The sequence below is a fragment of the Streptomyces sp. bgisy027 genome, from assembly GCF_057710365.1.
Genome location: NZ_JBYIVZ010000060.1, coordinates 1 through 54,857, shown reverse-complemented (window position 1 = coordinate 54,857; position 54,857 = coordinate 1). Strand labels below are relative to the sequence as shown.

55 protein-coding genes and 3 pseudogenes are annotated in these 54,857 nt (G+C 71.7%); 20 read left to right on the top strand and 38 right to left on the bottom strand.

Annotation, left to right across the window (positions count from 1 at the left end; all coding sequences use genetic code 11):
- Positions 1-242: 242 nt before the first annotated feature.
- Both AC3ETA_RS40370 and AC3ETA_RS40365 read right to left on the bottom strand, forming a co-directional pair.
- The gene (locus tag AC3ETA_RS40370; protein WP_432197879.1) at positions 243-1,295 is read right to left on the bottom strand and encodes an aspartate-semialdehyde dehydrogenase; all 1,053 of its coding nucleotides are present in this window, start codon (positions 1,293-1,295) and stop codon (positions 243-245) included.
- On the bottom strand, positions 1,292-2,569 hold the full coding sequence (locus AC3ETA_RS40365; protein WP_383831237.1) for an aspartate kinase: 1,278 nt from the start codon (positions 2,567-2,569) through the stop codon (positions 1,292-1,294). Before AC3ETA_RS40365 ends, AC3ETA_RS40370 begins: the two co-directional genes overlap by 4 nt.
- A gap of 276 nt (positions 2,570-2,845) precedes the next feature.
- Between AC3ETA_RS40365 and AC3ETA_RS40360 the strand changes: the two genes are divergently transcribed.
- Positions 2,846-3,601, top strand: a complete 756-nt coding sequence (locus tag AC3ETA_RS40360; protein WP_432197878.1) for a cyclodityrosine synthase — start codon at positions 2,846-2,848, stop codon at positions 3,599-3,601.
- Positions 3,591-4,778, top strand: a complete 1,188-nt coding sequence (locus tag AC3ETA_RS40355; RefSeq protein ID WP_432197877.1) for a cytochrome P450 — start codon at positions 3,591-3,593, stop codon at positions 4,776-4,778. The genes AC3ETA_RS40360 and AC3ETA_RS40355 overlap by 11 nt, the downstream gene beginning before the upstream one ends.
- 154 nt (positions 4,779-4,932) lie before the next feature.
- On the opposite strand, the gene AC3ETA_RS40350 is transcribed toward AC3ETA_RS40355, so the two are convergent.
- Complete coding sequence (locus tag AC3ETA_RS40350) at positions 4,933-5,346, bottom strand: SsgA family sporulation/cell division regulator (protein ID WP_432197876.1); 414 nt, start codon at positions 5,344-5,346, stop codon at positions 4,933-4,935.
- Positions 5,347-5,537: 191 nt separating this feature from the next.
- Here AC3ETA_RS40350 and AC3ETA_RS40345 point away from each other — a divergent pair, with 191 nt between their 5' ends.
- On the top strand, positions 5,538-6,374 hold the full coding sequence (locus AC3ETA_RS40345) for a PhzF family phenazine biosynthesis protein (protein WP_432197875.1): 837 nt from the start codon (positions 5,538-5,540) through the stop codon (positions 6,372-6,374).
- Between the two features lie 22 nt (positions 6,375-6,396).
- Here the strand turns inward: AC3ETA_RS40345 and AC3ETA_RS40340 are convergent, their stop codons facing one another.
- The 3 genes from AC3ETA_RS40340 to AC3ETA_RS40330 all read right to left on the bottom strand — a co-directional run bounded on the left by AC3ETA_RS40340 (position 6,397) and on the right by AC3ETA_RS40330 (position 8,088).
- Complete coding sequence (locus tag AC3ETA_RS40340) at positions 6,397-7,059, bottom strand: DUF5063 domain-containing protein (protein ID WP_432197874.1); 663 nt, start codon at positions 7,057-7,059, stop codon at positions 6,397-6,399.
- Positions 7,052-7,651: a recombination mediator RecR gene (recR, locus tag AC3ETA_RS40335; protein WP_432197873.1), complete on the bottom strand. Its 600-nt coding sequence runs from the start codon at positions 7,649-7,651 to the stop codon at positions 7,052-7,054. Before recR ends, AC3ETA_RS40340 begins: the two co-directional genes overlap by 8 nt.
- 92 nt (positions 7,652-7,743) lie before the next feature.
- Entirely contained in the window at positions 7,744-8,088 is a 345-nt protein-coding gene (locus AC3ETA_RS40330; protein WP_030956117.1) for a YbaB/EbfC family nucleoid-associated protein, read from the bottom strand.
- 302 nt (positions 8,089-8,390) lie between these two features.
- Here AC3ETA_RS40330 and AC3ETA_RS40325 point away from each other — a divergent pair, with 302 nt between their 5' ends.
- Complete coding sequence (locus AC3ETA_RS40325; RefSeq protein ID WP_432197872.1) at positions 8,391-9,143, top strand: SLATT domain-containing protein; 753 nt, start codon at positions 8,391-8,393, stop codon at positions 9,141-9,143.
- Positions 9,144-9,238: 95 nt separating this feature from the next.
- Here the strand turns inward: AC3ETA_RS40325 and AC3ETA_RS40320 are convergent, their stop codons facing one another.
- The 3 genes from AC3ETA_RS40320 to AC3ETA_RS40310 form a co-directional block, all read right to left on the bottom strand.
- Positions 9,239-11,650, bottom strand: coding sequence for a serine/threonine-protein kinase (locus AC3ETA_RS40320; RefSeq protein ID WP_432197871.1), 2,412 nt, complete (start codon positions 11,648-11,650; stop codon positions 9,239-9,241).
- Positions 11,651-11,728: 78 nt separating this feature from the next.
- Complete coding sequence (locus AC3ETA_RS40315; RefSeq protein WP_432197886.1) at positions 11,729-12,187, bottom strand: MarR family winged helix-turn-helix transcriptional regulator; 459 nt, start codon at positions 12,185-12,187, stop codon at positions 11,729-11,731.
- A gap of 5 nt (positions 12,188-12,192) precedes the next feature.
- On the bottom strand, positions 12,193-12,798 hold the full coding sequence (locus AC3ETA_RS40310) for a type 1 glutamine amidotransferase family protein (RefSeq protein ID WP_432197870.1): 606 nt from the start codon (positions 12,796-12,798) through the stop codon (positions 12,193-12,195).
- 173 nt (positions 12,799-12,971) lie between these two features.
- On the opposite strand from AC3ETA_RS40310, the gene AC3ETA_RS40305 reads away from it, so the two are divergent.
- From AC3ETA_RS40305 to AC3ETA_RS40290, 4 genes are all read left to right on the top strand, one after another.
- Positions 12,972-14,327 (top strand): aspartate aminotransferase family protein, encoded by a 1,356-nt coding sequence (locus AC3ETA_RS40305; RefSeq protein ID WP_432197869.1) that lies wholly within the window; start codon positions 12,972-12,974, stop codon positions 14,325-14,327.
- Positions 14,328-14,463: 136 nt separating this feature from the next.
- Complete coding sequence (locus tag AC3ETA_RS40300; protein ID WP_432197868.1) at positions 14,464-15,165, top strand: GntR family transcriptional regulator; 702 nt, start codon at positions 14,464-14,466, stop codon at positions 15,163-15,165.
- Positions 15,166-15,395: 230 nt separating this feature from the next.
- Positions 15,396-17,867: a dolichyl-phosphate beta-glucosyltransferase gene (locus AC3ETA_RS40295; protein WP_432197885.1), complete on the top strand. Its 2,472-nt coding sequence runs from the start codon at positions 15,396-15,398 to the stop codon at positions 17,865-17,867.
- A 37-nt stretch (positions 17,868-17,904) separates the two neighbouring features.
- A complete protein-coding gene (locus AC3ETA_RS40290; protein WP_030948417.1) occupies positions 17,905-18,555 on the top strand; it encodes a phospholipase D-like domain-containing protein in 651 nt (216 codons plus the stop codon).
- 1 nt (position 18,556) lies between these two features.
- Here AC3ETA_RS40290 and AC3ETA_RS40285 read toward each other — a convergent pair whose 3' ends face one another.
- The 5 genes from AC3ETA_RS40285 to AC3ETA_RS40265 form a co-directional block, all read right to left on the bottom strand.
- Positions 18,557-18,847, bottom strand: coding sequence for a hypothetical protein (locus AC3ETA_RS40285; protein WP_432197867.1), 291 nt, complete (start codon positions 18,845-18,847; stop codon positions 18,557-18,559).
- Positions 18,848-18,977: 130 nt separating this feature from the next.
- Positions 18,978-19,421 carry a PIN domain-containing protein gene (locus AC3ETA_RS40280; protein WP_432197866.1) on the bottom strand — a complete coding sequence of 148 codons (444 nt, stop codon included), beginning with the start codon at positions 19,419-19,421 and terminating at the stop codon, positions 18,978-18,980.
- Positions 19,418-19,684, bottom strand: coding sequence for a cupin domain-containing protein (locus AC3ETA_RS40275; protein ID WP_432197865.1), 267 nt, complete (start codon positions 19,682-19,684; stop codon positions 19,418-19,420). The genes AC3ETA_RS40280 and AC3ETA_RS40275 overlap by 4 nt, the downstream gene beginning before the upstream one ends.
- A 116-nt stretch (positions 19,685-19,800) precedes the next feature.
- Positions 19,801-20,403: a hypothetical protein gene (locus AC3ETA_RS40270; RefSeq protein ID WP_432197864.1), complete on the bottom strand. Its 603-nt coding sequence runs from the start codon at positions 20,401-20,403 to the stop codon at positions 19,801-19,803.
- A gap of 227 nt (positions 20,404-20,630) precedes the next feature.
- Positions 20,631-21,026: a bifunctional DNA primase/polymerase gene (locus tag AC3ETA_RS40265; protein ID WP_432197863.1), complete on the bottom strand. Its 396-nt coding sequence runs from the start codon at positions 21,024-21,026 to the stop codon at positions 20,631-20,633.
- A 116-nt stretch (positions 21,027-21,142) separates the two neighbouring features.
- Here AC3ETA_RS40265 and AC3ETA_RS40260 point away from each other — a divergent pair, with 116 nt between their 5' ends.
- From AC3ETA_RS40260 to AC3ETA_RS40250, 3 genes are all read left to right on the top strand, one after another.
- The gene (locus AC3ETA_RS40260) at positions 21,143-21,988 is read left to right on the top strand and encodes a helix-turn-helix domain-containing protein (RefSeq protein WP_432197862.1); all 846 of its coding nucleotides are present in this window, start codon (positions 21,143-21,145) and stop codon (positions 21,986-21,988) included.
- A complete protein-coding gene (locus tag AC3ETA_RS40255; protein WP_432197861.1) occupies positions 21,985-22,251 on the top strand; it encodes a DUF397 domain-containing protein in 267 nt (88 codons plus the stop codon). The genes AC3ETA_RS40260 and AC3ETA_RS40255 overlap by 4 nt, the downstream gene beginning before the upstream one ends.
- 122 nt (positions 22,252-22,373) lie before the next feature.
- A complete protein-coding gene (locus tag AC3ETA_RS40250; protein WP_432197860.1) occupies positions 22,374-23,003 on the top strand; it encodes a TetR/AcrR family transcriptional regulator in 630 nt (209 codons plus the stop codon).
- Here AC3ETA_RS40250 and AC3ETA_RS40245 read toward each other — a convergent pair.
- A complete protein-coding gene (locus tag AC3ETA_RS40245; protein WP_432197859.1) occupies positions 22,987-24,270 on the bottom strand; it encodes an adenylosuccinate synthase in 1,284 nt (427 codons plus the stop codon). The two genes, AC3ETA_RS40250 and AC3ETA_RS40245, sit on opposite strands and share 17 nt — an antisense overlap.
- Positions 24,271-24,467: 197 nt before the next feature.
- On the opposite strand from AC3ETA_RS40245, the gene AC3ETA_RS40240 reads away from it, so the two are divergent.
- Positions 24,468-25,328 carry a diacylglycerol kinase family protein gene (locus AC3ETA_RS40240; protein ID WP_432197858.1) on the top strand — a complete coding sequence of 287 codons (861 nt, stop codon included), beginning with the start codon at positions 24,468-24,470 and terminating at the stop codon, positions 25,326-25,328.
- Between the two features lie 4 nt (positions 25,329-25,332).
- Here the strand turns inward: AC3ETA_RS40240 and AC3ETA_RS40235 are convergent, their stop codons facing one another.
- A complete protein-coding gene (locus AC3ETA_RS40235) occupies positions 25,333-25,836 on the bottom strand; it encodes a GbsR/MarR family transcriptional regulator (protein WP_432197857.1) in 504 nt (167 codons plus the stop codon).
- 112 nt (positions 25,837-25,948) lie between these two features.
- Between AC3ETA_RS40235 and AC3ETA_RS40230 the strand changes: the two genes are divergently transcribed.
- The 3 genes and pseudogenes from AC3ETA_RS40230 to AC3ETA_RS40220 all read left to right on the top strand — a co-directional run bounded on the left by AC3ETA_RS40230 (position 25,949) and on the right by AC3ETA_RS40220 (position 28,789).
- Positions 25,949-26,854: an ABC transporter ATP-binding protein gene (locus tag AC3ETA_RS40230; RefSeq protein WP_432197856.1), complete on the top strand. Its 906-nt coding sequence runs from the start codon at positions 25,949-25,951 to the stop codon at positions 26,852-26,854.
- A pseudogene (locus AC3ETA_RS40225) lies at positions 26,851-28,456 on the top strand (ABC transporter permease). Before AC3ETA_RS40230 ends, AC3ETA_RS40225 begins: the two are co-directional and overlap by 4 nt.
- A gap of 69 nt (positions 28,457-28,525) precedes the next feature.
- Positions 28,526-28,789 (top strand): hypothetical protein, encoded by a 264-nt coding sequence (locus AC3ETA_RS40220; RefSeq protein ID WP_432197855.1) that lies wholly within the window; start codon positions 28,526-28,528, stop codon positions 28,787-28,789.
- A 13-nt stretch (positions 28,790-28,802) separates the two neighbouring features.
- On the opposite strand, the gene AC3ETA_RS40215 is transcribed toward AC3ETA_RS40220, so the two are convergent.
- The 6 genes and pseudogenes from AC3ETA_RS40215 to AC3ETA_RS40190 form a co-directional block, all read right to left on the bottom strand.
- Entirely contained in the window at positions 28,803-30,023 is a 1,221-nt protein-coding gene (locus AC3ETA_RS40215) for a cytochrome P450 (protein WP_432197854.1), read from the bottom strand.
- A 41-nt stretch (positions 30,024-30,064) separates the two neighbouring features.
- On the bottom strand, positions 30,065-30,499 hold the full coding sequence (locus AC3ETA_RS40210; protein ID WP_432197853.1) for a VOC family protein: 435 nt from the start codon (positions 30,497-30,499) through the stop codon (positions 30,065-30,067).
- 25 nt (positions 30,500-30,524) lie between these two features.
- Positions 30,525-31,190: a response regulator gene (locus AC3ETA_RS40205; RefSeq protein ID WP_126903199.1), complete on the bottom strand. Its 666-nt coding sequence runs from the start codon at positions 31,188-31,190 to the stop codon at positions 30,525-30,527.
- Positions 31,187-32,527, bottom strand: coding sequence for a sensor histidine kinase (locus tag AC3ETA_RS40200; protein WP_432197852.1), 1,341 nt, complete (start codon positions 32,525-32,527; stop codon positions 31,187-31,189). Before AC3ETA_RS40200 ends, AC3ETA_RS40205 begins: the two co-directional genes overlap by 4 nt.
- 99 nt (positions 32,528-32,626) lie before the next feature.
- A pseudogene (locus AC3ETA_RS40195) lies at positions 32,627-32,710 on the bottom strand (LuxR C-terminal-related transcriptional regulator); the annotation flags it as partial.
- Between the two features lie 8 nt (positions 32,711-32,718).
- Positions 32,719-33,618, bottom strand: a complete 900-nt coding sequence (locus AC3ETA_RS40190) for an alpha/beta hydrolase (protein ID WP_432197851.1) — start codon at positions 33,616-33,618, stop codon at positions 32,719-32,721.
- Positions 33,619-33,851: 233 nt separating this feature from the next.
- Here AC3ETA_RS40190 and AC3ETA_RS40185 point away from each other — a divergent pair, with 233 nt between their 5' ends.
- Positions 33,852-34,454, top strand: coding sequence for a TetR/AcrR family transcriptional regulator (locus AC3ETA_RS40185; protein ID WP_432197884.1), 603 nt, complete (start codon positions 33,852-33,854; stop codon positions 34,452-34,454).
- Positions 34,455-34,580: 126 nt separating this feature from the next.
- Here AC3ETA_RS40185 and kynU read toward each other — a convergent pair whose 3' ends face one another.
- The 10 genes from kynU to AC3ETA_RS40135 all read right to left on the bottom strand — a co-directional run bounded on the left by kynU (position 34,581) and on the right by AC3ETA_RS40135 (position 45,168).
- Positions 34,581-35,783 carry a kynureninase gene (kynU, locus tag AC3ETA_RS40180; protein WP_432197850.1) on the bottom strand — a complete coding sequence of 401 codons (1,203 nt, stop codon included), beginning with the start codon at positions 35,781-35,783 and terminating at the stop codon, positions 34,581-34,583.
- The gene (locus tag AC3ETA_RS40175; RefSeq protein WP_432197849.1) at positions 35,776-36,648 is read right to left on the bottom strand and encodes a tryptophan 2,3-dioxygenase family protein; all 873 of its coding nucleotides are present in this window, start codon (positions 36,646-36,648) and stop codon (positions 35,776-35,778) included. The genes kynU and AC3ETA_RS40175 overlap by 8 nt, the downstream gene beginning before the upstream one ends.
- Positions 36,649-36,805: 157 nt before the next feature.
- Positions 36,806-37,219, bottom strand: coding sequence for a DUF3151 domain-containing protein (locus tag AC3ETA_RS40170; RefSeq protein WP_432197848.1), 414 nt, complete (start codon positions 37,217-37,219; stop codon positions 36,806-36,808).
- Between the two features lie 155 nt (positions 37,220-37,374).
- On the bottom strand, positions 37,375-38,907 hold the full coding sequence (locus AC3ETA_RS40165) for an MFS transporter (RefSeq protein ID WP_432197847.1): 1,533 nt from the start codon (positions 38,905-38,907) through the stop codon (positions 37,375-37,377).
- Positions 38,908-38,964: 57 nt separating this feature from the next.
- Entirely contained in the window at positions 38,965-39,987 is a 1,023-nt protein-coding gene (fbaA, locus tag AC3ETA_RS40160) for a class II fructose-bisphosphate aldolase (protein ID WP_393507715.1), read from the bottom strand.
- A gap of 170 nt (positions 39,988-40,157) precedes the next feature.
- The gene (pyrE, locus tag AC3ETA_RS40155; RefSeq protein WP_432197846.1) at positions 40,158-40,706 is read right to left on the bottom strand and encodes an orotate phosphoribosyltransferase; all 549 of its coding nucleotides are present in this window, start codon (positions 40,704-40,706) and stop codon (positions 40,158-40,160) included.
- 10 nt (positions 40,707-40,716) lie between these two features.
- Positions 40,717-41,514 carry an aldose epimerase family protein gene (locus AC3ETA_RS40150; protein WP_432197845.1) on the bottom strand — a complete coding sequence of 266 codons (798 nt, stop codon included), beginning with the start codon at positions 41,512-41,514 and terminating at the stop codon, positions 40,717-40,719.
- Between the two features lie 113 nt (positions 41,515-41,627).
- Complete coding sequence (locus AC3ETA_RS40145) at positions 41,628-42,590, bottom strand: SRPBCC domain-containing protein (protein WP_432197844.1); 963 nt, start codon at positions 42,588-42,590, stop codon at positions 41,628-41,630.
- A gap of 263 nt (positions 42,591-42,853) precedes the next feature.
- Entirely contained in the window at positions 42,854-44,500 is a 1,647-nt protein-coding gene (locus AC3ETA_RS40140; protein ID WP_432197843.1) for a polyamine aminopropyltransferase, read from the bottom strand.
- Between the two features lie 98 nt (positions 44,501-44,598).
- Positions 44,599-45,168 (bottom strand): DUF2617 family protein, encoded by a 570-nt coding sequence (locus AC3ETA_RS40135; RefSeq protein WP_432197842.1) that lies wholly within the window; start codon positions 45,166-45,168, stop codon positions 44,599-44,601.
- An 801-nt stretch (positions 45,169-45,969) separates the two neighbouring features.
- Between AC3ETA_RS40135 and AC3ETA_RS40130 the strand changes: the two genes are divergently transcribed.
- Positions 45,970-47,172, top strand: a complete 1,203-nt coding sequence (locus AC3ETA_RS40130) for a pyridoxal phosphate-dependent aminotransferase (protein ID WP_432197841.1) — start codon at positions 45,970-45,972, stop codon at positions 47,170-47,172.
- A 136-nt stretch (positions 47,173-47,308) separates the two neighbouring features.
- Here AC3ETA_RS40130 and AC3ETA_RS40125 read toward each other — a convergent pair whose 3' ends face one another.
- The 4 genes from AC3ETA_RS40125 to AC3ETA_RS40110 all read right to left on the bottom strand — a co-directional run bounded on the left by AC3ETA_RS40125 (position 47,309) and on the right by AC3ETA_RS40110 (position 49,887).
- Positions 47,309-47,554, bottom strand: a complete 246-nt coding sequence (locus AC3ETA_RS40125) for a hypothetical protein (protein ID WP_360221781.1) — start codon at positions 47,552-47,554, stop codon at positions 47,309-47,311.
- A gap of 101 nt (positions 47,555-47,655) precedes the next feature.
- The gene (locus AC3ETA_RS40120; RefSeq protein ID WP_432197840.1) at positions 47,656-48,141 is read right to left on the bottom strand and encodes a prevent-host-death family protein; all 486 of its coding nucleotides are present in this window, start codon (positions 48,139-48,141) and stop codon (positions 47,656-47,658) included.
- Positions 48,142-48,301: 160 nt separating this feature from the next.
- On the bottom strand, positions 48,302-49,048 hold the full coding sequence (locus AC3ETA_RS40115) for a UPF0158 family protein (protein ID WP_432197839.1): 747 nt from the start codon (positions 49,046-49,048) through the stop codon (positions 48,302-48,304).
- Between the two features lie 404 nt (positions 49,049-49,452).
- Complete coding sequence (locus AC3ETA_RS40110; RefSeq protein ID WP_432197838.1) at positions 49,453-49,887, bottom strand: Uma2 family endonuclease; 435 nt, start codon at positions 49,885-49,887, stop codon at positions 49,453-49,455.
- Positions 49,888-50,178: 291 nt separating this feature from the next.
- On the opposite strand from AC3ETA_RS40110, the pseudogene AC3ETA_RS40105 reads away from it, so the two are divergent.
- A pseudogene (locus AC3ETA_RS40105) lies at positions 50,179-50,334 on the top strand (aminotransferase); the annotation flags it as partial.
- 60 nt (positions 50,335-50,394) lie between these two features.
- Here AC3ETA_RS40105 and AC3ETA_RS40100 read toward each other — a convergent pair.
- Positions 50,395-50,922: a YbjN domain-containing protein gene (locus AC3ETA_RS40100; protein WP_432197837.1), complete on the bottom strand. Its 528-nt coding sequence runs from the start codon at positions 50,920-50,922 to the stop codon at positions 50,395-50,397.
- A 136-nt stretch (positions 50,923-51,058) separates the two neighbouring features.
- Between AC3ETA_RS40100 and AC3ETA_RS40095 the strand changes: the two genes are divergently transcribed.
- Entirely contained in the window at positions 51,059-51,556 is a 498-nt protein-coding gene (locus AC3ETA_RS40095; RefSeq protein ID WP_432197836.1) for a hypothetical protein, read from the top strand.
- A 52-nt stretch (positions 51,557-51,608) separates the two neighbouring features.
- Here AC3ETA_RS40095 and clpB read toward each other — a convergent pair whose 3' ends face one another.
- Positions 51,609-54,218 (bottom strand): ATP-dependent chaperone ClpB, encoded by a 2,610-nt coding sequence (clpB, locus tag AC3ETA_RS40090; protein WP_432197835.1) that lies wholly within the window; start codon positions 54,216-54,218, stop codon positions 51,609-51,611.
- A 120-nt stretch (positions 54,219-54,338) separates the two neighbouring features.
- On the opposite strand from clpB, the gene AC3ETA_RS40085 reads away from it, so the two are divergent.
- Positions 54,339-54,752, top strand: a complete 414-nt coding sequence (locus AC3ETA_RS40085) for a pyridoxamine 5'-phosphate oxidase family protein (RefSeq protein WP_126903541.1) — start codon at positions 54,339-54,341, stop codon at positions 54,750-54,752.
- Positions 54,753-54,857: the final 105 nt, after the last annotated feature.

The following is a 54,857-nucleotide window of genomic DNA, read 5'->3' as shown; positions in this document are numbered from 1 at the left end:
GGCGTCCCCACGCCCGGCTCATGGCGTCCCCACGCCAGAAAAAACGCGCCTCCACACCCATAAGGGCGACCGCAAAGACGCTCCCCGCCCTGCAAGCGGTTGCAAGGACGGGGAGAAAAATCTTCAGCTGCTGCCGAGGGCCGGTTCAAGTGGTCCGGACCATCGATCAGCTCACACTTTTCACACAGATCCTACAAACGATCCGGTCGGGGCCCAGAGATTTTTCCCGCGGCACGGGGGGTTCACGAGAACTCCGCCGCCACCAGCTCCGCGATCTGAGCGGTGTTCAGGGCCGCGCCCTTGCGCAGGTTGTCGCCGCAGACGAAGAGTTCGAGCGCCGTCGGATCGTCCAGCGCGCGGCGCACCCGGCCGACCCAGGTCGGATCCGTGCCCACGACATCGGCCGGCGTCGGGAACTCACCGGCGCCCGGGTCGTCGTACAGCACGACCCCGGGGGTGGTGGCCAGGATCTCGCGGGCCTTGGCGACGGTGACCTCGCCCTCGAAGCGGGCGTGCACGGTCAGCGAGTGCCCGGTCAGCACCGGCACCCGCACACAGGTCACCGCGACCGGCAGCTTCGGCAGGCCGAGGATCTTGCGGGACTCGTCCCGCACCTTCATCTCCTCCGAGGACCAGCCGTCCTCGCGCAGCGACCCGGCCCACGGCACGACGTTCAGCGCGACCGGCTCCGGGAACGGGCCGGTGTTGTCGCCGACGGCCCGCCGTACGTCGCCGGGGCTGGTCCCCAGGTCCGTACCGGCGACCAGGGACAGCTGCTGGCGCAGGGTGTCGACGCCGGCACGGCCGGCCCCGCTCACCGCCTGGTAGGAGGACACCACCAGGGAGCGCAACCCGAACCCGGCGTGCAGCGCACCCAGCGCCACGATCATCGAGAGGGTCGTGCAGTTGGGGTTGGCCACGATCCCGCGCGGGCGCCTGCGCACCACGTGCGAGTTGACCTCGGGCACGACCAGGGGCACCTCCGGGTCCATCCGGAAGGCGCCCGAGTTGTCGACCACCACCGCGCCCGCGGCGGCGGCGATGGGCGCCCAGCGCGCGGCCACCTCGTCGGGGACGTCGAACATCGCGACGTCGACCCCGGCGAAGGCCTCCTCGGTGAGCGCCACCACCTCGACCTCCTCGCCGCGCACGGCCAGCTTCCGGCCGGCCGAGCGCGGCGAGGCGATCAGACGGATCTCGCCCCAGATGTCCGCACGCTGGGACAGGATCTGGAGCATGACCGAGCCGACGGCTCCAGTCGCACCCACGACCGCGAGCGTCGGTCGGTGAGTCATCGCCCGGTGCCTCCGTACACGACAGCCTCGTCGCTGTCGGAGTCCAGGCCGAAGGCGGAGTGCACGGCGCGTACGGCCTCGTTGACGTCGTCGGCGCGGGTGACGACCGAGATGCGGATCTCGGAGGTGGAGATCAGCTCGATGTTCACGCCCGCGTCGGACAGCGCCTTGAAGAAGTCCGCCGTGACACCCGGGTTGGTCTTCATGCCGGCGCCGACGAGGGAGATCTTGCCGATCTGGTCGTCGTAGCGCAGGGAGTCGAAGCCGATGCCGGCCTTGTTCTTCTCCAGCGCGTCGATGGCCTTGCGGCCCTCGGACTTCGGCAGCGTGAAGGAGATGTCCGTCAGACCGGTGGAGGCGGCGGACACGTTCTGCACGATCATGTCGATGTTGATCTCGGCGTCGGAGATCGCGCGGAAGATCGCGGCGGCCTCGCCCGGCTTGTCCGGCACGCCGACGACCGTGACCTTGGCCTCGGAGGTGTCGTGCGCGACACCGGAGATGATGGCCTGCTCCACCTGCTTGTCCCCTTGCTCGATCGGCTCGCTGCTGACCCACGTGCCCTGCAGCCCGCTGAAGCTGGACCGCACGTGGATCGGGATGTTGTAACGACGGGCGTACTCCACACACCGGTGGAGCAGCACCTTCGAGCCGGACGCGGCCAGCTCCAGCATGTCCTCGAAGGCGATCCAGTCGATCTTCTTCGCCTTCTTGACCACGCGCGGGTCGGCGGTGAACACGCCGTCGACGTCGGTGTAGATCTCGCAGACCTCGGCGTCGAGGGCGGCGGCCAGCGCGACGGCGGTGGTGTCGGAGCCGCCGCGGCCCAGCGTGGTGATGTCCTTGGAGTCCTGGCTCACGCCCTGGAAGCCGGCGACGATGGCGATGTTGCCCTCGTCGACCGAGGTCCGGATGCGGCCCGGTGTCACGTCGATGATCCGGGCTTTGTTGTGGACCGAGTCGGTGATGACACCTGCCTGGCTGCCGGTGAACGACTGGGCCGAGTGGCCCAGGTTTTTGATCGCCATGGCCAGCAGGGCCATGGAGATCCGCTCTCCCGCGGTCAGCAGCATGTCGAGCTCGCGCCCGGCAGGGATCGGGGATACCTGCTCGGCGAGATCGATCAGCTCGTCCGTCGTGTCGCCCATCGCGGAAACCACGGCGACCACCTGGTGGCCGTTCTTCTTGGCTTCCACGATCCGCTTGGCGACGCGCTTGATGCCCTCGGCATCGGCTACGGAGGAGCCTCCGTACTTCTGCACGACAAGGCCCACGTGCGCTCCTCGCTCAGTCCGTGTGTGTCGGCTCAGTTTACCGAGCGTCCGAATTCGACCTCGGGGTTCCCGGATGGTGAGATTCGGGCGCTCGGGGTCGTGCCTGCCCGGTGTGGAGCCCCGCACTCCGGAAAGTGGGGCAGGTCACTCGCGGGGACACGGGCCGCGAGAAGGCCATTGACGCTCTCCGTAGTCGCCCGCTAACTTCGCGTTGTCGTCGCCACACCAGGGGCACAAGGCTCCATCGGGACTTGCGACGCGAAGGATCCTCCTCCTTTGACGACTGCGACCGCTTCCGAGATCCAGCACGTCACACCGGCCGAAGCCGATACGGATTCCGCGGCCGGCTCCCTCTTCGAGATCCGGCCCTTCACCCCGCACTGCGAGGTCATCCGCGACGCCGGCGACCACGCCGTGATCGGCGTCTCCCCCGGCAACAGCTACTTCTCCGCCGACCGGGTCCACGACCTGGCCCGCTGGGGCCTCGCCCTGTTCGAGCGGGTGGACTTCGTCTACACGGACCTGTACGTGGCCGAGATGTACGCGGCGTCCGGCTATCCGCCCGACGACGCCCGCCGCAAGGCGGTGAAGAACCTGCGCGGGGTGCGCGCCAAGGTGCTGGGCGCCGTCCGGGCGGCCGACCCGGGCGGCAGCCGCCTGCACGCGCACGCCATGTCCGACTTCCACGGCAACGCGGCCTACCGCGAGACACACGACCGGCTCCGGGCCCGCCTCGCCACCGACGACGAGTTCCGCACGACCTGCGAGAAACTCGTCGACTCCTTCCTGACCGGCCGTGCCGAGCGGGCGACCGCCGCCCAGCGCGAGGTCTGCCTCTCCTACGTCTGTGCCGAGGCGCCCCTCTTCCTGGACACCCCCGCCATCCTCGGCGTCCCCTCCTCCCTCAACTGCTACCACCAGCTGCTGCCGATGGCCGAGCTGCTCTACTCCCGCGGCGCCGGACTGCGCGCCTCCCGCAACCAGGGGCACGCCATCGTCACGCCCGCCGAGGGGAGCGCCGATGCTCACTGAAGCCCCCCTCGACTTCCCCTTCTCCTGGCGCGGCGACCGGATCCCGCCCGAGGTCGAGGAGTTGCGCGCCGACCGGCCCGTGCGCCGCGTGCGCACCATCGCCGGCGACGAGGCGTGGCTGGTGTCGTCGTACGCCCTGTGCAAGCAGGTCCTCGAAGACCCCCGCTTCAGCCTGAAGGACACCTCCGCGCCCGGCGTGCCCCGGCAGTACGCGCTGACGATCCCGCCCGAGGTCGTCAACAACATGGGGAACATCACCGGCGCCGGACTGCGCAAGGCCGTGCTGAAGGCGCTGAATCCCAAGAGCCCCGGCCTGGCGGAGTGGATGCGCTCCCGTGCCGGTGAACTCGTCGACGGGCTGCTGCGTGAGGGCGCTCCGGCCGACCTGCGGGCCGGCTTCGCCGATCCGTACTCCGCGGGCATGCACTGCCGCATCCTCGGCCTCCCGGCCGCGGACGCGCCCCGGCTCATGCGGAGCCTGGACATCGCGTTCATGAACTCGGCCTGTCCCGTCGCGGGCGCCCGGCTCAACTGGGACCGGGACATCGCCTACATGACCGAGCGGCTGGACGACCCGGCGACGACGGGCCTGATGGCCGAGCTCGCGGCCCTGCGCACCGACCCCGAATACGGCCATCTCACCGACGAGATGCTCGCGACGGTCGGGGTGACGATGTTCGGCGCCGGGGTCATCTCCACCTCGGGCTTCCTGACCATGGCGCTGGTGTCGCTGATCCAGCACCCCGGCCTCCAGGCCGAACTGGTCGCGGACCCCGGGAAGATCCCCGCGGCCGTGGACGAGCTCCTGCGGATCAACCTGTCCATCGGCGACGGCCTGCCGCGGCTGGCGACCGAGGACGTACGGCTGGGCGACGTGGACGTGCAGGCGGGCGAGCTGGTGCTGGTCCTCGTCGAGGGCGCGAACTTCGACCCGGCGGCCTTCCCCGACCCCCACCGGGTCGACCTCGGCCGGGAGAACGCCACCGCCCATCTCTCCTTCGGCGGCGGCCGCCACTACTGCCCCGCCACCGCCCTGGGCCGGGGGCACGCCGAGATCGCCCTGCGGACGCTGCTGGAGCGGATGCCCGGGCTGCGGCTCGCGGTGCCGATCGAGCAACTGGTGTGGCGCACCGGTTTCATGAAGCGGATCCCGGAGCGGCTGCCGGTCATGTGGTAGCGCGCCGTTCTGCCGGGAAGCAGGCGCTGACGGGCGGGGTCGTCACGACGGCGAAGGGCCTGAACGGCCTGTGAACGCGCCGGGCCCGCCGCACCGCTCAAAAGGCCCGGCGGGCCCGTGATCGCGCCCGGGTCCGCCTACCCGCAGCCGGGTGTCACACCCGCCCGCCGAACAGTGTCGCGAGCCCCTGGTCCAGTTCGGCCGCCACGGTCTCCTCGCCCGGCGCGAGCACGGTGTAGGTGCGGGCCAGGAAGCGGTTCAGGTCCGCGGTGACGAACCGGAGTCTGGCCGCGCCCTCCGGCGAGTGGAACTCCACGTAGGTGTGGGACGTCCCGCACGGCCGTACCCGCACGGTGCCGAGCCCGGCGGGGGCCCGCAGCCCCTCACCCAGCAGTACACGGGCGAACGTCCAGGTCGCGGCCTCGCCGTCGAGGGTGACGTGGGCCGGGAAGTCGAGGTGCACGGCCAACGGGTCGCCGGAGGTGTAGCGCAGGGTCGCCGGAAGGGCGATCTCCTGGTCGGCGGTGATCAGGCGGGCGCCGGTCGGCTGCTCCAGGGTGACATGCATGGGCGGGCTCCGATTCGGGGCGGGGGCAGCGGCCCGGTGTGGCCGTTGTGCCGGTGAGACGGCACGAGTCCCCCGTGCATTACGCGACTACCGGAGTCTTTCCATGTAACCTGCGTCACATTTCAGGGTCCGGCTCCCCGCGCCCGGGTAATCCCCTCGCCCCGTTCCCGGCGCGCGGTTACGGTCCCCGCATGGAGATTTCGCGCTACGTGGCGTTCAGCAGCGACCCCGCGGGGGGCAACCCGGCAGGTGTGGTGCTCGACGCCACCGGCGTCGACGCCCGGGAGATGCTGGCGGCGGCGGCCGAAGTCGGCTACTCGGAGTCGGCGTTCGTGGTGCCGGCCGGCGACGGCACGCTGGACATCCGGTACTTCAGCCCGCTCGCCGAGGTGCCGTTCTGCGGCCACGCGACGATCGCCACGGCCGTCGCCCACGCGGAACGCCACGGCACCGGCCGGCTGCGGCTGCGGACCAAGGCGGGCCCGGTCACCGTGACCACCGACCGGACGGCCGACGGCACGCTGACGGCGACCCTGGTGAGCGTGGCGCCGCACACGGAGCCCCTCGCCGACGCCGACCTGGCCGAGCTGCTGGCGATCCTGGGCTGGAGCGCCGCCGATCTGGACCCGGCGCTGCCGCCCCGCGTGGCCTTCGGCGGCGCCCGGCACCCGGTCCTCGCGGCCGCCACCCGGGAGCGGCTGGCCGACCTGGACTACGCGATGGAGCGGCTCGCCGCCCTCATGGCCCGCGAGGACTGGACGACCGTCGACCTGATCTGGCGGGAGTCCCCCACCGTGTTCCACGCCCGCAACCCGTTCCCGCCCGGCGGTGTGGTGGAGGACCCGGCCACGGGCGCGGCGGCGGCCGCGTTCGGCGGCTACCTGCGCGAGCTCGAACTCGTCGCGACACCCGCCACGGTGACGATCCATCAGGGCGCGGACATGGGCAGACCGAGCCTGATCACGGTGACCGTTCCGGCCGGGCCGGGCACCGGAATCGGCGTGACCGGGACGGCCGTACGGATCTGAGACGACGCGGCGGGGGCCGGCGTCACTTCGCCGTTCGCAGCCCCAGCTGATCGCCGATCTCCTGCTGCATGACCTTGCCGGCCTCGAACTCCAGCGTCTCGTCGCCCATCACGCCCTGGTCCGTGTCCAGGCCGTCCAGCTCCTCCAGGGGCTGGTTCAGGCGGATGTGGGCCAGGACGGAGTGCAGCGCGCGCAGCGTCGCGGACGCCGTCGAGCCCCAGTTGGAGAAGTAGGAGAACTGCCACCACCACAGGGCCTCGGCGGTGCGGCCCGCGCGGTAGTGGGCCATGCCGTGGCGCAGGTCGGTGATGACGTCGGTCAGGTCGTCGGAGATCCGCGCCGGGACCGGGGCCTTGCGGGGCTCGTAGGGGTCGAAGACCTCGGAGTAGACGTCGACCGGGTCCAGCAGGCGGGCGAGGTTCTCGCGGAGCTCGTCCACGTCCCCCTCGGGGCCCAGGTCGGGCTCGTAGCGCTCCTCGGGGACGATGTCCTCGTGGGCGCCGAGACGGCCGCCGGCCAGCAGCAGCTGGGAGACCTCCAGCAGCAGGAAGGGCACGGTCGAGCCCGGCTCGTCGCCCTTCGCGACCTCCGTCACCGCGACCAGGAAACTCTCGATCTGGTCCGCGATCTGGACCGCGAAGTCGTCCGGGTTCTGGCCGGTCGCGTGCAGCGTGGCGTCAGACATCTAGGAGTCGTCTCCCCTCGAAGGCGCGGCCGAGGGTGACCTCGTCCGCGTATTCCAGGTCGCCACCCACCGGGAGGCCGCTGGCCAGGCGGGTGACCTTCAGGCCCATGGGCTTGATCATGCGCGCGAGGTACGTGGCGGTGGCCTCGCCCTCGAGATTCGGATCGGTGGCCAGGATCAGCTCCGTGACCGTCCCGTCGGCCAACCGCGCGAGAAGTTCTCGTATACGCAGGTCGTCCGGTCCGACACCCTCGATCGGGCTGATCGCGCCGCCGAGGACGTGGTAGCGGCCGCGGAACTCGCGGGTCCGCTCGATCGCCACGACGTCCTTGGGCTCCTCGACCACGCAGATCACCGCCGGGTCGCGGCGCGTGTCCCGGCAGATGCTGCACAGCTCCTCCTGCGCGACGTTCCCGCACGTCGCGCAGAAGCGGACCTTCGCCTTGACCTCCATGAGGGCCTGGGCGAGGCGCCGTACGTCCGTCGGTTCCGCCTGGAGGATGTGGAAGGCGATCCGCTGCGCGCTCTTGGGACCGACGCCGGGCAGCCGGCCCAGCTCGTCGATGAGGTCCTGAACCACGCCTTCGTACAACGGACTGCCGTCCTTCCTGGGGTTCCTTACGGTACGTACGGTAGTTGGCGGCGCCCCCTCTTAGAAAGACGAGGCGGGCAACGCCCGGAGCGTCAGAAGGGCAGGCCGGGGATCCCGCTGCCGCCGCCCAGGCCCTGGGCCAGCGGGCCCAGCTTCTGCTGCTGGAGGTTCTGCGCGTTCTCGTTGGCCGCCTGGACTGCCGCGATGATCAGGTCGGCGAGGGTCTCGGTGTCCTCCGGGTCGACCGCCTTCGGGTCGATCTTCAGCGCGCGGAGCTCGCCGGCGCCCGTGACAGTGGCCTGCACCAGGCCGCCGCCCGCCTGTCCGTCGACCTCGGTCTGCGCCAGTTCTTCCTGCGCCCGCTGCAGGTCCTGCTGCATCTTCTGGGCCTGCTGGAGCAGCTGCTGCATGTTGGGCTGGCCACCACCGGGGATCACGATCAGCTCCTTGCGTGTGTACGCGTTTCCCGTTCAGCACGAGCCTACGTGGTCTGGCTGGCCGTCGCCCCAGCACTCTTTCGAGTGAGAGAGAACTCGGAGGAATGGGCGTCCTATACCTGATCAAGGCCCACTTCCGGGCGGAAAAGACGCGAAAGGCATCTCTTCGCCACCCATTGGGCGGTAGGAAGGGTCCGGCGCGTCAGCCTCAGGTGTTGCGTGACGTTCCGTGCGCTGCGGGGGTCGCATCCACGTCGTATGTCGTACGTGATGTCACGCACCGTGACAGTAGGGAGTGCCGGGTGGGTCAGCCGGAGATGCAGCCCGACAGGTCGCCGAAGGACGGGCGGGGCGGCGAAGGGGCGGCCGGGCTGCGGCCGGGCGATCTGACGGGGCGGGCGTTCCCCCACGGTGACTGGGGGGAGCCGGCGGTACGGCTGGACGAGCTGTACCGGTGGGTGGAGCGAGGGGCGCTGACCACGGCGGCGTGGTATCTCGCGGACCGGGTGTGGAAGCGGCGCGGGGCGCGGGCGCTGCGCGGCGGGGCCGCTGCCGGGGCGGTGGTCGGAGCCGCGCTGCCGCTCCTCGACCTGACCGGCGTCGTGAGCGGGGTGGCCCCCTGGGGGTATCTGGCGCTCCTGATCGCCGTGGCCTGTGTGGCGGTCGACCGGTTCTTCGGGATCACGTCCGGGTGGATAAGGGACGTCGCCACGGCCCAGGCCGTACAGCGGCGGCTTCAGATGCTTCAGTTCGACTGGGCGACGGAGAACGTACGGGAGGTCCTCGGCCCGGCCGAGGGCACGGCCGGCGAGGCCGCCGAGCGCTGCCTGGCCGTGCTGCGCCGGTTCTCCGAGGACGTCACCGAGCTGATGCGGGCGGAGACGGCGGACTGGATGGTGGAGTTCCGCACCGGGTCCGCACGCCTGGGCATCCAGTCCGCGGTGCCCGGCGGAAGCCGCCCGGACGCCACCGCGGCCCTGGGCCGCTTCGCGGTCCCCCCGGCGAACGGCACCCGCCCGAACATGCCACGTCAGCGCCCGCCCGAGCCGCGCTGAGGAGCGCCCGCCGCACGCACGACTGCGGGAAGGGAAAGGGCCGGCCGACCCGCACTCCAACTGCCGCACAGGAAACGGGACTTCGCTGCCACCGGTCACTGCTTGCCGTACGTCAGGCTCTCGCCGCTGCCGGTGGTCACCCGCTCCAGCCTGCCGTCCGGCAGCAGCGAGATCTCGGTGGCCTTGCCCGGGGAACAGGTGGGAGCCTCGCCTACGGTCACGGTGGACGGGCCGATCCGCAACGGGCCGTCGCCGGCCGGCGCCGCGGAGAGGTCCGCCTCGAACTCGCAGTGGTAGGTGCCGTTTCCGGCGGGTCCGTCGGCGACGAGGGACAGGACCGTGTCGCCCACCTCGCCCTGCCGGATGGTCAGCCGGCGGGTGTTCTCGCCGGTGCCGCTGTCGATCGTGGCCGTCCAGGTACCGAGGTAGCCCGCCGGGACCGTGCCGTCCGCGGACGCCGAGGGGGTCGGGGACGGGGTGGCAGTCGTCGGGTCGGAGGTCGGGGAGTCGGTCGGGGAGTCGGTCGGGGTGGACGTGGCGGTGGGCCTGTCGGTCGGACCGCCACCGGCTCCGTCGTCACCGTCGTCGCTCATCAGGGCGTACACCGAGCCGCCCGCGCCGAGCGCGACGACCAGCGCGACGACGACCAGTGCCGCCGTGGAACGCCCGCTGCGCCGGGGCTGTTCGTGCTGCGGCTCCGGAAGGTAGGGACCGGGTGGGCCGTAGGGCGGGGTGGCGCCGTACGCCGGATTCGGGCTCGGGTGGTTCGGATCCGGGCCGTACGCCCCGTACCCGGGAGCGGCTCCGTAGGGCCGGCCGGGCCCGGCCGGCGGACAGCCGTACGCCGGCTGCTGCGGGTGCTGTTGTGGAGAGCCGTACGCCGGGTGCGCCGGGGCACTGCCGGGAGCGGCGGCCTCCCAGAACGCGCCACCGGGGGGCATACCCGGGCCCGGCGGCGGGGTCGGACCACCCCGGCTCGCGGCGACGGTGGGCAGCTGATCCGGCGGCGTCGGCACGGCGGCCGGGGCGTGCTCGGGGGAGGCGGCGGGGGTGGGCTCCACGGAACCAGGGGCTCCCGAGGCGGGGGCTCCGGAGGCGGGGCCACGGGAGCCGGGCACTCCGGAACCCGGGAGACCGGAACCCGGGAAACCGGCCCCCGGCACACCTGAGCCGGGAGGTCCGGACGCTGGGGAACCGGAGGCAACGGAACCGGAGGCTGGGGAACCTGGGGCAGCGGAACCTGAGGCAGGCGAACCGGTCCCACCTGGGCCCGCCGCGCCCGCGACGGGGGCGGCGGAACCGGGGGCACCGGTGCCCGGCGCGGCAGAAACCGGGGCACCGGCACCCGGGCCACGGGAACCCGGCGCACCCGGAACATGCGCACCCGGAACATGCGCGGCCGGGCCCGGAGGGCCGGAGCCCGGAAGGCCAGAGCCCGGAAGGCCAGAGCCCGGAAGGCCAGAGCCCGGAAGACCGGAGCCCGGAAGGCCAGAGCCCGGAAGGTTCGTCGGCGCCGGGACGCCCCCGTGCGGCGACGGCTGGGACCCCGTACCGCGCACCGGGTTCTCCGCGTCCAGCAGCCGTACCGCGTGCCGTCCCAGCTGGGCCACCAGTGCGCTCGGCAGCCAGGGGTCGCGGGAGCGTCCGCCGGAGACGGTGTCCTCGGCGCCCGTGCGCTCCAGGATCCGGTCGAGCGTCGGGCGGGCGCCGGGGTCCTTGCGCAGACAGTCCCGCACCAGCTCGGCGATGCCCTCGGGCATGCCCTCCAGGTCGGGGTCCTCCTGGGCGATCCGGAACATCACGGCGTGCGGGCCGCTGTCGACGGACCCGAAGGGCAGCCGGCCGGTGGCGGCGTACGCGAGCACCGAGCCCAGGCAGAACACGTCGCACGCGGGCGTGATCCGGTCGCCGCGCACCTGCTCGGGCGCCATGAACCCCGGCGACCCGACGAGCGCGCCGGTGCGCGTGAGCCCGCTCTCGTCGACGGTCTCCAGGGCGCGCGCGATGCCGAAGTCGATGACGCGGGGCCCGTCGATGGTGACCAGGACGTTCGACGGCTTCAGATCCCGGTGCACGATCCCCGCGGCGTGGATGTCCTTGAGCGCGTGCGCGAGACCCGCCGCCAGGATGCCGACCGACCGCTCGGGCAGCGCCCCGTGGTCGTGCCCGACGACCTGCTGGAGGCTGGGCCCGGCGACGTACCCGGTGGCGACCCAGGGCACCTCGGCCTCGGTGTCCGCGTCGAGCACCGGCGCGGTCCAGAACCCGCCGACCTGCCCCGCGGCCTGCACCTCCTGCCGGAACCGGGCCCGGAACTCCTCCTGCGCGGCCAGTTCCCGCCGCACCAGCTTCACGGCGACCGTGCGGCCGCGCTCCGACCGGGCGAGATAGACGTCTCCCATGCCGCCCGCGCCCAGCCGCGCCAGCAGCCGATACGTCCCGATCTTCCCCCAGTGCTCAGCGCCTGGGGGGACCCCCACCGGTTCCCCCGGCCCCAGCTTCTCCATCGCACGCCCCCAACCAGCCCCCGCCTACGCGTCGGCCCCACGATAGTGCGGCATACATGGAGGTGAGCGGGGCGGTGCCTACGGTTCCGTAACAGGAACGGTGATCTGGTCGAGCGCTTTCGACAACCGTTCCAGAACGCGGACGGCGTCGGCGAGTCCGGCCTCCCCCATGGCGTCCGCCAGCCGGTCCGCGAAGGCCGCGTGGCCGGGGTCGATCCGGGAGACCGCCGCCCGCCCCTCGTCCGTCGGCGCCAGCAGCTTGGCACGGCGGTGCGCCGGGTTGGGCCGGTACTCCGCGAGCCCCTTGTCCACCAGCAGATCGGCGATGCGCTGCACGCTCTGCCGGGTGATGCCCATCGCGCGGGCGATCCCGGAGACCGGCAGGGGTTCGCCGAGCACCGCGCCCAGCACCTGCCACCAGGCCGCCGTCAGGCCAGAGGGCCGGGCCAGTTCCTCGGCGACCCCGAGGAACTGGCCGTTGAGCCGGAAGACACCGAGCGCACTGCGGCTGAGCAGTTCCTGCCGCTCCCGGCTCACGCCGCTCACGCCGCTCCCGCCTTCTCCAGTACGGCGTACGCGGCCGCGTCGGAGTCGTGGAACAGCCGGTACCAGGCGTCCAGCACCTCGCCCTCGTACACCCCGAGCAGCCGGAGGATCTCCCGGGCGAAGGCGACCGGCTCGGTCGGGCCGGCGGTGATCAGCCCGCCGTCGGTGACGGCGTCGGCGTCGGCGTACCGCTCGCCGCCGCCGTAGCCGGTGGCCGCGAGATAGAAGGAGATGGCGCTGGTGTGGGCGCGGTCGTCGAGCAGTCCCTCGCGGGCGAGGCCGGCGGTGGCACCGCAGATCGCGGCGACGGGCACGCCGGCGTCGAGGAACTCGCGGGCCTTGCGGGCGAAGGGCGCCAGGTCGTCGCCCGCGTCCCAGAGGTCGGCGCCCGGGAGGATCAGCAGGGAGCTGTCCGCGGGCCGCACGTCGTCCAGCGCGAGGTCGGGCCGGACGCGCAGTCCGCCGATGCTCCGCACCGGCCGCGTGGACGGCCCGACGGTACGGATGTCGTGACCGGCGCGGGCGAGGTGGGCGGTGGCGTGCCCCGTCTCCCAGTCGGCGAAGGTGTCGTAGACGGCGAGGTGCACGGGCTTGCTGTTCATGGCTTCCCCCTGAAGCTTCGGTGCCGCTTTCCGGTATGACAGCATCCTGACATCTAGACAGTCTGCTGTCAATTCCGGGATGCGTCCGCGTCGACAACCTGTCGCGGAAACCCGCCGACCGCAGACAGGACGCCGATATCGCCTCCCGGTCACCGCTCCCTACCCTCGGGCGCATGACCCCTCAGCCAGATCCCGAGGTCGGCGCCGCCGTGAAGGCCGCGGACCGCGCGCATGTGTTCCACTCCTGGTCCGCCCAGGAACTCATCGACCCGCTCGCCGTCGCCGGTGCGGAGGGTTCGTACTTCTGGGACTACGACGGCAAGCGGTACCTCGACTTCACCAGCGGGCTCGTCTACACCAACATCGGCTACCAGCACCCCGAGGTCGTCGCCGCGATCCAGGAGCAGGCCGCGCGGATGACGACGTTCGCGCCGGCGTTCGCGGTCGAGGCGCGCTCGGAGGCGGCGCGGCTGATCGCCGAGCGGACGCCGGGCGACCTCGACAAGATCTTCTTCACCAACGGCGGCGCCGACGCGATCGAGCACGCCGTGCGGATGGCCCGGCTGCACACCGGGCGGCCGAAGGTCCTGTCGGCCTACCGGTCGTACCACGGCGGCACCCAGCAGGCCGTGAACATCACCGGTGACCCGCGCCGCTGGGCCTCCGACAGCGCCGCGGCCGGTGTCGTGCACTTCTGGGCACCCTTCCTCTACCGCTCCCGCTTCTACGCCGAGACCGAGGAGCAGGAGTGCGCGCGGGCGCTGGAGCACCTGGAGACGACGATCGCCTTCGAGGGGCCGGCGACCATCGCCGCGATCGTCCTGGAGACGATCCCGGGGACGGCCGGGATCATGCTGCCGCCGGCCGGCTACCTCGCGGGCGTCCGGGAGATCTGCGACAAGTACGGGATCGTCTTCGTCCTCGACGAGGTCATGGCCGGGTTCGGGCGCACCGGTGAATGGTTCGCCGCGGACCTCTTCGACGTGACGCCGGACCTGATGACCTTCGCCAAGGGCGTGAACTCCGGGTACGTGCCGCTGGGCGGCGTCGCCATCTCCGGGGCGATCGCGGAGACGTTCGCGACGCGGCCCTACCCGGGTGGTCTGACGTACTCGGGCCATCCGCTGGCCTGTGCCGCCGCCGTCGCGACGATCCAGGTCATGGCCGAGGAGGGCGTCGTCCAGAACGCCGCGCGGCTGGGTGCCGACGTGGTGGGCCCGGCGCTGCGGGAGCTCGCCGAGCGGCACCCGTCCGTCGGCGAGGTGCGGGGCGTCGGGATGTTCTGGGCGCTCGAACTGGTGCGGAACCGGGAGACCCGGGAGCCGCTGGTGCCCTACAACGCGGCCGGTGCGGCGAACGCCCCGATGGCGGCGTTCGGCGCGGCCGCGAAGGCCGCCGGGCTGTGGCCGTTCATGAACATGAACCGCACGCATGTCGTGCCGCCGTGCAACGTCGGTGAGGCGGAGCTCAAGGAAGGACTGGCGGCCCTGGACACCGCCCTGGCCGTGGCGGACGAGTACACGGAGTAGGTCCGAGCAGGTCCGGCGACCGAGAAGATCGAGGTCGTCGCAGAAACGTCGCCCCGAATCCGAACGACTAAGGTGGCGTGCTCGTAGACATATACGTGCACGCCACCTCATCGCGACGACGGGAGACGCCCCGACCATGCCCGGCACCGGCGGCAACGGCTCTGTCACGCGAAGTACCCTGCGCCAGCAGATCGCGGACGCGCTGCGGGACGAGGTACTGGCCGGGCGCCTCCAGGCGGGCCGCGAATTCACCGTCAAGGAGATCGCCGAGCAGTACGGCGTCTCCGCGACCCCGGTTCGCGAGGCACTCGTCGACCTCTCGGCGCAGGGTCTGCTGGAGGCCGACCAGCACCGCGGCTTCCGGGTCCACGAGTACTCCGTGGCGGACTACCGGGGCATCGTCGAGGCCCGCGGCCTGGTCACCAACGGCATGTTCCAGGTCCTGGCCACCGACCGCTCCAGCCACCGGGATCCCGACAACCCGCGCGTCGCCGCGGCGGTGGCCGGGGTACGCCGCCGCGCCGAGGAGGCCGAGCGCGCCGCCACGGCCGGGGACCTCACCGTTCTCATCGGCTACGACCTGCGCTTCTGGCGCGAGCTCGGCGCTCTCTTCGGCAACGCCTACCTCTCCGACTTCCTGCACCGGCTGCGGGTGCAGTCCTGGGTCTGCGCGGTCCAGCATCTGCGCCGCCTGGACGATCTGCGCGGCCATCTGTGGGCCCGCCACACCGACCTCGTCGACGCGCTGATGCAGCGCGACCTGCCCACGGCCCGCCACATCGTCGCCGCCCACGACGCGGACTCGGTCGCCCTGATCGAGCGACTGGCGGCCGGGTGAGCCACGAGCGGGAGCCGACGGCACCTCTCGCCCGACCCGAGACTCCCGCCCGACGCAAGACTCCCGCGCTGCCCCAGAACCCCGGCCCGCCCGAGACTCCCGACACACCCACAACCCCCGGCCCGCCCGAGACTCCCGCCCGACCCAGGACTCCCGCGCTGCCCCAGAACCCCGGCCCGCCCGAGACTCCCGACACACCCACAGCCCCCGGCCCGCCCGAGGCTGCCGCCCTGCCCGAGGCCGCCGGCCTGCCTGAGGTTCCCGGCCTCTCCGTCGTCATCCCCGCCTACAACGAACGGCACCGCCTCACCCCCACCCTCGACGCCCTCGCCGCCTACCTCTCGGCGGACGAACCCCGCTGGGGCTCCTGGGAGATCGTCGTCGCCGACGACGGTTCCAGCGACGGCACCGGCGACCTCGTCACCGCCCGCCGGGACCCCCGCATCCGTCTGGTCACCGGCGAGGGCAACCGCGGCAAGGGCCACGCCCTGCGCCTCGGTGTCGCCGTCTCCCGCGGGCGCCGTGTGCTGGTCACGGACGCCGATCTCGCGACGCCGATCGACGAGCTGGAACGGCTCGACAAGGCGCTCGGCGAGGGCGAGGGCGACTGCGCGGCGATCGGCTCCCGTTCGGTCCCCGGCGCCACGATCGGCTCCCGCCAGCACCGGGTGCGCGAACTGCTGGGCCGCGCGGGCAACGCGCTCATACGCCGTACCGCCCTGCCCGGCATCCACGACACCCAGTGCGGCTTCAAGCTCTACGACGGCGACCGGGCCCGCGAGGCGTACGCCGCCTCCCGCGTCAACGGCTGGGGCATAGACGTGGAGGTGCTGCGGCATCTGCGCGACGCCGGGCTGCCCGTCGCCGAGGTCCCCGTCCACTGGTCCCACCGGCCCGGCTCGAAGGTCGGCCCCCTCGACTACGTCCGCGCACTGACCGAGATCACCCGCATCGCCGCCCGCTCCGTACGCCCCGCCGACGTCTTCGCACCCTTCCTCTTCCTGCTGCTGTCGGTGGCCCTGTACTCCGGCCGCTTCTTCGACCCGGCCGGCCGCTACCTCCCCGACTCGCTGCGCGACCAGAACCAGTGGGAGTGGTTCTTCGCGGTCACGGCCGACAACGTCGCCCACCTCCGCAATCCCCTGTTCACCGACCTCCAGGGCTTCCCCGACGGCGTGAACCTCATGGCCAACACGGTCATGCTCGGCATGTCCGTCCCCCTGGCGCCCCTCACCCTGGCCGCCGGTCCCGCGGTCACCCTCAGCCTGGTCATGGCGCTCGGCCTCGCCGCCACCGCGGCCGCCTGGTACTGGCTGATCGTCAAGTACCTGGCCCGCAGCCGCATCGCGGCCTTCCTCGGCGCCGCTCTGGCCGCGTTCGCGCCGCCGATGGTCAGCCACGCCCACGCACACCCCAACTTCGTGGTGCTGTTCATGGTCCCGCTGATCATCGACCGCGCCCTGCGCCTGTGCGCGGGCACCCGGGTCGTCCGGGACGGAGTGGTCCTCGGCCTGATGGCGGCCTACCAGGTCTTCCTGGGCGAGGAGCCGTTGCTGCTGACAGCGCTGGGCATGCTGCTGTTCGCGGCCGCCTACGCCGTCGTACGCCGGGACGCGGCACGGGAGGCCCGGCGGCCGCTGCTGCGGGGCGTCCTCATCGGCGCCGCCGTCTGCCTCCCCCTCATCGTCTACCCACTGGTCTGGCAGTTCGCCGGGCCGCAGAGCTACACCGGCATCGAGCACAACCCCCGCTCCTTCAACAGCCCGCTCGCCCTGCTCTCCTTCGCCGAGCGCTCATGGCTCGCGGGCGACGCCGACACCGCGAAGGCGCTGGCCTTCAACACCACCGAACAGAACGCCTTCTACGGCTGGCCGCTGGCCCTGCTCGCCCTCGCGATCGTCGTACGGCTCCGGAAGCAGGCCCCGGTCGGAGCGCTGGCGTGCACGGCGGTGGCCGCGGCCTTCCTGTCCCTCGGGCGGGAGTTCCGCATCCCGCTGACCGGCATCACTCTCCCCGGCCCCTGGGAACTCCTCGCCGACAAGCCGTTGTTCGAGGCGGTCATCGAGAGCCGGGTCGCGATGATCTGCGCGCCCGCGCTGGGCATGCTGCTCGCCGTCGCCGTGGACCGGCTGCTCGCGGTACGCCCCCCGGTCGCCCGCTACGTCGGCCTGCTGGGCGTCGCCCTCGCCCTGCTCCCGCTGGTCCCGGCCCCGCTCAGGGCGGTCGACCGTGCCGAGGTGCCGCCCTTCATCGCGGACGGGACCTGGACGTCGTACGTCCGCGAGGGCGAGTCGCTCGTGCCGGTGCCGCTGCCCGACCCCTCGGACGCGGAGGCCCTGCACTGGCAGACCGAGGCCGGCCTCGGCTTCAAGCTGCCGGGCGGCTATTTCAACGGCCCCTACGGCGACGAACGCCTCGGCATCTACGGCGCCGAGCCCCGCTTCACCTCCAACCTGCTGCGTGAGGTGCGCAACACGGGCGAGATCCCGCCCGTCAACGACTCCTGGCGCGAGCAGGCACGGGTGGACCTTGCGTACTGGAAGGCGGGCGTGCTGGTGCTGGCCCCGCAGCCCAACGACTCCGCCCTGCGCACGACTGTGGAAAAGCTGGTGGGCGTGTCCGGTAAGTGGGTCGGCGGAGTATGGGTATGGGACCTGCACGAGGGGACCCGTCCTCGCGCCGCACCGATTACCCTGCCCTGACCGACGTGCTACGCCGAGCTGTGCGAGGAGCCCTCTTTTGGCCTGTGACCTGTGGCTGGTACCGCTTGTCGACGTGTTGTGCCACACCCCCGACAACCCGTTCGCCGAGGAACTCGCGCAATACAACAAGGTGCTCGCCGAGGCCGGGCTGCCACCGGTGCCGGTGTACCAGTACATGCCGGGCCTGTCCGGCGACGTCGCCCCGGTCGCCGGGTTCGACTACGACGCGCTGCACTTCCTGCGCCGTGCCTATCTGCTCCAGGTCTGCGGGCTCGCCGTCACCCCGGTCGACGAACTGGGCGGTGACTACGAGCAGCTCCTGGAGATGTTCGAGTCGACGGCCAAGCAGTCGCATCTGGTCTGGCACTACGACCACGCGGGCGCCTACGTCCCGGTCGACTTCCCCGGCCCGCTCTCCAACGACGAACTCCTCGCGGGCGGCGGCCCCCTGGGCTCCGCGCAGGCGCTCCTGCGCGAGCTGGAGTTCGTGGCCCCGGTGATCGGCATCGACCCGGCCAACCCGCCGGCGGCACCGCAGGCCCCGCTCGCGCCCACGGCCCTGGAGGAACCGGCCGTCGCCGCCCCCTACGACCCGAGCCCCTTCGCCCGCGAACGGCACGTCTGGCTGGGCCTGCACGCGGCGGCGACCCGGAGTCTGGCCCAGGGCTCCATGATCGTCTTCAGCTGACTTACTTGAGCTGGGACAGGCCCTTCTGGAGGTCGTCGAGGTTCATCACCGGCGTGTAGTCCACGGCGGCGCCGAACCTCTGGAAGAGCTGCTCGGTGACCGACGGCATCTGGGAGGTGTCCTGCATGTCGAAGACGAGGAACACCGAGCGGACGCCGTTGTCAGGGCCGAAGTAGGCGGCCTCCGGCTTGAACGCTTCCATGACCTCCTGCATCAGCTGGGGCATCTTGCCGCTGCGGATGATCTCGTTCGTCTTCTCGGTGTCGAGATGGGCCTGGAGCAGCACACGCATGACGTTCACCTTCTTCCGGGTCGCCCCCTGCGATCTCACGCTAGGGGCGCCGCGCGGGGGCCGCCCGCTCAGTACTCCATCGGAGGCGGGCGGAAGGGGGACACCCGGTCGGCGCCCCCTTCGAGGCTCGTCAGTTCTGCTCGACGATACGGATGGTGCGGATCCCCGTACCCCGGTAGCGGGTCGGCGTCCTGGTCAGGACAGGACGTCCGCGCGGCCACTCGACGGTGGGCAGGGCGAGACGGAGCACCTGCGCGCCACTCCAGTCCGGCTCGTCCTTGCCCTCGTCGTCGACACCGGCCGTCCGCAGGCGTTTACCCACGGCGGCAGCGGCCGAGAAGTCGAGCGCCTCGACATTGACCGACGACAGCGAGGCGAGGTGCTCGGCGACCCCGGCCCGCTCACGCTCGGCGGCGGCGAGGCTGAGTGCCGGGATGTAGACCCGCAGGGCGGGATCCTTCTCGGCCTCGACCACGAGCCGCGAGGCCATGATGTTCCCCCCGCCGAGGGCGAGCGCGGCCGTGTCGTCGAAGATGACGGCACGCGGCAGCGGGTACCGCTCCTCGTCCGTCACTGGACCTCCCCGATGCGCCCGGCTTCCAGGTCGGCCCACAGCTTCTCGCCGGCCTTCTCGTCCTCGTCGGTGTACGGCCTGCCCAGGAAGTGCTCCTCGACGTACGCCTTGGTCTCCTCGTACCGCTTGCGCAGCTCTTCCTTGGTCGGTGTGGCCCCGGCCAGCTCCGCCACGAAGTCCCGCATGCTCATCCCGCGCTCCCGGGCCAGCTCCTGGAGACGGTCTCGGACAGCGGGGTCGACCTTGATCGTGGTGTCAGCCATGAGCACAGTATACCGGCGGTATACCACCTCGGGGCGTTCGAGTGTGAGGGCCATCGGCACTCCGTTCCTTTCGATGGACCCGGCGCGCGGATGCGGGACCGGGAGTCTTCCTGGGCCTACGCGGGGGCGACCCGCCTCTTCAGCAGGCCCCGGAGCAGCCCGCCACCCGGGCGGCGACAGTCGACCTCAACGGCCGTGACCGGAACGGGAGTCGATCGCTCCGGACACCCGCTCACCAGGCACGCCTCGATGTGCGCGGCCGCCGAGATCACCGGCCCCGGCCAGTCGTAGGCCAGCGCCGCCCGCACCCTCGCGCTGCTGACCCCCCGCTCCCACCACCGCTCCACCAGCGGCGCGAGCCGCAGCGCCTCCGCGGCGTCGAGGGTGAGCCGGGGGTCGATGCGTCCGAGCGAGAGGAGCAGGTGCGCGGCACGCACGGTCATCCTGGTCGGCGCGTCGAGACTCGGAACTTTTTCGGTTTCACCCGTTTGTGGCGCGACCTCGTACGGGGCATCGAACACCTCGTAAACGACGCGGAGTTGCCGTGCCGACCGGCCCTCACCGTCCTCGCACACCACCCGCCGCAGATACCGGAGTTCCTCCAGCTCACGCAGGGCGGCGACGATCCCCGACCGCCTCTCGACGCTCGGTGCGGCCAGTGCGCGCAGGGTGACGCGGGCGTGGTTCGGGAGGGCCAGCAGGTACGTCAGTACGCTCACCGCACGCCATGAGATGCTCCGGTCGCGGAGTAGGGCGGCAGAGAAGCCTGAAAAGACGCGCGCAGGCGTCGTACGATGAGTGCACATCCGGAGCTGTTCTCTCCTGGGTGTCGAGCCCCCGGGTGTTGGCGCACCGCGGGGGCATTCCTGTTGGCGTGACTCTAAGGCCACGCAGAGCGACGATTGCAAGTCGGAACCACCTTTTCCCAGGCGGAAGTTCGCGTTCTTCACTCCTGCGAGTGAAGGGCGGTGCACAGCAGCAGCGTGTGGACGAGGCGGTCGGGGGCAGCGGGGCGGTAACGCCAACTCAATGGCCAGGTGAGGCCATTGAGAGCGGGTACCGGGATGTACGAGACATGCCCCGGGCCGGCGACGAAACGGGTCACTCCGTCGGGCCAGGCGCGGTGGGACGTACTGCCGACGGGCACCAGGAAGTAGAGCCCGCGTCGCCCGGTCGCCGTCTCGACGATCGGCCCCGGATCACCGCCGGTCATGCGGGCCAGCCGGTCGGCGACGTCCCGCCCTTCCTCGCCGTCGATCCTGATCGCGTCGAACTGGACGCCCGCCTTGCGGAGTTGAACACCGGCTGCCGGGAGCCAGGTCAGGTCACTTTGCGCATTCACGGGGTCAGCTTGCGGGTGCGGAGCTAGCTTGATCCATGACTTTGCGTGTCCGGTTGAACACGGTTGATTACCGGCGTCCGCGAGTTGTGACCGGTTGAGTTCGGTTGAGTTCGGAGGTGACCGCAATGGCGCGGGCGGAGAACAAGACGGAGGCAGGCGGTACGGCCCATCTGGTCGCCGCCCTGGCGAAGGCGTTGCGGGAGCAACACGGGCTGACCCAGCCACAGTTGGGAGACAAGCTCGGGTACACGGCAGCGGCGGTGAGCGCGATGGAGACGTGTGCGCAGCCCGCGAGCGATCAGATGCTGGTGAAGTTGGAGGCGGAGATCGGTGGTGGGCTGGGAGTCTTCGAGAAGGCCCGTAAATGGATACTGCTGGAGAAATACCCGGCCCGTTTCCGGGGGTTCTCGGAGCTGGAGGCGGGGGCGGTCACGCTGTGTTCGTACCAGACGCTGATCGTCGACGGACTGTTCCAGACCGAGGACTACGCACGGGCGCTGATCGGCGGCAGCTATCCGCCCGTATCCGAGCGGAGACGCGAGGAACTGGTGGAAGCCCGGCTGGCCCGCCGGGCGATCTTCGACCGGGACCCGGCCCCGCACATCGAGTTGATCCTCGAAGAGAGCGTGCTGCGGCGGCCGTTCGGCAACTGGGATGTCATGGGCGGGCAACTGCGCTCACTGGCCGAGGACGCCCGGAGAGGCAACGTCTTCGTGCAGGTGTTGCCCTTGAATCGTGGGCTGCACGGAACATACGCGGGCGATCGCGGCGCCATGCAGGTTGTGGAGACCAAGGACCACGAGCACGTCGTCTACATGGAGATCGAGGACCAGGGCATCCTGGTCAACGATCCGGCGGAGGTGTCCCATCTCGCGCGCCGCTATGCGAATATCCGTGCGCAGGCCCTGAGTCCCGACGAATCACTGTCCTTCATCGAGCAGTTGGCAGGAGAGGAACGATGACCGGCACCGGAAGCCTTCGCTGGTTCAAGTCGAGCTACAGCGACGGGGGCGGTGGCCAGTGCGTCGAAGTCGCCTACGCCTGGCGCAAGTCCTCGTACAGCGACGGCGGCGGTGGCCACTGCGTCGAAGTCGCCCCCTGCCCCCACCCCACCCCCACCATCCACATACGCGACTCCAAGAACTCCGACGGCCCGAATCTCACCGTCTCCGGCGGGGCCTGGGCCGCCTTCCTCGCGCTCCCGGCCACACCCCCCACCCCCTGACCCAAAACACGTATCACTTTCCCAAAACCCGTCACATCTTTCCCGACCACACCCCCACCCCCCGGGGGATCCGCAGGCGACTGCCCGGCGGTTGCCCGCCCGCATGCGCGACGCTGGTCGGCATGACTGGATCCCCCCATGTCAAGGCGCCGCCCGGCACGGGCACCGTGTACCGGGCGACCCTTGAAGCGCTGGCACAGTACGGGCCGCGGCGTGCCGGGATGACGCAGATCGCGCGCCTGGCCGACACGAACCGGCCCTTTCTCTACCGGAACTGGGCGAGTCGCGATGCCCTGATCCGGGAAGCCACACAGCTTGAGCTGAGGCGTCTGCTGTTCGTGGCCCGCGAGGTGCCGGACACCGTGCCGCCCCGGTGCCGGCAGGCGCACTTCGTGGTGCGCGCCGCGCGCCTGCTGCGGGAACATCCCGTCGTCGGGACGACGGCCCGCACCGCCCCGGAGCTGGTGCACACCGCTGTCCTGCGGCCGGTCAGCGACTGGCACACGACGGCATGGCTCTGGCTGCGCGAGCATGTGACAGGCCACATCAAGGCACCGGCCGAACGCGACAGCGTCACCCTGGCGGTACTCACCACAGCGCTGCCTTACGCCCTTACGCCCTCCGCGAATCCCTCGGATCCCGAGGAGCGCGCCGCCGTCGACGCCCGGTTGAGCACCGCCGTACACCTTTGCCTGGCGGTCGGGGCGCCGTGCGCGGCACCCCGACCGCCGTCTCCTACAGGAACGAGTTGATCTCGATCGTCTCGTCCCGGCCCGGGCCCACGCCGATCGCGGAGATCGGGGCGCCGGACATCTCCTCCAGCGCCTTGACGTAGTTCTGGGCGTTCTTCGGCAGGTCGGAGAACGACTTCGCCCCGGTGATGTCCTCGGACCAGCCCGGCAGGGTCTCGTAGACCGGCTTGGCGTGGTGGAAGTCGGTCTGCGAGTACGGGAGTTCCTCGACGCGCTTGCCGTCGATCTCGTACGCCACGCAGACCGGGATCTGCTCCCAGCCGGTGAGGACGTCGAGCTTGGTGAGGAAGAAGTCGGTGAGGCCGTTGACGCGGGTCGCGTAGCGGGCGATCACCGCGTCGAACCAGCCGCAGCGACGGTCACGGCCGGTCGTCACGCCCCGCTCGCCGCCGATCCGGCGCAGCGCCTCGCCGTCCTCGTCGAACAGCTCCGTCGGGAACGGGCCCGCGCCGACACGGGTCGTGTACGCCTTGAGGATGCCGATGACGCGGCTGATCTTCGTGGGGCCCACGCCCGCGCCCGTGCACGCACCACCGGCGGTGGGGTTGGAGGACGTGACGAAGGGATAGGTCCCGTGGTCGATGTCGAGCAGGGTGCCCTGGCCGCCCTCGAAGAGGACCACCTTGTCGTCCTCCAGCGCCTGGTTGAGAACCAGGACGGTGTCGGCGACGTAGGGCCTGACCTTCTCGGCGTAGCCCAGCAGCTCCTCGACGACCTGCTCGACGGCGATCGCGCGCCGGTTGTAGAGCTTGGTGAGGACCTGGTTCTTGACGTCGAGGGCCGCCTCGACCTTCTGCGTCAGGATCGACTCGTCGTACAGGTCCTGGACGCGGATGCCGACGCGGTTGATCTTGTCGGCGTAGGTCGGGCCGATGCCGCGCCCGGTGGTGCCGATCTTCCGCTTGCCGAGGAAGCGTTCCGTCACCTTGTCCACCGTCACGTTGTAAGGCGTGATGATGTGCGCGTTTCCGCTGATCAGGAGCTTGGACGTGTCGACGCCACGCTCGTTCAGACCGCTCAGCTCGGAGAGCAGGACCGACGGGTCGACGACGACGCCGTTGCCGATGACCGGGGTGCACCCCGGCGAGAGGATGCCGGAGGGGAGAAGGTGGAGGGCATACTTCTGGTCGCCGACGACGACCGTGTGGCCGGCGTTGTTGCCGCCCTGATAGCGGACCACGTAGTCGACGGATCCGCCGAGCAGGTCGGTGGCCTTCCCTTTACCCTCGTCACCCCACTGAGCACCGAGCAGCACAAGTGCGGGCACGCGCGTACACCCCTTCCGGGCGGGGCATGTCCAAGGTCAGGGGCGCACGCGTAAGGTATGCCGCCGCGTGCACCACTACCGGCTGCGACCGTCATTGGCCGCGCACCGTCGGACCGGATGGCCCCGGAATAGACGAAGCCCCTGGCGCAATAGCGCAAGGGGCTCTTGCACAAAGATGCTACCCGAGGAAGCGAGGCATGGCCGAGGTGGCGACTTTCGCGATGTCCGATCAGCTGCTTGTGGTGATCGATCCGATCGCCCGGAGGACGGACGGCGAGTCCGTCAGGATCGCGAAAGACGTGCTCAGCGCGGGTGCGGTGACCAAAGTGTGCCTGCCGGAGGGTCCGGACGAATTCGCCAGGGCGCTGGCGCGGAGAGGCGCCCGACGGCCGGTGGTCGTCGGCGACGACGGGGCGCTGACGCGCGCGGTGGCGCTGCTGCACCGGCAGCGGCAGCTGGCCGAATGCGCACTGTCGGTGGTGCCGGTGGGCGGTGCGCTGTCGCTGGCCGGATCCCTGGGGGTGCCGACGGGGGCGGTCGCGGCGGCGCGGGCGGTGCTGGACGGCGTGGAGCGGCGTCTGGACCTGCTCGTGGACGACAGCGACGGCGTGGTGCTGGGCGGGCTGCGCATCCCTCCGATACGGGACCCGGCCGCGCCGGACGGGGCCACCGCGGTGGGCCCGGGCGGCGGACGGCCGTGGCTGCGGACGTGCCAGTCGCTGGTACGGACGCTGGTGCCGCCGAAGGGCTCGTCCCCGGCCGCCTCCCCCGGGCCGTCGCGGCTGCGTGTCGAGGTGGACGGGGCGACGCTGGTGGATCTCGACCAGCCGGTGGACGCGTTGTCGGTGACGCCGGGGCTCGCGGGCCTGGCGGAGGTGGAGGTACGGCCGGCGTCGGTGGGCGCGGAGGCGTCCCCGCTGCGCGCCGAGGGCCGCACGGTGACGGTGTCGGGGGCGCACTTCCGCTACCGCGCCGACACGGCGGTCTCCGGGCCGGTGCGCAGACGGACGTGGACGGTGGGGGAGGGCGCGCTGCGACTGGTGCTGCCGGGCCGGTGAGGCTCTACGGGGCGCCCAGGCCGAAGGTCTTGCCCTGGTGTTCGCGCCAGCGTTCCATCAGCTTGCCGATCTCGCCCTCCAGGTACTCGAAGAAGGCCAGCGTCTCGGCGATGCGCTGCCCGCCCGGCGTCGCCGGGCCGAGGCTGTCGACGCCCTCGCGCAGGGTCTGGCTCCAGCGCCTGAGGATGGCGTCGCGGTTGGTCAGCGCCTCGTACCACTGGTCGCTGTGCACCCGGTAGCGCTCGCGCCGTGAGCCCGGTTCGCGCTCGCGGGAGACCATGTGGACCTGGGCGAGGTAGCGCACCGCGCCGGAGATCGCGGCGGGGCTGACCTGGAGCTGTTCGCCGAGTTCGGCGGAGCTCATGGTGCCGGAGTCGGACGCGAGGAGCGCGGCGAACACGCGTGCGGCCATGCGCTGCATCCCGGCCTCGACGAGCTGCGCGGCGAAGGCCTCCACGAACTTCGACACCGCCTCGGGGTCCCGTCCCGCCTCACTCGGTTCCATCATTCGTAGATCATCTCCCTGCGTCCACCGAGCTCCGCGCTGCCCCCGAGTCTATCCGCGATTTATACGCTTCCTTAACTTCACAAATTTCTGAAGGAAGCGTACGTTCTGAACCATGACGAAGGCAATCACCGTCTCCGGACTGCACAAGTCGTTCGGCAAGACGCACGCCCTGGACGGCCTCGACCTGGACGTCGAGACGGGCGAGGTCCACGGCTTCCTCGGCCCGAACGGCGCCGGCAAGTCCACCACCATCCGCGTCCTGCTCGGCCTGCTGCGGGCCGATGCCGGTGGCGCCCAGGTGCTCGGCCGCGACCCCTGGACCGACGCGGTCGAGGTGCACCGCCGGATCGCCTACGTGCCGGGTGACGTGACGCTGTGGCGGAACCTGTCGGGCGGTGAGGTCATCGATCTCTACGGCCGGCTGCGCGGAGGTCTGGACGCGGGGCGCCGCGCCGAGCTCGTCGAGCGCTTCGAACTCGACCCCACCAAGAAGGGCCGCACCTACTCCAAGGGCAACCGGCAGAAGGTCGCCCTCGTCGCCGCCTTCGCCTCGGACGTGGACCTGCTGATCCTCGACGAGCCGACCTCGGGCCTGGACCCGCTGATGGAGGAGGTCTTCCAGCGCTGCGTGGAGGAGGAGCGCGACCGCGGCCGGACGATCCTGCTGTCCTCGCACATCCTCAGCGAGGTCGAGGAGCTCTGCGACCGGGTCAGCATCATCCGCAGGGGCCGTACCGTCGAGAGCGGTTCGCTGGCCGACCTGCGGCACCTGACACGCACGAGCGTCACCGCCGACCTGGCCGGTCCGCCCAACGGCCTGTCGCGTCTGCCCGGCGTCCACGACCTCGACGTCCACGGCCACCGCGTACGGCTCCAGGTCGACACCGACAAGCTCGACGCCGTCCTGCGCACGCTCAGCGAGTCCGGCGTACGGTCGCTGACCTCGACGCCGCCGACGCTGGAGGAGCTGTTCCTGCGGCACTACCAGGCCGACACGGACGAGGTGGCCGCCCGATGACGGCCACCGCCTTCGGGGTACGGCCCGGCGGTCCGCGCCAGCTCGCCGGCACCGCAACCCTGCTGCGCTTCGCCCTGCGCCGCGACCGGGTGATGATCCCGGTGTGGGTGGCGGTGAACGCGATGATGATCCTCTCCATGCCGAACACGCTGGAGAACCTGTACGCCACCCCGGCCGACCGCGCCAACCTGGTGCAGGACACCACGGCCAACGCCTCCTTCCGCGCGCTGATCGGCCCCGTCTTCGACGACTCGATCGGCGCCCTGACGGCCTGGCGGGTCGGCGTCTACGCCGGTGCGCTCGCGGCCGTGGTCAGCATGCTGCTCGTCGTACGGCACACCCGGGACGAGGAGGAGAGCGGCCGTCAGGAGCTGGTCGCGTCCGGGATGGTGGGCCGCCGGGCTTCCCTGACGGCCGCCCTGCTGACGGCCGTGGTCGCGAACGCCGTACTGGCCCTGCTGGTCACGGCCGGACTCGCGGGCCAGGGCGCCACGGGGGGCGCTGGCACTCGGGCTCGGGCTCGCGGGGGTCGGCATGGTCTTCGCCACGCTGGCGGCGATCGTCGCGCAGTTCACCGAGAGCGCGCGGCTGGCGCGAGGACTGACGGCGGGGCTGCTGGGCGCCGCGTTCGTGCTGCGCGCCGCCGGCGACTCGGCGTCGGACGACGGCTCGTCCGCGCTGACGTGGGCGTCGCCGCTGGGCTGGCTGGAGAACCTGCGGCCGTTCGCGAGCGAGCGCTGGTGGGTGCTGCTGCTGTTCGCGGGGGCGGCCCTGGTGCAGGGCGTGGTGGCGTACGAACTCGCCGGGCGCCGGGACGTGGGGATGAGCTTCCTGCCCGCCCGTCCGGGCCCCGCGCTCGGCCGCCTCGGCACGGCGGGCGCGCTGGCCTGGCGGCTCCAGCGCGGCAGCGTGCTCGGCTGGAGCATCGGCTTCTTCCTCGCCGGGGTCGTCTACGGCGGCCTGACCGACGGGGTGGCCGACCTGGTCGGCGACAACGACAACGCGCGGCAGATCTTCGAGCGCATGGGCGGCCAGGAAGGGCTGACGGACGCGTTCCTGGCGTCGATGGTCGGCATGCTGGGCCTGATCGCGGCCCTCTACGTGGTGGCGTCGGTCCTGCGGCTGCACGGCGAGGAGACCTCGATGCGGGCCGAGCCGATCCTGGCGAACGCGGTGGGCCGCCTCCGCTGGGCCGCCGGTCACCTCGTGATCGCCTTCGCCGGCTCGGCCCTGATCATGCTCCTCGCCGGACTGGGCTTCGCCGTCGGCTACGGCAAGGAGACCGGCCCGATCCTGGGCGCCTGTCTGGTCCAGCTCCCCGCGGTCTGGGTCGTCGGCGGCCTGGCGGTCCTGCTGTACGGCCTGTTCCCCGGGGCGGCGATGGCGGCGTGGGCGGTGGCCGGTGCGGTCCTGCTGATCGGCTGGGTGGGCCCCGCGCTGGACGTACCGCAGGCCGTGCTGGATCTGTCCCCCTTCGGCCATCTGCCGAAGCTGCCGGGCGGCGGGATGGAGTGGGGACCGGTGCTGTTCCTGCTGACGCTGGCGGCGGGACTGGTCGCGGCCGGGCTGGCGGGGTTGCGGCGTCGGGACATGACGACCTGACCGGCCGGAACGGCCCACGGCCCCTCCCCGGTGCAGAACCGGGGAGGGGCCCGGCGCGTCCCTGTGGTCATGGGCCGAGGAGATCAACGCACGCTGCACACCGCCCTGACCTGCGGCGGATGCCTGCTGTCGGCGCTGGGCTCGACGGCGGCCACACTTCTCTGGGCCTCCACGGACCGCACCCGCCGACACCTGGGCGCGGGCTTCGAGGGCGAGGGCACCGACTACGTCGCCGCCCTGACCGAACTGCCCCTGGTCGCCGCGGCCGGAGCACTGATACCGGCGCTGGCCTGCGCGCTCGCCCTCCGTCTGACGCGCCGCCGGAAGGACTGAACGCACCCGCCTCTCAGGCCACCTCCACCCGAAGCCCTTCCAGGCCCCGGATCACGAAGTTCGGCTTGCGGTCGGGTTCCTCCGCCGCCCGCAGGGTCGGCGCCTGCTCCAGGAGGGCCGTCATGGACGCCGCCAGTTCGATGCGGGCCAGCGGGGCGCCGATGCAGTAGTGGATGCCCGCGCTGAAGGAGATGTGGGGGTTGTCCTTGCGGGTGAGGTCCAGGGCGGCCGGGGCCTCGAAGACCTCGGGGTCGTGGTTGGCGGAGCCGAAGAGCATGGCGATCTCCGCACCGCGCGGGATGGTCGTGCCGTCGATCTCGATCTCGTCCAGGACCCAGCGCTCGAACAGCTGGAGCGGGGTGTCGTAGCGCATCAGCTCCTCGATCGCGGACGGGACCAGGGAGTGGTCGGCGCGCAGGGCCGCCAGCTGGGCAGGGTTGCGCAACAGCGCCCACCACCCGTTGACGGTGGCGTTCACCGTGGCCTCGTGGCCCGCGTTGAGCAGCAGGACCGCCGTGGAGATCATCTCCTGCTCGGTGAGCCGGTCGCCCTCGTCGTGGGCCGCGATCAGACCGGAGATCAGGTCCTCGCCCGGCTCCTTGCGGCGCGCCGCGATCAGCTCCAGGAGATAGTCCGAGAACTCCACCGACGCCCGCACCGCCTTCTCCGCAGTCTCCGGCGACGGGTTCAGCTCGTACATCCCGCAGATGTCCGCCGACCACGGCCGCAGCTGCCCGCGGTCCGACTCGGGGATGCCCAGCATCTCGGCGATCACCGCGACCGGCAGCGGCTCCGCGACGTCCGTCAGCAGATCACCGCCGCCCGCCTCGACCAGCCCCGACACCAGCTCGCCCGCCAACTGCCGCACATACGGCTTCAGCTGCTCCACCGTGCGCGGCGTGAACGCCTTCGACACCAGCCGGCGGATCCGGGTGTGGTCCGGCGGCTCCAGGTCGAGCATCCCGTGGTCGTTGAGCACATGGAACGGCTCGTGCTCCGGCGGCGGCGCCGTCCGCCCGAAGTCCTCGTGCGTGAACCGGTGCTGGTACGTCCGCCCCAGCCTGCGCTCGCGCAGCAGCGCCGAGACGTCCGCGTGGTGCGGGACCAGCCACTGGTCCGTGGGCTCGTAGTAGTGCACCCGGCCCCGGGCCCGCAGTTCGGCGTAGGCCAGGTACGGGTCGGAGAGGAACGCCGGGTCCCACGGGTCGAAGGCGAGGGCGTAGGGAGCTGCCATGACCGGACGTTAGCCCGGCCTCCCCCTCTCTGACCAGGGCCCTAGGCGGTGCCGAAGTCCGGAAGGGTGACCGAGCCGTCCTCGGCGAGCGGGAAGCCGGGGTTGTGGGCGACCTCCCAGGCGTGGCCGTCGGGGTCGACGAAGGCGCTGGAGTAGAAGCCGATCGCGTTGACCGCCGCGGGCTTGGTGACCGTCCCGCCGGCCCGCTCCACCACCGCGAGGAGCGCGTCCACCTCCGCCTCGGAGCGGACGTTGTGCGCGAGGGCGATCCCGCCGAACCCGCCCGCCGCCCCGGGCTCCAGACCGCAGTCCCGCGCCAGTTTCTCCCGGCCCCACAGCACCAGACCGAGACCGCCCGCCTGGAAGAAGACGGTCTCCTCGACCTCCTGCCCCCGCCAGCCCAGGGCCTCGTAGAAGGCCTTCGACCGGGCGAGGTCGGAGACTCCCAGCGTGATCAGTGTGATGCGCTGTTCCATGCCCCTCACCGTAGGGCCTGCCGGTTCAGCCCGGCGTGACCAGCCGCGCCTCGTAGGCGAACACCGCCGCCTGCGTACGGTCCCGCAGCCCCAGCTTCACCAGGATCCGGCTGACGTGGGTCTTGATCGTCGACTCCGCGACCACCAGCCGCTCGGCGATCTCCGAGTTCGACAGGCCCTGGGCGATCAGCACCAGCACCTCCGTCTCCCGCTCGGTCAGATCCCCGTACGCCGCGTGCGCCGAGGGCATCAGACGCGGCGAGTCGGACATCTTGGAGAACTCCGTGATCAGCCGCTTGGTGATCGAGGGGGCGAGCAGCGCCTCGCCGGCCGCCACCACCCGCACACCGTCGGCGAGCTGGCGCGCCGAGGCGTCCTTCAGCAGGAAGCCGGAGGCTCCCGCGCGCAGCGCCTGGTACACGTACTCGTCGAGGTCGAAGGTGGTCAGCACCAGCACCTTGGCGGCGCCGTCCGCCGCGACGATCTCGCGGGTCGCCTCGATGCCGTTGAGCTCCGGCATGCGGATGTCCATCAGCACGACGTCCGGGGCCAGTTCACGGACCCGGTCCACCGCCTGGCGCCCGTTGACCGCCTCGCCGACGACCTCGATGTCCGGCATCGCGTTGAGCAGGACCGAGAAGCCCTCGCGCACCATCATCTGGTCGTCCGCGATCAGCACGCGGATGGTCATGATCCGTCCTCTGAGGTCGTGGTGACCGGCAGGAACACCGTCACCTCATAGCCGCCGTCCTGCGCCGGGCCCGCCGTCATCTCGCCGTTCAGCATCGAGACCCGCTCCCGCATCCCGGTGATGCCGTGCCCGGCACCCGGTGAGGGTTTCACCAGGTCGGGCGCGGGCGGCGGGCCGTTGACTATGCGCAGGCCGAGACCGCCGAGGACGTAGGCGACCTCCACCCGGGCGGACGCGCCGGGCGCGTGCCGCAGGCTGTTGCTGAGCGCCTCCTGCACGATCCGGTACGCCGACAGCTCCACCCCGGGCGGCAGCTCACGGGCCGCACCGGTGACCGCCTTGTCGACGTCGAGCCCCGCGTCCCGCACGTTCGCCAGCAGCCCCTCCAGGTCGGCGAGGGTGGGCTGCGGGGCCTCCGGGGCCTCGTAGTCCTCGGCGCGGACCACGCCCAGGACCCGGCGCAGCTCGGTCAGCGCCGCCACCGCGTTCTCCCGGATCGTGGCGAAGGCCCGCTCCAGCTCCGGTGGCGGGTTCTCCACCCGGTAGGGCGCGGCCTCCGCCTGGATGGCGACGACCGACATGTGGTGGGCGACCACGTCGTGCAGCTCCCGGGCGATGTTCGTGCGCTCCTCCAGCAGGGTGCGCCGGGAGCGCTCGTGCGCGGTCACGGTCTGCTGCGCGGTCACCTCCTGGCGGGCCTCCCGGCGGGTGTGCCAGACGGCGACGACGAGCAGGAGCAGAGCGGAGACGACCATCATCGGGCCGGTGTTGGTGCCGTAGTAGTGCCCCGGGCCGAACACGACCTCCCCCAGGAAGCCGTACGCCCCCGTGACGGCCCACATGTACGCCGCGGTGCGCGGCCGAGTGCGTATCGCCACCACCGTCAGCACGGTCAGATGGCAGACGAACGCCGCGGGCGGCCACGGCCAGTCGCCCATCGAGCCGCCGAAGAGCACGGTGAGCGGGGTGGCCGCCATCGACGCCCAGAACGCTCCTACCGGCCGGATCATGGTCAGCAGGATCGGGATGACGGCGATCGGACCGAGCACCAGGGCCGCGCCGCCGGTGTCGACGGTCGCGATGAGCAGCGTGAGCAGGGCGACCCCGACGAGCAGGGCGTGCGGCGTCCAGGCCGCGTACTCGCGCAGCCGGCCCGGCAGCCGACGGGTCACGGGGCCGTCGACACCCCTGCGCGGCAGCGGGCGGTAGGCGAAGGCGTCGTGGAACAGGTCCTGCCGCAGCCCGCGCAGGGCGTCCGCGGCCAGCCGGAACTCCGGGCTGCGCGGCTTGGCCGCGTCCCCCGGGGGCGGGGTCGGCATCTGAGTCGTCTCGGTCACGTACAGAACGGTAGGCGCCGAGGGGTCTCGCGGTCGTCCCCAGTGAGAGGGGTTCTGGCGGGTCCCTCTCAGGTACTACGGGTATCACCGCTGGTCGTGGATCCGGCTCTCATGGGTCTTCACGGTCTGCTCGGCCACGACGAGGCGCCCGGCGATCTCCGCGTTCGACAGGCCCTGCGCGATCGAGGGGGTCACCACGCCAGCTGTGCGATCTCCTCCACCACCACAGCACACGCGTCCGCCGCCGGATCGATCAGCGTGAAATGGCCGACGTCCTCCAGCAGCGTCAGACCGACCACCTCCCCGGCCTTGGCCGCCGCGTCCGCGTACGACTCGGCCACCGCCGGCGGCACCACGATGTCGGCGCGGCCCTGGACGAGCGTCGTCGCGATGCCCGTCGGGAGCAGGAAGGCCGGGTCGGCGTACGGCCGGCGTTCCGCGAACTCCTCGCCTTCGCCGAGCAGTTGCCGCGCGGCACCCCCGCACACGTCCAGCTTGTCGGCGACCGTGAAGTCGGCGATCGGAGCCAGGGCGACCACGCCCCGCAGGGGCACGGGCCTGTCGGTGCGCCAGGGGGCGTCCGCCGGGAGGACGTGGCGGGCCGCCGCCCAGAGGGCGAGGTGGCCGCCGGCCGAGTGGCCGGTGAGCACCATCCGGCGCGCATCGGCCTGCGGAAGCGCCTCCCGTACCAGCGCGGGCAGTGCGTCCAGAGCGGCGGCGACATCGTCGAAGGTCCCGGGCCAGCGACCGGCCACCGCGCCGCCCTCGCCCGAACCACCCGCCCCGGCCGAACCCTCCTCCGCCCCCCGCCGATACTCCACGTTCGCCACGGCGAACCCCCGCCGCGCGAGGAAGTCCGCGAGCGGTGTCACGTGCCGGCGGTCGTACGGCGCACGCCACGCCCCGCCGTGCAGGAGAACGACCAACGGGACCAGGGTGCCCGGCGCCGTCTCGCCGCGGGGCGCGTAGAAGTCGATCACCTGGTCGGGGTGGTCACCGTAGGAGGCGATGGCGTCGGGATCGACGGGCGGGTGGGAGAAGGCCGACTGCTCCTCGGCGGCGTCCCGGGCAGCTGCGGCGTCGTCCGGCATGCTCCAACCTCTCAGCGATGAAACGGAATTGGACGAAAGCGGGGTGTCGGGCGGGAACCAAGGCGGCGTGGCGGACCAGGTTCGAAATCGGCCGTTGGCGGGGACGGTACCAGGCCCGTCACGTGCGCGGACACGCGGATGTCACGCTCGGTGAGGATTAAACGGTCCTGTCGTTTCGTTACGCTGGCACCGTGGATCACGCCGCAGCGCGTACCTGCACCAAGGAGGCCGATATGTCCGCCGAACCCGGCACCGTCCGTCCCGGAGGGCGTACCGCGCGTGTCCGTACGGCCGTCCTGGAGGCGGCCGGAGACGTGCTGGCGGAGCAGGGATTCGACGGCCTCGACCTCGCGGACGTCGCCCGCCGCGCGGAGGTCGGCAAGACGACCGTGTACCGGCGGTGGGGCTCGGTGACGGGGCTGGTGGCCGACCTGCTCGCCGACATGGCCGAGCAGTCGCTGCCGCGCGAGGAGACCGGCTCCGCGCTGGGCGACCTGCGGGCCAACGCGGCGCTGGTGCGGCGGACGCTGGCAGATCCCCGGCAGGGCGCCCTGTTCCGTGCCGTGATCGCCGCCGCGACCTGCGACGCGCGTACGGCGCAGGCGCTGCGGCGGTTCTACGAGGTACGGGTCGCGGAGTGGGCGCCGTGCGTGGAACAGGGCGTGGCCCGCGGGGAGTTCCCCGCCGGTACGGACGCCGAGGCGGTCGTACGGGCGGTGTCGGCGCCCCTCTACTACCAGTTGCTGACGACCGGGGAGATCCCCGACGCCCCCGCCGCGGAGCGCGCCGCGCGGGCGGCGCACGCGGCTGCCGTGGCGGGGGTGTACGTCACGTAGGCGCTCCGCCGGGAGTGCCGTGACGGGGAGCGCCGTGACGGGGAGTGCCGCGCCATGCCGTCTTGCGGCTGCCGCGCCGCCGCGGCCGGTCGCGCCCGCCCGGCCCCGATGTCAGCGGCCCCGATGTCAGCGCAACACCTCTCCCAACACCCGAGCCGCCCGCTGCACATCCGCGAACCCGACGTACAGCGGCGTGAAACCGAACCGCAGCACATCGGGATGCCGGAAGTCACCGACCACGCCCCGCTCGATGAGCCGCTTCATGACGTCCCCGGCGTCCGCGCACCGCAGCGCCACCTGGCTGCCGCGCTCCGCGTGCGCCACCGGCGTCACCGACTCCACGCGCCCCTCGGGCACATACGCCCCGACGCACTCCAGGAAGAAGTCCGTCAGCGCCAGCGACTTGTCCCGCACCGCCTCGATCCGCACACCGTCCCAGACCTCCAGGGCCGCCTCCAGGGCGAGCATGGAGAGGATGTCGGGCGTGCCGACGCGGCCGCGCAGCGCGCCCGCCGCCGGTTCGAAGGCGGGCCGCATGCCGAAGGGCTCGGCGTGCGAGTTCCAGCCGGGCAGCGGGGAGTCGAAGCGGTCCTGGAGTTCCCGGCGCACGTACAGGTACGCCGGTGAACCGGGGCCGCCGTTCAGGTACTTGTAGGTGCAGCCGACCGCCAGGTCCACCCCGTGCTCGTCGAGCCCGACCGGCAGGGCGCCCGCGCTGTGGCACAGGTCCCAGACGGCCAACGCACCCGCCGCGTGCACGGCGGCGGTCAGGGACGGCAGGTCGTGCAGCCGGCCCGTGCGGTAGTCGACGTGGTTCAGCAGGACGGCCGCCGTACGCTCGCTCAGCGCGCCCGGCACCTCGCCCGGGGTCACGGGACGCAGCGTACGGCCGGTCATCCGGGCCGCCGACTCGGCGATGTAGCCGTCGGTGGGGAAGGTCGTCGCGTCGACGAGGATCTCGTCGCGCCCGGAACCGGCAGAACCCGCGGAGTCCGCCATGCGTACGGCGGCCACAAGTGCCTTGAAAACATTGACACTTGTCGAGTCGCCGACCACGATCTGGCCCGGCGCCGCCCCCACCAGCGGAGCGATCCGGTCGCCGATCCGCTCCGGCGCGGTCCACCAGCCGCTCTCGTCCCAGGAGCGGATGCGCATCCGGCCCCACTGCCGCAGTACGACGTCCTCGACCCGCCCCGGCACGTTCACGGGCAGGGCGCCCAGGGAATTGCCGTCGAGGTAGACGACCTCGTCGAGCACGAACTGCTTGCGAACGCCGGCCAGTTCGTCGGCGGCGTCCAGTGCCCCCGCCCGTGTCGTCAGCTCAGACATGGGACCTCGCCGTCCACAGCTCGGGGAAGACGTTCTTCTGCGCCCGCTTCTCCAGCCAGGCCACCCCGGCCGAGCCGCCGGTGCCGGCCTTGGCGCCCATCGCGCGGCGGGTGGCGACCAGATGGTCGTTGCGCCAGCGCCACACCAGCTCGGCGACGTCGGTGAGGGCCTCGCCCAGCCGGGCGAGCTCGGAGTTCTGGTCGCCCGAGTAGATCGCCGTCCAGGCGGCCTCGACCTCCGGCGAGGGCTCGTACCGGCGCGAGACGTCGCGCTTGAGCACCGCCGCCGGGACCGCGCAGCCGTGCCGGGCGAGGAAGCGCAGCACCTCGTCGTAGAGGCTGGGCTCGTGCAGCGCCTTCTCCAGTTCCGCGTGGACGCGCGGGGCGCCGCGGTGCGGGACGAGCATGGACGCGGACTTCTCGGCGAGCAGGAACTCCATCCGGCGGTACATCGCCGACTGGAAGCCGGAGCCCTCGCCGAGGGCGCTGCGATAGGCGTTGAACTGGGCCGGCGTGAGCTGGCCGAGCGGCTTCCAGGAGTGGTTCAGGGCGTCCAGTTCCCGGACGGAACGCTTCAGGGCGTCGATCGCCACGCCCGGCCGGTCCTCGCGCAGCGCCCGCGCGGCGGTCTCCCACTCATGGACGATGACCGTGAACCACAGCTCCATGACCTGGGTCGTGACCAGGAAGACCATCTCTCCGGGGTCGTCGGAGAGGGTGTGCTGGAGGTGGGTGAGGACATCCGCCTTGACGTAGTCCTCGTACGGCGTGGTGCCCGCGAAGTCGAGATTCGGGGTCTCGGGCTCTTGAGTCTCCGGGGAGGCTTCCGGGGGTGTCTCCGTGGACTGGTGAGCCTGCTGGGACATTGCTGTCTCCTGTGTAACTCCGGGTAGCGGTCCGCCCTGCCGTTATCGGCAAAGGGGCCCCGGTCCCCACCCGGCATCCTCAGGGATCGCCCCGGGTGGCGCAAGGCCCGCCTGGTCACATCGGCGGGGCGGGCCTCACGCGAGGAGCTGCCCCGCTCTAGCCCAGGGTCTGGGCCGCCGTCGGCGAGGAGTCCTTCAGGAACTGCGAGCAGCGCTCGTACTCCTCCTGCTCGCCGATGGAGCCGGCGGCGCGGGCGAGGGCGTGCAGGGCGCGCAGGAAGCCGCGGTTCGGCTCGTGCTCCCACGGAACCGGGCCGTGGCCCTTCCAGCCGTTGCGGCGCAGGGCGTCCAGGCCGCGGTGGTAGCCCGTACGGGCGTAGGCGTACGACTCCACGACGCTGCCCCGCTCGAAGGCATCGTCGGCCAGCTGGGCCCAGGCCAGCGAGGAGGTCGGGTACTTCGCGGCCACGTCCGCGGGGGCGGTGCCGCCGGCGAGCAGCTCACGCGGCTCGGGGTCGTCGGGGAGGTGGGTCGGGGGCGGACCCCCGAGAAGGTTTTCGTGAATGGCCATGGGGTCCAGTCTGGCTCATGGGAGGAGTACGGCAGCTCGGGGCGCCCTTGCGGAACGGCGGGCTTTCCTCGCCCCCGCCGCCCCTACCCGTCCCTCCCCCTCGAAGCTCTACGAGCAGGGGACCCCCGGACAGGCTGAAGAATGCGGGTCGGCGCTCAGCCTCCCCCACCCTCCTCACCCGCCGCCTCCAGCCGCCCCCGGCTGCGCACGCCCTCCAGCGGTGGTGCCGTCACGCTGCCGTGGTGCAGGCACTCCGGCTTGCGGCAGTCCGGCGGCAGTGGGCGTACCGTCGCGAAGGCGATCACCGCGCCCAGTACCAGCACCCCGGCGCAGATCGGCATCGCCCGGTCGAACGCGGCGTCGAAGGCGTCGGCCGAGCGGTAGGCATCCTCGCCCATCCCGGCGAGCAGCGGCAGCGCGGCGACCGCGACCAGGCCCGCCGCCCGGGCCGCCGCGTTGTTGATGCCGCTGGCCAGGCCCGCGCGGGCGGTGTCGACGGAGGCAAGGACGGTCGCGGTCAGGGGCGCCACCAGGGTGACCATGCCGAGGCCCATGACCAGCAGGGCCGGCAGGACGTCGGTGAGGTAGGAGGCGTTCTCGCCCACCCGCAGCATCAGCAGTACCCCGGCCGCGCACAGCAGCGGGCCGACGGTCAGCGGGAAGCGCGGGCCGATCCGGTCGGCGAGGGCACCCGAGCGGGCCGAGAACAGCAGCATCAGGGCCGTCGTCGGCAGCAGGGCCGTACCGGCGCCGAGCGCCGAGTAGCCGGCGACGACCTGGAGCTGCAGCGCGGCGAGGAAGAAGAAGCCGCTGAAGGCCGCGTAGACACAGAGCGTGACGAGGTTGACGGCCGTGAACTGGCGGGAGCGGAAGATGTCGAGCGGCATCATCGGGTCGGGCCGGTGCCGCTCGACGTACACGAAGGCGACCCCGGCCGCCACGCCGGCGATCGCGCTGATCCACACGGTCACCGAGACCTGCTGGGCCTCGATCAGTGCGTAGGTCACCAGGGCCAGGGCCGCGGCTCCGAGGAAGGCGCCGAGTACGTCGAAGCGGCCGTGCTCGGCGCCTCCCGCAAGCTTTCGGCCGCGCTCGGGCAGGGAGGGGCCCGCGCCGGACTCGGGGACGTGGCGTACGGCGATCGGGGCGCACAGCAGCGCCAGCGGGACGTTCAGCAGGAACACCCACCGCCAGCCCGGTCCGTCCACCAGCCAGCCGCCGAGGAACGGGCCCACGGCCGCGCCGATGCCCCCGAAGCCGGACCACAGCCCGACCGCCTTCGCCCGGTCGTCGGGATGGAAGGACGCCTGGATCAGGGCCAGCGACCCGGGGGTGAGCAGGGCGCCGCCGATGCCCTGGAGCGCCCGGGAGGCGATGAGCACGTCCACGTTCGGGGCGAGCCCGCACAGCAGCGAGGCCAGGGCGAACCACACGACGCCGATGACGAAGACCCGGCGCCGCCCGTACCGGTCGCCCAGCGAGCCGCCGAGCAGGATCAGCCCGGCCAGCGTCAGCATGTACGCGTTGACGGTCCACTGGAGCGCGGCGAGGTCGGCGTCGAGATCCTCTCCGATGCGTGGGAGGGCTACGTTGACGACCGTCGAGTCCAGCATCGCCATGCTGGAGCCGAGGACGGTGGTGAGCAGGATCCACTTGCCCTGCGGCGAGGCCAACCTGACATCGGGCATGCCCCAGATATACAACGAGCCCGGTGCCGTGGCACCGGGCTCGTCGTGGATCTCGCTCTACTTGATCTTCGTGCCCGTGGAACGCAGGTTGCCGCAGGCCTCGGTCACGCGCGCGGCCATGGAGGCCTCGGCGAGCTTGCCCCAGGTGCGCGGGTCGTAGGTCTTCTTGTTGCCGACCTCGCCGTCGACCTTCAGGACGCCGTCGTAGTTCTGGAACATGTGGGCCGCCACCGGACGCGTGAAGGCGTACTGAGTGTCGGTGTCGATGTTCATCTTGACGACGCCGTTCTCCAGCGCGGTCGCGATCTCCTGCTCGGTGGAGCCGGAGCCGCCGTGGAAGACGAAGTCGAACGGCGAGGGCTTGCCGTACTTGGCGGCGACGCCTTCGTTGAGCTCCTTGAGCAGCTCGGGGCGGAGCACGACGTTGCCCGGCTTGTAGACGCCGTGGACGTTGCCGAAGGACGCGGCGAGCAGGTAGCGGCCCTTCTCGCCCAGGCCGAGGGCCTCGACGGTACGGATGGCGTCGTCGACGGTCGTGTACAGCGAGTCGTTGATCTCGTGCGAGACGCCGTCCTCCTCGCCACCGGTCGGGGTGATCTCGACCTCAAGGATGATCTTCGCGGCGCGGGCGCGCTCCAGCAGCTCCTGTGCGATGGAGAGGTTGTCGGCGAGGGTCTCGGCCGAGCCGTCCCACATGTGCGACTGGAACAGCGGGTTCTCACCGCGCGCGACCCGCTCCTCGGAGACGGCGAGCAGCGGACGTACGTACCCGTCGAGCTTGTCCTTCGGGCAGTGGTCCGTGTGCAGGGCGACGGTGATGTCGTACTTCTTGGCGACGATGTGCGCGAACTCGGCCAGGGCGACGGCGCCGGTGACCATGTCCTTGCTGTGCTGGCCGCCGAGGAACTCCGCACCACCCGTGGAGATCTGGATGATGCCGTCGCTCTCCGCCTCCGCGAAGCCGCGCAGGGCCGCGTGCAGGGTCTGGGAGGAGGTCACGTTGATGGCCGGGTAGGCGAACTTGCCTGCCTTCGCCCGGTCGAGCATCTCGTTGTAGACCTCGGGGGTTGCGATGGGCATCTGTCCGCTCCTTGGAGTGTGCGGGTCGGCGTACTGCGTACGGCGTTCTGGCTTACGGCCCTGACCTAGACCTAGGGATGCGACGTCATCGTCGGCCCCATCTTTCCAGACGAACCGGGATGCTCCGAGCGCCTGTCACCTGCCGAGACGGGCGCGGTCGCGGACCGGCGTCAGTCCAGGCCGAGTTCGTCCTTGGAGTACGCGAAGAGGTACGGCACTCCGGCGCCCTGTTCGATCTTCTCGGCGGCGCCGGTGGCCCGGTCGACGATCGTCGCGACGGCGACGACCTCGGCGCCGGCCTCGCGCACGGCCTCGACGGCGGCGAGCGGGGAGCCACCGGTGGTGGAGGTGTCCTCGACGACGAGGACGCGGCGCCCGGCGATGTCCGGCCCCTCGACCCGGCGCTGCATCCCGTGCGCCTTGGCGGCCTTGCGGACGACGAACGCGTCGAGCCGCCTGCCCCGCGCGGAGGCGGCGTGCAGCATCGCGCCGGCGACGGGGTCGGCGCCCATGGTGAGCCCGCCGACCGCGTCGAACTCCAGCTCCGCCGTCAGATCGAGCAGCACCTGCCCGACGAGCGGTGCGGCCTCGCCGTCGAGGGTGACGCGCCGGAGGTCGACGTAGTAGTCGGCTTCGAGCCCCGACGACAGGGTCACCTTGCCGTGCACCACGGCCTTGTCCTTGATCTGGTTCAGCAGCTCGCCACGTACGTCAGTCATGCCGCCCAGCTTAGAGGCGCCGCCAGCTCCAGAGGGTCGTGGCCTCCAGCGGCTCCAGGGGTGTGACCAGGCGGGGCAGGGTGTTCAGCCCGTTGGGCGGCCCGGTCTGCGGCTCGACGCAGACGGCGGCCTCCTGCTCGTCGTAGACGACGACCCACTCCTCGCGGCTGCTCACCTTCAGCTCCAGCTGCCCCGGCCAGGTCAGCGTGACGTCGACGCCGTCGGGCATCCCGAAGCAGTCGTCCCACGGCCCCGGCAGCGGCTCGATGCGGTTGCCGGTGGGCAGGTGGTCGTCCCCGCGCTCCTCCTGCCAGGCGGGGGCGAAGTCGAGCCGGACGTCCTCGGCGCCCTCGCCGCCGAGGTTCCGGTTGAACCAGGGGTGCCAGCCGATCTGCGCCGGGAAGGAGTCGTCGTACGTCTCGACGGACATGGTGAGACTGAGGCTGTCCGGCGTGAGCGCGACGACCTGCGTGACACGACCGGCATACGGCCACGGCTCGACCAGGTCGTACGTGATCACGGCCTCCCCGTCGGCCACCCGGGCGACCTTCCAGGCGCCCTCGCGAGTGGTGCCGTGGATGGCGTGCGGCGGGGCGTTGAGCGGCATCTGCCGCACCCGGGCGCCGTCGAGGAACCGGCCGTCCCTGATCCGCCCGCACCAGGGAACCATCGGAAAGCACCCGAACCGCTCCCCCTGCCGCAGCAACTCGGCCCCCCCGACGCGCAGCCCCCCGACCCGCCCACCGTTCCCCGGCAGCACGTCCACCTCCGCGTCACCCGCGGTCAGCGTGATGTGTTCGTTACTCACGGGAAGACCCTACTGGGACGATCAATCCCCAAGAAGAGCACCCGCGGGGGCCGACGCATGCGTCGGCCCAGGGGCGGCGGGGCGTCGGCCCAGGGGCGGCGGGGCGAAGGAGATCAGCGACGGCGCCGCAGCATCCGCCCCACCACGATCGCCGACGCCAGCACCAACGCCGCCGCCGGCGCGGCCCACCGAAGCGTCGAGTTCGGCGCGACAGTCTGCGGCGCCGGAACAGGCGCATACCGCCCCCGCGGCGGCGCATGATCCACTTCCTCCGCGCTGCGCCCGATCATCGTCCGCCGAGCATGCGCGGCCTCCGCCACAGGCGCGTCCTCTCCGTCCTCGCCCTGGTCCCCGGCCTCGTCCTCCTCGGCCCGTGGATCCAACGACGGCGGCGGCACCTCGCTGTCGAAGACGGAAGCGGACTCGGCCTCCTCGTCCTCGCCGTCCCCCTCACCGGACGCAGCATCGCTCCCCGGCTCCGGCCCCGGCCCCGGCACGGCCGCGTCATCCGCATCCGGCGTCGTCTCGAAGTCACTGGTCACCCGGGTCTCGAACTCCCCGGGCGCCAACGCCTCCTCAACGGCCTCGACATCCGCCTCGCCCGAACGCCCCGCCTCAGCCGCCGGCCCGGACTCCGTCGCGGCCGCCCCTTCCCCGGCCACGACCCCCAACTGCCCACCAAACCGATTCAGCAGCCGGGACACAGCCGACCCCACGGCCTCCGCCGAGAACTCCGTGACCCGCCCGTCAGCCGACGCGGTCCCCTCGAACCGCAGCGTGGCCCCGCCCTCGGCCTCGGCGACCCGCAGGGTGAGCGCCAGTTTCACGGACCCGTTCCCGCGTGCCTCGGTCGCGTCGCCCTCGACGGCGTAGGAACCGTCCTCCCGGGCGGAGATCCGCACGGCACCGCGATAGGTGATGGTGTGACCGCCGACGCGCACCTTCAGCCGCCCGGTCACCGGCTCGGCCCCGGCGTCCTGCTGGAGCCCGGGGACCGCCCGGGCGACCCGCACGGGATCGGCCAGCACCTCCCTGAGCCGCTCCGCCGTAACCGGAACGAACACCTCATGCTCCATGCCGATCGAGCCTACCCAGCATGGCGTGAACCGCACCCACACATCCCGGGATTCTCACCGGACACCCGCCCGCCGGGCGTATCCTCCCCGCTCCCCGCTCCCCGCTCCCCGCTCCCCGCTCCCCGCCACCGCCCGGCCCGGCTCACCGCGCGGGACACACCACCGCCACCCGCCACCACCCACCCACGACCGCCCGCACTCGCCCCGCACACCCGCACTCGCCAGCACACCCGCACACCCGCGCACCCGCGCACCCGCCCCGCTCAATACCGCGGATGCAGCACCGTGGAAGCCCCCAGCCCCCCGACCCTCGTCCCCTCCGCCGCCCTGGCGTCCGCCGTGAGGCCCGTCTGGGTGAGGGTCTCCGGTCGCGGCTCCCCCTCCCCCGTGTCGAGCCGCAGGACCGGGGGCCGCTCCCCCGGAGCGGCCAGGATGAAGCCCCAGTCCCGCGGTGCGCGGGTCGGGCGGGTGGAGCGGTCGGGGCCGGCCGTGAAGCCGGAGTCGCGGCCGCTGACGCGGTAGGGCGCGGTGCGCAGGCCCGCCGAGCGCAGCGTCGCGTCGGCCGTCCAGAACACGCGAGGCCGCGACGACACCGGCCCGGCGTGCACCGCGAGGCGCCCGCGCGGGGCCAGGGCACGGCGGGCGAGGCCGTAGAACTCCTGGGAGTACAGCTTCGTGCTGGCGGTGATCCCGGGGTCGGGGAGATCGGAGATGACGACGTCGTACGTCCCCGGCGGTGCCACCCGCAGCCGGCGGAAGGCGTCGCCGGTCATGACATGCACCCGGGTGTCGCCGTACGCGTCCCCGTTGAGCCGGGACAGCGCGGGGTCCTCGCGTGCCAGCCGCACCACCTCGGGGTCGACCTCGACGACGTCGACCCGGTGCACCCCGGGATGGCGCAGCACTTCGCGCGCCGCCAGCCCGTCCCCGCCACCGAGGATGAGCACGCGCGTGTGCTCGCCGCTCATCGCGGGGTGGACCAGCGCCTCGTGGTAGCGGCGGGCGTCGTGCCCGCTGACCCGCAGCCGGCCGTCGAGGAAGAGGTCGAGGGGCCGGCCGTCGGTGCCGCCGGTGATGACGACCTCCTGGACGTCCGTCTGGATCGCCACGCGCACGTCCTGCCCGTACACCGCGTGCCGCGCGGCCCGCTCGAAGTCGTCGACGAGTACGGCGGCGGAGGCGAGGATGCCGAGCACGGTGAAGTTGGCGATCACCAGCAGCCAGCGGGCACGGCGGCTGAGGTCCCCGCCGAACAGGCCGAGGACGAGCGCGCCGCCGACGACGACGTTGACGGCGCCGGTGATCAGGGCGGAGCTCAGCTGGCCCAGCAGGGGCAGCAGCAGGAAGGGGAAGGCGAGGCCGCCGACCAGCGCGCCGACGTAGTCCGCGGCGAACAGGTCGGCCACCGCGCCGCCCGCGTCCTGGCGCCGGATGCGCTGGATCAGCTCCATCAGCAGCGGCACCTCGGCGCCGATGAGCAGGCCGATGGTGAGGGAGAAGGCGACGAGCAGGGCGCGCGGGCCGTGGGCCCAGATCCCGCCCCAGTCGCCGGTCCAGGCGAAGACCGCGTACAGGGCGAGCGCGCTGGACCCGCCGACGAGGGCGAGTACGGCCTCGATGGCGCCGAAGCCGGCCGCGGCGTGCGGGCGCAGACGCTTCGCGGCGAGGGAGCCGAGGCCCATCGCGAACACCATGACGGAGAGCACGACGGAGGCCTGGGTGACCGAGTCGCCGATCAAGTAGGAGGCGAGGGCGACGAGTTCGAGTTCGTACACGAGTCCGCAGGCGGCACATACGAAGACGCCCGCGAGGACGAGGAATCGCCCGGTGTCCGGCCGGACCGGGAGCCGCGGGGGACCCGCCCAGGGCGGCCTGGTGCCGGGTGGGGCGGGGGCGTGCGGCTCGATCACGTTGCCGACGGTACGTTACGGCACGGGCACGCTTCGTCACCCACACGGGTGTTGTTGGGGCTGCGGACGTTTGCGTCGCCGTCAGACTCCCCCAAGCTCTACGAGCAGGGGGGACCCCCGGACGGGCTGAACGGCTCCGTCCGCCGCCGGGCCGCGCCCTTGACCACCCGTACGCCCACCCTCGTGCGCGTCGACACCAACTGCCCGTCCTGCGGGTACGCGTGCCACGTACGCCAGTGCACCTGCCCCTCGTGGTGCTGGGCCAGCAGTGCGGTGAAGGCGTGCGGGCTGCCGGGGAAGACACCGGCGAGGCCGTGCGGATGGTCGGCGACCAGCGCCAGCAACTCCTGTGCACGGCCCGCGAACTGACCGGGCGACAGGACCTCCACGCGGGCGGCGAACTCGTACTCCCAGTCGTCGGTGCGCTTGGCCACGCCCAGGGGCAGGGGCGTGCTGCTGCCGGGCATGCAGGCCACCGTCTCCGAGCACATGCCCCGCTCCTCCTCCAACAGCACCTGATGGGACGCGCCGAGCAGTCGCAACTGAAGTTTCGCGCCGGTCAGTTCGAGGTCGAGGGCGGCCAGCGCGGGCAGCGGCTCCCGCCCGAGGGCCCAGGCGAGGTCGGCCGCGCGCGTGTCGGTGTAGGAGGTGTTCAGGGTCGTGAGCATGGGTCGGCTCCGCTACGCGAACAAAGGGAGGTGTGGGCTCCGGCGCACCCCGGCCGACACGGTGAGGTCGGCCCGGTCAGCTCATTGATCGGCAGGTCAGATGGGTGTCCGCGAGACGTCCGAGGGGCTGCGTCGGCGAAATTCACTGAATCATGAACTGTGGCGCCGACACAGGGTTTTTACCCAAGTTCGTAGGGTTTCCATCCCTCAGAGGGCTTATCAGCTCAACTGTTCAACTCCGGCGTACGCCGATGGACACGGGGCGTACGCCGGTGCGCCGGCCCTCGCGCACCGGTCCGGGCGCCGGACGCACAGAAGCGGGACCGGTCCCAGGCACCGGTCCCGCTCCACGCGGATGCGGTTCCCCCTGCTCGGGGAGCTCAGCTGCCCCGTGTCAGCTGCCTCCGCCACCGCATCCGCCTCCGCCCCCTCCGCAGGACGACGACCCGCCTCCGCAGGACGAGCCACCACCGCAGGAGGAGGAGCCACCTCCGCAGGACGATCCGCTGTCGCCGCCTGCCCACCAGCTGCCGCTGCTGCTGTGCGAGCTCCCCCTGCGGCTGTGGGTACGACGGGACGACCGTGCGCCACTGCGCGCGGCCGACACGAGGATCACCACGAAGACCACTGCGACCAGCGCCACCACAAACCCTGTGACCATGGCGTCAGCCTCCTTCCGTTCCCCCGAAACGGACCCGGGCGTCCCCCCGTGGGCGCCTCCCGCTCGGTGCGTGGCGATGAGATGCCCGCCCTCGTCGCGGCCCAAAGCAGAGTTGAGGAACTCCAGAGCTTGGGCGGAGGATGGCGCGCATGACCTCCTCCTCCCGCCCGCTGCTCAACCGCCGGCTCGCCGAGTTCGGGACGACGATCTTCGCCGAGATGTCCGCGCTGGCCCTCAGTACGGGGTCCATCAACCTGGGTCAGGGGTTCCCCGACACCGACGGGCCCGAGGAGATCCGCGAGGCGGCCGTGCGGGCGCTGCGGGACGGGCGCGGCAACCAGTACCCGCCGGGCCCGGGAGTGCCCGAGCTGCGCACGGCGATCGCCGCCCATCAGCAGCGGCGCTACGGGCTGTCGTACGACCCCGACACCGAGGTCCTGGTGACCGCGGGCGCCACCGAGGCCATCGCGGCCACTCTGCTGGCGCTGCTGGAGCCCGGCGACGAGGTCATCGCCCTGGAGCCGTACTACGACTCCTACGCGGCCTGCATCGCCATGGCGGGCGGCACGCGCGTGCCGGTCACGCTGCGCCCACACGTCGACGAGGACGCAAGCTTCCGGCTCGACCTGGAGGAGCTGCGTGCCGCCGTCACCGACCGCACCCGGCTGCTGCTGATCAACACCCCGCACAACCCCACCGGCACCGTCCTGACCCGTGCGGAGCTGGCGGCGATCGCCGAGCTGGCGGTCGAGCGGGATCTGCTGGTGGTGACCGACGAGGTGTACGAGCACCTGGTCTTCGACGACGCCGAGCACCTGCCGCTCGCGACCTTCCCGGGCATGCGCGAGCGGACGGTGACGATCGGGTCGGCCGGCAAGAGCTTCTCGTTCACCGGCTGGAAGGTCGGCTGGGTTACCGGAACCGCGGAACTGGTGACCGCCGTCCGTTCCGCCAAGCAATTCCTGACGTACGTCGCCTCCGGGCCCTTCCAGTACGCCGTCGCCGAGGCACTGGCGCTGCCCGACACATACTTCGAGAGGTTCCGCGCGGACATGCAGGCCAAGCGAGACCTGCTCAGCGCCGGCCTCACCGACGCCGGCTTCACCGTCTTCCGGCCGACCGGCACCTACTTCGTCACCACCGACATCCGCCCGCTCGGCGAGAGCGACGGCCTCGCCTTCTGCCGCGCCCTGCCTGAGCGGGCGGGTGTCGTCGCCATCCCCAACGCCGTCTTCTACGACCACAAAGAGGCCGGCGCACCATACGTCCGGTTCGCGTTCTGCAAACGCGTCGAGGTACTGGCGGACGCGGCGGAACGGCTGCGCAAGGCGTTCGCACACTGACCGCCGCTCCATGGGGCCAGTCGTCCTTGGCACGGCCGTCCTCCGACTCCGGTCGGCCCGCCACCTGCACCGCAAGAGCCCATCGCAACCCGCGCCCCGGTTCGCCCTGCCTTCCGCACGGGCGAAACGCCGGAGGCTATTCGGTGTCCTTCGGGTGTCGCGGGGAGGCGTACACAAGGATCACAGTCGAGGTGTCCGGGCTGACCAGGTAGCGGACCCTGCCGCCGCTGGTGATTTCGTACTCCCACTGCTCCAGCTCAGAGCCTTTCCATTCCCTGGTGGCGTGTCTGCCTCGGAGCTGGTGCTGGCGGTTCCAGTTGGCCCGCGACAGCGGGTCTGCGCGAAGGGCTTCCAGGCAGCGATGCGCGTTCGGCAACGCCACCCGGCACGGCTCCTCCCAACCGGTCGCGGCCTCCGTCGTGCCGTAAATGACGTTCCAGCCGCTCAGCGGAGGAACACTGACCCGATCGCCTTTCTTCGGACTCACTCGTGCACTTCGACGGGGCCGAGGTCGACGTCACCGAGCGGACGGAGCGCTTCCCTGAGCTGGTCAGGATCGGCGTTGATACGGGCGGTGGCCCGCCACGAGACGATCGCTCGGTGCACAGCCTCCCTGGCGCCCAGTTCAGCGGCGTCGGACAGCGCTTCCAGAAGCTCGACAGTGAAATCCCGGACTTCCTCAGCGTCCAGGTGGCGCACCCACGGGAACACCTCGGGCAGCGCGAGCAAAAGCGACTTGGCACCGTCGTCCTGCTTCAACAGTGCAAGGAACAGCCGGGACGCCGTGGTCAGGTTTTCCTCGGTGCGCTCTGCGTATATGGCCGTGGTCAACACCATGTCGGGCGCGTCTCGGTGCGTGACACGCAGACATCCCAGGGCGGCGGCCCTGGCGGCGACAGCCTTCGGGTTCCGCGACAGATCGGTGAACGAGACGGACTCCGATTCGGATGCCAAAGGTGCGATACTCATACTCAGATTGTGCTCTGATTTCTATCGCGCGACGTGGACAGCAGCTGAAAGCCCCACTCCTGCGACAGGACCCGCTCCCTCCGACGCTGCTGCTGCGCCGGCAACGAGTTCACCGGGGAACCGCCCCGCCCGACGCGGAGGCCAGGAAACAAATGGAGAGTCATACCGGCCCCGGAGGACACGAACCCGAGCTGGGCTCTACACGGAAGGTGATAGGCGGGCAGTAGCCCTCCTCGGCCAGCCAGGCACGGGCCCGGCCGCGCTGTCGCTCATCGCGGAACCGGTGGTAGCGGCTCCAGGAACGCACGTCACCAGCGAGGACGTCCTTGAAGCGCCGGAAGGCGCCCCGCCCGTCGATGGCGATTCGCAGCCGGTCGGCAAGGGCAGCGTCCTCCATCTCCTCAATGAACAACTCCATGTCCCGGTAATCGGCCCTGGACCCCAGAGCCGGCACGTACAGCCATCGCTCTGGATCGTCGTCCTCCTCAGCCTCGGGCCCAAACCCCAGCTCATCGGTGAACGCAGGCCGACACGCCCCGGTGGACAGATCGATCCGGCCACCGGACTCGGCCGGGTCACCCTCTAGCAGCATGGCGAGCATCTCCAGATCGACCGCGAGCGGACGCAGGATGAGGATCGCCGCGTCTCCCATGGCCGCCCGCAACCGGTCCGCCAGCTCCCCGTCGCCCCGGAAGTCACGTTCCTGGAGCACCCCGAGAAACAAGGCCGCCGTCTCCGCGGCCCCCGGCAGGCCCTGCGCCGCGGCCCCCGCCACACCGTCGCCGGCCAGCTGGAGCACCTCACGCTCGGGTCCACGACGCAACGCCGCCAGCAGCGCCGCCCCGTCCCGCGCGTGGAGCACGCCACGCAGGGCCCGCAGTCCGTCCTCGCCCCATCCCTCGACCACGAACCCGACGGTAGCCCGCCACCAAGGACGCATGACACCAGGACCATCGGTTTCCCTACGCCCGGCTCCATGCCAGTGCCGGCGCACCCGGCGTCTGGGGGCCAGGCGGAGCTGCCCGGTCAGCGGTGCCGCTTGCGGCTGCTCTTGCCTGAGGGGCGCCGAGCCTTCCGCGCGCGGGCGCCGTGGATACCCAGTGCCCGGGCTGCCAGCTGCCTGAGCTCGTCGAGTCCGGCCCGGTCCGGGTGCGCGGAGTCCAACGCGGCGGCAACCGCGTCCCTGGCCTGGGAGCCCTGGGCGCGCAGCGTCTCCTCGGCGCCATCCCAGCCGTCCGCCCCGACCAGGAACGACCAGGTCCGGCGACGGCGGTGCCGACGGCACGGGCCTGGCCGGCGGGGAGTCCCTCGTCAGCGGGCGTCCGCCTCGGGCTCCGGGCGCGGGAGCTCGTCGAGGTCGAGGGTGAAAGTGCGGCCGTCGGCCAGGTGGACGGGGAGCTTGCCCGTGCCGTACTTGTGAGTGTGTGCCGCGATGCAACCGGTGGCGGTCGGCTGGGTGTGAAGGACGACTTCCTGGGCGTAGGGGTCCACGACCAGGTAGATCGGGATGCCGTAGCGGCCGTACTTCGCGGTGCAGTCGTCGTAGTCCTTGCGTGCGGAGGAGGTCGAGACGACCTCGGAGATCAGCAGGACGTCCTCGAAGCTGTAGCGCTTGCCCTCCCGGCGGGCGTCCTCGCGCAGGATCGCCAGATCGGGAGCGGAGTGCTCGTCGGCGGGGAAGTCGATGTAGACGTCGGAGACGGTCTTCGCATGGCGCCCGAGGGACACGATGGTGTCGAACTGCATCGACTTGATCGTGCTGGAGCGCTCGACGCTCTACGGGGTCATGATCACTTTTCCGTCGGCCCCGAACAGAACCGTGTACCCCTTGGGGAACCCGGTGTGCACGATCGCGCCGACGCTCATCAACGGCTCCTTCCCGTGTGTGGTCAGGCTACGACGGTCAGTGCCCGCGTCGCCGGGCCCGACGATACGGCCGGGAGACCGGTCCGGACGGCTTGTGCGGCCGGCTCACCGACGATGCCGGAGATCCGCAGGGGCCTGTCGCGCCGCCGACAATAGGTAGGCCAACGAGGTGTCGCCCGGGTGACCTCGGCACCGGGCCTGGTCACGGCGGTGCGCTCGGCGAAGCAGTTCCTGACGTACGTCTCGCCGGGGCCGTTCCAGTACGCGGTCGCGGAGGGCCGGGCCCTCGCACTGCCCGACAGTCGTTTCGGGCGAAAACGGCGTGAGCCCGGCCCGGCACCCGGCCGTTTCGGCCGGTGCCCTGGCCGGGCTCCTGCTTGTCGAGGACTACTCCTCGTCGTCCTCGGGCTTCTCCGCGTCGTTGACCTCCTGCTCAAGGCCGAGCTGCTCGACGAGCCACTTGTCGAACTCGATGGCGGCCCGCACCCAGCTGACCGTCGACGAGACGAAGTGCTCCAGGCTCACGCCCGTGCCGATCAGCATCTGTGCCTCGCCGATCAGGCGGACGGTGCCGTCGTCGTGCGTGTGGCTGTAGACCTTGGGCCACAGGGTCCGGCGGTTCCAGTCGTCGATCGACTCGAGGAGCTGCGGCTTCTCGTCGATCTTGTGGGGCCGGTCGTAGAACGTCCGCACCGAGAAGACCTGCTGGTCACCTTCGCCGCGGAACATGAAGTACGTACGGAACTGCTCCCACGGCGCCGCGAGGTCACCCTCGTCGTCGACGACGTACTTCAGCTCCATCTGGTCGAGGAGCTGCTTCACGAGGTCCTGATCCGGGACAACGGGGCCGGGCGGGGGCCCCGGCTGCGGCTGCTGGCCCCCGAAGTTCGGAATCGAGGACGGGTCGATGCTCACCGTGATTTTCCCTTCGTACGGATTCCGCCATCCTCCCCCATGCGGGGAGGGGGGTGGCAACCCCGGACCGGCCCTGTCAGCCCTCGGCTGACAGGATCTGGCCGGTCGCGACGGACCGCGCACGGAGGGTGGGGACATGTCCGGAACGCAGGGCGGGGCGGGGGCGGCCGGCGGCCGTACGAAGTGGTGGATCGTGGCCGCGATCACGGCCGTGCCGGCGCTGCTCCTCGCCGGTTTCACGGCCATGGTGGCCGTGTGGGTGGTGACGGACGACGAGCTGTCCCGCTCCGGCCCCGAGAAGGTCCCCTGCGCGGACGCCCTGCGCTTCGGCGGGGCGGCTCTGCCGGACGGCGCGCGGACCGTCGGGACGTGCGAGGTTCAGGGTTTCCAGGACATCCACTACAGCGCCGCCTTCCGGATGCCGCGCGCCGATGTCCGTGACTGGCTCAAGTCCACCTATCCGGACGCGGGGGTGCCCGAGACGCGGTTCTGCGCCGGCTCGGACGTGGATCTCTGTCTCGATGTGGACCTCGTCGGGGCCGAACCGCCCGTGGACGCCCACGCCGTGCGGGTCGACGTCGGGTACGAGGACGGCGGCACCGCGCTCGTGCGCTTCGCCGCGTTCACGCTCTGAGCGCCCGACGGCCCGCCCCGGTGATCTCCGGGGCGGGCCGTCGGGCGCGGCGTCAGAGCGTCTTGCCGGTCGCGGGTCCCACGATCAGGCCGTTGCCGAAGGCGTCCACCCGGACCGTGTCGCCGTCCTTGACCTCGCCCGCCAGGATCTCCTTGGCGAGGCGGTCGCCGATGGCGGTCTGGACGAGGCGGCGCAGCGGGCGGGCACCGTAGGCCGGGTCGTTGCCCTCGTCGGCGAGCCAGGCCAGGGCCGCGTCGGTGACGTCCAGGGACAGCCGGCGCTCGGCGAGCCGCCTGGCAAGGCGGTCGATCTGGAGCCGGGCGATCCGGCTCAGCTCGTCCTTGTTCAGCGCGGAGAAGACCACCAGGTCGTCGAGCCGGTTGAGGAACTCCGGCTTGAAGGCGGTGCGGACCACCTCCAGGACCTGCTCCTTCTTCTCCTGCTCGCTGGTGATCGGGTCGACCAGGAACTGGCTGCCCAGGTTCGACGTCAGCACCAGGATCGTGTTGCGGAAGTCGACCGTTCGGCCCTGCCCGTCGGTGAGCCGGCCGTCGTCCAGCACCTGGAGCAGGATGTCGAAGACCTCGGGGTGCGCCTTCTCCACCTCGTCGAGCAGCACGACGCTGTACGGCCGCCTGCGCACGGCCTCGGTCAGCTGGCCGCCCTCCTCGTAGCCGACGTAGCCGGGGGGAGCGCCCACCAGCCGGGCGACGGAGTGCTTCTCGCCGTACTCGCTCATGTCGATGCGGACCATCGCCCGCTCGTCGTCGAAGAGGAAGTCGGCGAGGGCCTTGGCGAGTTCGGTCTTGCCGACGCCGGTCGGGCCGAGGAAGAGGAAGGAGCCGGTGGGGCGGTCCGGGTCGGCGATGCCGGCGCGGGTGCGGCGCACGGCGTCGGAGACGGCCTGCACGGCCTCCTGCTGGCCGATCAGCCGCCTGCCCAGCTCGTCCTCCATGCGCAGCAGCTTCTGCGTCTCGCCCTCCAGGAGCCGCCCGGCCGGGATGCCGGTCCACGCGCCGACGACGTCGGCGATGTCGTCGGAGCCGACCTCCTCCTTGACCATGGTTTGCTTGCCCCGCAGCGAAACGGCCTCCTCCTCGGCCTCGGAGGCGGCCTCCAGCTCCTTCTCCAGGGCGGGGATCTCGCCGTAGAGCAGCTTGGAGGCGGAGTCGAAGTCGCCGTCGCGCTGGGCGCGTTCGGCCTGGCCGCGGACCTCGTCGAGCCGTTCCTTCAGCTCGCCGACGCGGTTGAGGGACTGCTTCTCCTTCTCCCAGCGGGCGGTCAGGCCCCGCAGCTCCTCCTCCTTGTCGGCGAGGTCGCGGCGCAGCTTGTCGAGGCGCTCGCGGGAGGCGGGGTCGGTCTCCTTGTCGAGGGCCAGCTCCTCCATGCGCAGCCGGTCCACGGAGCGCTGCAGCTCGTCGATCTCGACCGGCGAGGAGTCGATCTCCATGCGCAGCCGGGAGGCCGCCTCGTCGACGAGGTCGATGGCCTTGTCGGGCAGGAAGCGGGAGGTGATGTACCGGTCGGAGAGGGTGGCCGCGGCGACCAGCGCGCTGTCGGCGATCTGGACCTTGTGGTGGGCCTCGTAGCGTCCCTTGAGCCCGCGCAGGATCGCGATGGTGTCCTCGACGGTCGGCTCGGCGACCAGCACCTGCTGGAAGCGCCGCTCCAGGGCGGGGTCCTTCTCGATCCGCTCGCGGTACTCGTCGAGGGTGGTGGCGCCGACCATGCGCAGCTCACCGCGGGCGAGCATGGGCTTGAGCATGTTGCCGGCGTCCATGGCGGAGTCGCCGCCGGCCCCGGCGCCGACGACGGTGTGCAGCTCGTCGATGAACGTGATGATCTGCCCGTCGGAGTCCTTGATCTCCGCGAGCACGGTCTTCAGCCGCTCCTCGAACTCACCGCGGTACTTGGCCCCGGCGACCATGGCGCCCAGGTCGAGCGAGACGAGCCGCTTGTCCTTCAGCGACTCGGGCACGTCCCCCTTGACGATCCGCTGGGCCAGCCCCTCGACGACCGCGGTCTTGCCGACTCCGGGCTCACCGATCAGGACCGGGTTGTTCTTGGTACGGCGGCTGAGCACCTGGACGACCCGCCGGATCTCCTGGTCGCGGCCGATGACGGGGTCGAGCTTGCCCTCCCGGGCCGCCGCGGTGAAGTCGGTGCCGAACTTCTCCAGCGCCTTGTACTGCCCCTCGGGGTCGGCGGACGTCACGCGCCGCCCGCCCCGCGCCTTGCGGAAGGCCTCCAGCAGCTTCTTCGCACCGGCGCCCTGCTGGGTGAGGACGTCGCCGGCCCGGCCGCCCTTGGCGGCGATGCCGATGAGGAGGTGCTCGGTGGACAGGTACTCGTCCCCGAGCTCCTGGGCCCGCGCCTGGGCGTCCGCGATCACGGCGAGCAGCTCACGGCTGGGCTGCGGGGGTGCCACCGTGGACCCGGTGACGCTGGGCAGCCCGGCGAGCGCCTTCTCGGCGCCGGCCCGCACGGACGCCTGGTCGGCGTCGACGGCCGCCAGCAGATCGATGATGTTCTCGTTGTCCTGGCCCTGGAGCAGAGCCAGCAGCAGGTGGGCGGGGGTGAGATCCGGGTGGCCCTCGGTCACGGCCCGGTTGCTGGCCGTGTTGATCGCGTCCCGGCTCCTGTTGGTCAGCTCTGCGTCCACGTGTCCGTTCTCCTCCTGATGCCAGCGTCACTCAGTACTGACTGAGTCAGCGTACACAAAGTTGAGTCTATTCCACTCAAGGTAGTGCGGGGAGGCTTGGGGCGACTAGGTTCCAGGGCCATGGCCGCATACCCCCAGGATCCCGCCGCACCGGACGCGCCGTACCTCACCTTCTGGCAGGAGAGGCACCTGTGCACCCTCACGACCCTGCGTCCGGACGGCACGCCGCACGTCGTACCCGTCGGAGTGACATACGACCCGGAGGCGGGGCTGGCTCGGGTGATCACGAACAAGTCCAGCGCGAAGGTGGGCCATGTGCTGGCCGCCGGCCCCGACGGGGCGACGGTCGCGGTCTGCCAGGTGGACGGCGGGCGGTGGGCCACGCTGGAAGGGCGGGCGCGGGTCAGCGCGGAGCCGGAGCGGGTCGCGGAGGCGGTGCGACGGTACGCGGTGCGCTACGGGCGCACACCGGCCCCCAATCCCCACCGGGTCGTGATCGAGATCGAGCTGACCCGGGCCATGGGGCGCGGGTGAGCGGGCGCCGGGCGCGGGACCACGGGCCGGGCGCGGGCGAGGGCAGGGGCGGGGGCCGGGGTGGCTGGATACCGGTCACCCGGTTTCAGCCACCGCGGGACAGGC

What these genes read in the sequence shown, in the direction of transcription:
- AC3ETA_RS40165 (WP_432197847.1), bottom strand. Translation starts at nt 38,907, where the DNA reads ATGCCCGATGTCAGGTTGGCCTCGCCGCAGGGCAAGTGGATCCTGCTC.
- AC3ETA_RS40285 (WP_432197867.1), bottom strand. Translation starts at nt 18,847, where the DNA reads ATGCGTGTGCTGCTCCAGGCCCATCTCGACACCGAGAAGACGAACGAG.
- AC3ETA_RS40255 (WP_432197861.1), top strand. Translation starts at nt 21,985, where the DNA reads ATGACCGGCACCGGAAGCCTTCGCTGGTTCAAGTCGAGCTACAGCGAC.
- AC3ETA_RS40135 (WP_432197842.1), bottom strand. Translation starts at nt 45,168, where the DNA reads ATGCTCACGACCCTGAACACCTCCTACACCGACACGCGCGCGGCCGAC.
- AC3ETA_RS40340 (WP_432197874.1), bottom strand. Translation starts at nt 7,059, where the DNA reads ATGTCTGACGCCACGCTGCACGCGACCGGCCAGAACCCGGACGACTTC.
- AC3ETA_RS40210 (WP_432197853.1), bottom strand. Translation starts at nt 30,499, where the DNA reads ATGGAACAGCGCATCACACTGATCACGCTGGGAGTCTCCGACCTCGCC.
- AC3ETA_RS40305 (WP_432197869.1), top strand. Translation starts at nt 12,972, where the DNA reads ATGACCCCTCAGCCAGATCCCGAGGTCGGCGCCGCCGTGAAGGCCGCG.
- AC3ETA_RS40205 (WP_126903199.1), bottom strand. Translation starts at nt 31,190, where the DNA reads ATGACCATCCGCGTGCTGATCGCGGACGACCAGATGATGGTGCGCGAG.
- AC3ETA_RS40345 (WP_432197875.1), top strand. Translation starts at nt 5,538, where the DNA reads ATGGAGATTTCGCGCTACGTGGCGTTCAGCAGCGACCCCGCGGGGGGC.
- kynU (WP_432197850.1), bottom strand. Translation starts at nt 35,783, where the DNA reads ATGTCTGAGCTGACGACACGGGCGGGGGCACTGGACGCCGCCGACGAA.
- AC3ETA_RS40110 (WP_432197838.1), bottom strand. Translation starts at nt 49,887, where the DNA reads ATGCAGTTCGACACCATCGTGTCCCTCGGGCGCCATGCGAAGACCGTC.
- AC3ETA_RS40230 (WP_432197856.1), top strand. Translation starts at nt 25,949, where the DNA reads ATGACGAAGGCAATCACCGTCTCCGGACTGCACAAGTCGTTCGGCAAG.
- AC3ETA_RS40175 (WP_432197849.1), bottom strand. Translation starts at nt 36,648, where the DNA reads ATGTCCCAGCAGGCTCACCAGTCCACGGAGACACCCCCGGAAGCCTCC.
- pyrE (WP_432197846.1), bottom strand. Translation starts at nt 40,706, where the DNA reads ATGACTGACGTACGTGGCGAGCTGCTGAACCAGATCAAGGACAAGGCC.
- AC3ETA_RS40120 (WP_432197840.1), bottom strand. Translation starts at nt 48,141, where the DNA reads ATGAGTATCGCACCTTTGGCATCCGAATCGGAGTCCGTCTCGTTCACC.
- AC3ETA_RS40220 (WP_432197855.1), top strand. Translation starts at nt 28,526, where the DNA reads ATGGGCCGAGGAGATCAACGCACGCTGCACACCGCCCTGACCTGCGGC.
- AC3ETA_RS40300 (WP_432197868.1), top strand. Translation starts at nt 14,464, where the DNA reads ATGCCCGGCACCGGCGGCAACGGCTCTGTCACGCGAAGTACCCTGCGC.
- AC3ETA_RS40095 (WP_432197836.1), top strand. Translation starts at nt 51,059, where the DNA reads ATGTCCGGAACGCAGGGCGGGGCGGGGGCGGCCGGCGGCCGTACGAAG.
- AC3ETA_RS40235 (WP_432197857.1), bottom strand. Translation starts at nt 25,836, where the DNA reads ATGATGGAACCGAGTGAGGCGGGACGGGACCCCGAGGCGGTGTCGAAG.
- AC3ETA_RS40320 (WP_432197871.1), bottom strand. Translation starts at nt 11,650, where the DNA reads ATGGAGAAGCTGGGGCCGGGGGAACCGGTGGGGGTCCCCCCAGGCGCT.
- AC3ETA_RS40370 (WP_432197879.1), bottom strand. Translation starts at nt 1,295, where the DNA reads ATGACTCACCGACCGACGCTCGCGGTCGTGGGTGCGACTGGAGCCGTC.
- AC3ETA_RS40310 (WP_432197870.1), bottom strand. Translation starts at nt 12,798, where the DNA reads ATGAACAGCAAGCCCGTGCACCTCGCCGTCTACGACACCTTCGCCGAC.
- fbaA (WP_393507715.1), bottom strand. Translation starts at nt 39,987, where the DNA reads ATGCCCATCGCAACCCCCGAGGTCTACAACGAGATGCTCGACCGGGCG.
- AC3ETA_RS40085 (WP_126903541.1), top strand. Translation starts at nt 54,339, where the DNA reads ATGGCCGCATACCCCCAGGATCCCGCCGCACCGGACGCGCCGTACCTC.
- AC3ETA_RS40275 (WP_432197865.1), bottom strand. Translation starts at nt 19,684, where the DNA reads ATGGCTGACACCACGATCAAGGTCGACCCCGCTGTCCGAGACCGTCTC.
- AC3ETA_RS40130 (WP_432197841.1), top strand. Translation starts at nt 45,970, where the DNA reads ATGGCGCGCATGACCTCCTCCTCCCGCCCGCTGCTCAACCGCCGGCTC.
- AC3ETA_RS40145 (WP_432197844.1), bottom strand. Translation starts at nt 42,590, where the DNA reads ATGGAGCATGAGGTGTTCGTTCCGGTTACGGCGGAGCGGCTCAGGGAG.
- AC3ETA_RS40240 (WP_432197858.1), top strand. Translation starts at nt 24,468, where the DNA reads ATGGCCGAGGTGGCGACTTTCGCGATGTCCGATCAGCTGCTTGTGGTG.
- AC3ETA_RS40185 (WP_432197884.1), top strand. Translation starts at nt 33,852, where the DNA reads ATGTCCGCCGAACCCGGCACCGTCCGTCCCGGAGGGCGTACCGCGCGT.
- AC3ETA_RS40170 (WP_432197848.1), bottom strand. Translation starts at nt 37,219, where the DNA reads ATGGCCATTCACGAAAACCTTCTCGGGGGTCCGCCCCCGACCCACCTC.
- AC3ETA_RS40355 (WP_432197877.1), top strand. Translation starts at nt 3,591, where the DNA reads ATGCTCACTGAAGCCCCCCTCGACTTCCCCTTCTCCTGGCGCGGCGAC.
- AC3ETA_RS40350 (WP_432197876.1), bottom strand. Translation starts at nt 5,346, where the DNA reads ATGCATGTCACCCTGGAGCAGCCGACCGGCGCCCGCCTGATCACCGCC.
- AC3ETA_RS40190 (WP_432197851.1), bottom strand. Translation starts at nt 33,618, where the DNA reads ATGCCGGACGACGCCGCAGCTGCCCGGGACGCCGCCGAGGAGCAGTCG.
- AC3ETA_RS40250 (WP_432197860.1), top strand. Translation starts at nt 22,374, where the DNA reads ATGACTGGATCCCCCCATGTCAAGGCGCCGCCCGGCACGGGCACCGTG.
- AC3ETA_RS40215 (WP_432197854.1), bottom strand. Translation starts at nt 30,023, where the DNA reads ATGGCAGCTCCCTACGCCCTCGCCTTCGACCCGTGGGACCCGGCGTTC.